Annotated in this window: 53 protein-coding genes, 1 tRNA gene, 1 other RNA gene and 3 pseudogenes; 42 read left to right on the plus strand and 16 right to left on the minus strand. The window is 69.1% G+C overall.

What is annotated here, in order from left to right; all coding sequences use genetic code 11:
- Positions 1 to 138 precede the first annotated feature (138 nt).
- The 4 genes from ctrA (at position 139) to B3D50_RS05365 (ending at position 5,257) form a co-directional block, all read left to right on the plus strand.
- A complete protein-coding gene (ctrA, locus tag B3D50_RS05350) occupies positions 139 to 840 on the plus strand; it encodes a response regulator transcription factor CtrA (protein ID WP_003165857.1) in 702 nt (233 codons plus the stop codon).
- Positions 841 to 1,074: 234 nt separating this feature from the next.
- Positions 1,075 to 3,765 carry a pyruvate, phosphate dikinase gene (ppdK, locus tag B3D50_RS05355; protein WP_286949940.1) on the plus strand — a complete coding sequence of 897 codons (2,691 nt, stop codon included), beginning with the start codon at positions 1,075 to 1,077 and terminating at the stop codon, positions 3,763 to 3,765.
- Between the two features lie 219 nt (positions 3,766 to 3,984).
- Positions 3,985 to 4,518 carry a porin family protein gene (locus B3D50_RS05360; RefSeq protein ID WP_125901546.1) on the plus strand — a complete coding sequence of 178 codons (534 nt, stop codon included), beginning with the start codon at positions 3,985 to 3,987 and terminating at the stop codon, positions 4,516 to 4,518.
- A 211-nt stretch (positions 4,519 to 4,729) separates the two neighbouring features.
- Positions 4,730 to 5,257, plus strand: coding sequence for a porin family protein (locus B3D50_RS05365; protein WP_040346021.1), 528 nt, complete (start codon positions 4,730 to 4,732; stop codon positions 5,255 to 5,257).
- Positions 5,258 to 5,332: 75 nt separating this feature from the next.
- Here the strand turns inward: B3D50_RS05365 and B3D50_RS05370 are convergent, their stop codons facing one another.
- The 9 genes from B3D50_RS05370 to B3D50_RS05410 all read right to left on the minus strand — a co-directional run bounded on the left by B3D50_RS05370 (position 5,333) and on the right by B3D50_RS05410 (position 13,324).
- Positions 5,333 to 5,599 carry a hypothetical protein gene (locus B3D50_RS05370; protein ID WP_003165854.1) on the minus strand — a complete coding sequence of 89 codons (267 nt, stop codon included), beginning with the start codon at positions 5,597 to 5,599 and terminating at the stop codon, positions 5,333 to 5,335.
- A gap of 98 nt (positions 5,600 to 5,697) precedes the next feature.
- A complete protein-coding gene (locus B3D50_RS05375; RefSeq protein ID WP_286949943.1) occupies positions 5,698 to 6,843 on the minus strand; it encodes a beta-ketoacyl-ACP synthase III in 1,146 nt (381 codons plus the stop codon).
- Positions 6,844 to 6,992: 149 nt separating this feature from the next.
- Positions 6,993 to 9,056 (minus strand): capsular polysaccharide biosynthesis protein, encoded by a 2,064-nt coding sequence (locus B3D50_RS05380; RefSeq protein WP_286949944.1) that lies wholly within the window; start codon positions 9,054 to 9,056, stop codon positions 6,993 to 6,995.
- A gap of 172 nt (positions 9,057 to 9,228) precedes the next feature.
- Complete coding sequence (locus tag B3D50_RS05385) at positions 9,229 to 10,047, minus strand: HpcH/HpaI aldolase/citrate lyase family protein (RefSeq protein WP_286949946.1); 819 nt, start codon at positions 10,045 to 10,047, stop codon at positions 9,229 to 9,231.
- Positions 10,047 to 10,724, minus strand: a complete 678-nt coding sequence (locus tag B3D50_RS05390; RefSeq protein ID WP_286949947.1) for an SDR family NAD(P)-dependent oxidoreductase — start codon at positions 10,722 to 10,724, stop codon at positions 10,047 to 10,049. Before B3D50_RS05390 ends, B3D50_RS05385 begins: the two co-directional genes overlap by 1 nt.
- A gap of 63 nt (positions 10,725 to 10,787) precedes the next feature.
- The gene (locus tag B3D50_RS05395; RefSeq protein WP_286949948.1) at positions 10,788 to 11,681 is read right to left on the minus strand and encodes an ROK family protein; all 894 of its coding nucleotides are present in this window, start codon (positions 11,679 to 11,681) and stop codon (positions 10,788 to 10,790) included.
- A 257-nt stretch (positions 11,682 to 11,938) separates the two neighbouring features.
- Positions 11,939 to 12,436: a GAF domain-containing protein gene (locus B3D50_RS05400; RefSeq protein ID WP_286949949.1), complete on the minus strand. Its 498-nt coding sequence runs from the start codon at positions 12,434 to 12,436 to the stop codon at positions 11,939 to 11,941.
- A 20-nt stretch (positions 12,437 to 12,456) separates the two neighbouring features.
- Entirely contained in the window at positions 12,457 to 13,212 is a 756-nt protein-coding gene (locus B3D50_RS05405; protein WP_286949950.1) for a hypothetical protein, read from the minus strand.
- 36 nt (positions 13,213 to 13,248) lie between these two features.
- Positions 13,249 to 13,324, minus strand: a tRNA-Ile gene (locus tag B3D50_RS05410).
- A 189-nt stretch (positions 13,325 to 13,513) separates the two neighbouring features.
- Between B3D50_RS05410 and B3D50_RS05415 the strand changes: the two genes are divergently transcribed.
- The 16 genes from B3D50_RS05415 (at position 13,514) to B3D50_RS05490 (ending at position 30,875) form a co-directional block, all read left to right on the plus strand.
- Entirely contained in the window at positions 13,514 to 14,272 is a 759-nt protein-coding gene (locus tag B3D50_RS05415; RefSeq protein WP_286949951.1) for an SIMPL domain-containing protein, read from the plus strand.
- 151 nt (positions 14,273 to 14,423) lie between these two features.
- Positions 14,424 to 16,223 (plus strand): signal peptide peptidase SppA, encoded by a 1,800-nt coding sequence (gene sppA / locus B3D50_RS05420; RefSeq protein WP_286949952.1) that lies wholly within the window; start codon positions 14,424 to 14,426, stop codon positions 16,221 to 16,223.
- A gap of 121 nt (positions 16,224 to 16,344) precedes the next feature.
- Entirely contained in the window at positions 16,345 to 16,668 is a 324-nt protein-coding gene (locus B3D50_RS05425) for a hypothetical protein (RefSeq protein WP_286949954.1), read from the plus strand.
- Between the two features lie 10 nt (positions 16,669 to 16,678).
- Positions 16,679 to 17,440 (plus strand): N-acetylmuramoyl-L-alanine amidase, encoded by a 762-nt coding sequence (locus B3D50_RS05430; protein ID WP_286949955.1) that lies wholly within the window; start codon positions 16,679 to 16,681, stop codon positions 17,438 to 17,440.
- Positions 17,441 to 17,519: 79 nt separating this feature from the next.
- Positions 17,520 to 17,898, plus strand: an RNA gene (gene rnpB / locus B3D50_RS05435) — RNase P RNA component class A.
- 498 nt (positions 17,899 to 18,396) lie between these two features.
- On the plus strand, positions 18,397 to 18,873 hold the full coding sequence (locus B3D50_RS05440) for a division/cell wall cluster transcriptional repressor MraZ (protein ID WP_286949957.1): 477 nt from the start codon (positions 18,397 to 18,399) through the stop codon (positions 18,871 to 18,873).
- Positions 18,870 to 19,832, plus strand: coding sequence for a 16S rRNA (cytosine(1402)-N(4))-methyltransferase RsmH (gene rsmH, locus B3D50_RS05445; protein WP_286949958.1), 963 nt, complete (start codon positions 18,870 to 18,872; stop codon positions 19,830 to 19,832). The genes B3D50_RS05440 and rsmH overlap by 4 nt, the downstream gene beginning before the upstream one ends.
- Entirely contained in the window at positions 19,829 to 20,227 is a 399-nt protein-coding gene (ftsL, locus tag B3D50_RS05450; RefSeq protein ID WP_269299213.1) for a cell division protein FtsL, read from the plus strand. Before rsmH ends, ftsL begins: the two co-directional genes overlap by 4 nt.
- On the plus strand, positions 20,224 to 22,002 hold the full coding sequence (locus tag B3D50_RS05455; RefSeq protein WP_375854298.1) for a peptidoglycan D,D-transpeptidase FtsI family protein: 1,779 nt from the start codon (positions 20,224 to 20,226) through the stop codon (positions 22,000 to 22,002). The genes ftsL and B3D50_RS05455 overlap by 4 nt, the downstream gene beginning before the upstream one ends.
- Positions 21,999 to 23,459 carry a UDP-N-acetylmuramoyl-L-alanyl-D-glutamate--2,6-diaminopimelate ligase gene (locus B3D50_RS05460; RefSeq protein ID WP_286949959.1) on the plus strand — a complete coding sequence of 487 codons (1,461 nt, stop codon included), beginning with the start codon at positions 21,999 to 22,001 and terminating at the stop codon, positions 23,457 to 23,459. Before B3D50_RS05455 ends, B3D50_RS05460 begins: the two co-directional genes overlap by 4 nt.
- Positions 23,452 to 24,891, plus strand: coding sequence for a UDP-N-acetylmuramoyl-tripeptide--D-alanyl-D-alanine ligase (locus B3D50_RS05465; protein WP_286949961.1), 1,440 nt, complete (start codon positions 23,452 to 23,454; stop codon positions 24,889 to 24,891). The genes B3D50_RS05460 and B3D50_RS05465 overlap by 8 nt, the downstream gene beginning before the upstream one ends.
- Positions 24,891 to 26,000, plus strand: a complete 1,110-nt coding sequence (gene mraY / locus B3D50_RS05470; RefSeq protein WP_286949962.1) for a phospho-N-acetylmuramoyl-pentapeptide-transferase — start codon at positions 24,891 to 24,893, stop codon at positions 25,998 to 26,000. Before B3D50_RS05465 ends, mraY begins: the two co-directional genes overlap by 1 nt.
- A 4-nt stretch (positions 26,001 to 26,004) precedes the next feature.
- Positions 26,005 to 27,402 (plus strand): UDP-N-acetylmuramoyl-L-alanine--D-glutamate ligase, encoded by a 1,398-nt coding sequence (murD, locus tag B3D50_RS05475; RefSeq protein ID WP_286949963.1) that lies wholly within the window; start codon positions 26,005 to 26,007, stop codon positions 27,400 to 27,402.
- Complete coding sequence (gene ftsW / locus B3D50_RS05480; protein WP_269299223.1) at positions 27,399 to 28,580, plus strand: putative lipid II flippase FtsW; 1,182 nt, start codon at positions 27,399 to 27,401, stop codon at positions 28,578 to 28,580. Before murD ends, ftsW begins: the two co-directional genes overlap by 4 nt.
- A gap of 13 nt (positions 28,581 to 28,593) precedes the next feature.
- A complete protein-coding gene (murG, locus tag B3D50_RS05485) occupies positions 28,594 to 29,679 on the plus strand; it encodes an undecaprenyldiphospho-muramoylpentapeptide beta-N-acetylglucosaminyltransferase (protein ID WP_286949965.1) in 1,086 nt (361 codons plus the stop codon).
- A gap of 65 nt (positions 29,680 to 29,744) precedes the next feature.
- Positions 29,745 to 30,875 carry a mechanosensitive ion channel family protein gene (locus B3D50_RS05490; RefSeq protein ID WP_286949966.1) on the plus strand — a complete coding sequence of 377 codons (1,131 nt, stop codon included), beginning with the start codon at positions 29,745 to 29,747 and terminating at the stop codon, positions 30,873 to 30,875.
- A 1-nt stretch (position 30,876) separates the two neighbouring features.
- Here B3D50_RS05490 and B3D50_RS05495 read toward each other — a convergent pair whose 3' ends face one another.
- From B3D50_RS05495 to B3D50_RS05515, 5 genes are all read right to left on the minus strand, one after another.
- Positions 30,877 to 32,007: a DUF2336 domain-containing protein gene (locus B3D50_RS05495; RefSeq protein WP_286949968.1), complete on the minus strand. Its 1,131-nt coding sequence runs from the start codon at positions 32,005 to 32,007 to the stop codon at positions 30,877 to 30,879.
- Entirely contained in the window at positions 32,004 to 33,416 is a 1,413-nt protein-coding gene (locus tag B3D50_RS05500; RefSeq protein ID WP_286949970.1) for a hypothetical protein, read from the minus strand. Before B3D50_RS05500 ends, B3D50_RS05495 begins: the two co-directional genes overlap by 4 nt.
- Before the next feature lie 65 nt (positions 33,417 to 33,481).
- Complete coding sequence (locus B3D50_RS05505; RefSeq protein WP_286949971.1) at positions 33,482 to 34,510, minus strand: ABC transporter substrate-binding protein; 1,029 nt, start codon at positions 34,508 to 34,510, stop codon at positions 33,482 to 33,484.
- Positions 34,511 to 35,179: 669 nt separating this feature from the next.
- The gene (locus B3D50_RS05510) at positions 35,180 to 36,727 is read right to left on the minus strand and encodes a S10 family peptidase (RefSeq protein WP_286949973.1); all 1,548 of its coding nucleotides are present in this window, start codon (positions 36,725 to 36,727) and stop codon (positions 35,180 to 35,182) included.
- Between the two features lie 187 nt (positions 36,728 to 36,914).
- The gene (locus B3D50_RS05515) at positions 36,915 to 38,738 is read right to left on the minus strand and encodes an ABC-F family ATP-binding cassette domain-containing protein (RefSeq protein WP_286949974.1); all 1,824 of its coding nucleotides are present in this window, start codon (positions 38,736 to 38,738) and stop codon (positions 36,915 to 36,917) included.
- Positions 38,739 to 38,837: 99 nt separating this feature from the next.
- Between B3D50_RS05515 and B3D50_RS05520 the strand changes: the two genes are divergently transcribed.
- The 10 genes and pseudogenes from B3D50_RS05520 to B3D50_RS05565 all read left to right on the plus strand — a co-directional run bounded on the left by B3D50_RS05520 (position 38,838) and on the right by B3D50_RS05565 (position 46,768).
- Positions 38,838 to 39,428 carry a TetR/AcrR family transcriptional regulator gene (locus tag B3D50_RS05520; RefSeq protein WP_286949975.1) on the plus strand — a complete coding sequence of 197 codons (591 nt, stop codon included), beginning with the start codon at positions 38,838 to 38,840 and terminating at the stop codon, positions 39,426 to 39,428.
- Positions 39,425 to 39,763 (plus strand): DMT family transporter, encoded by a 339-nt coding sequence (locus B3D50_RS05525; protein WP_286949976.1) that lies wholly within the window; start codon positions 39,425 to 39,427, stop codon positions 39,761 to 39,763. The genes B3D50_RS05520 and B3D50_RS05525 overlap by 4 nt, the downstream gene beginning before the upstream one ends.
- Positions 39,764 to 39,803: 40 nt before the next feature.
- Entirely contained in the window at positions 39,804 to 40,283 is a 480-nt protein-coding gene (locus B3D50_RS05530; protein ID WP_128720557.1) for a YcgN family cysteine cluster protein, read from the plus strand.
- 90 nt (positions 40,284 to 40,373) lie between these two features.
- Positions 40,374 to 42,725 carry a PAS domain-containing protein gene (locus B3D50_RS05535; protein WP_286949977.1) on the plus strand — a complete coding sequence of 784 codons (2,352 nt, stop codon included), beginning with the start codon at positions 40,374 to 40,376 and terminating at the stop codon, positions 42,723 to 42,725.
- A gap of 121 nt (positions 42,726 to 42,846) precedes the next feature.
- On the plus strand, positions 42,847 to 43,302 hold the full coding sequence (locus tag B3D50_RS05540) for a hypothetical protein (RefSeq protein WP_286949978.1): 456 nt from the start codon (positions 42,847 to 42,849) through the stop codon (positions 43,300 to 43,302).
- The gene (locus B3D50_RS05545) at positions 43,202 to 44,446 is read left to right on the plus strand and encodes a DNA-packaging protein (RefSeq protein ID WP_286949980.1); all 1,245 of its coding nucleotides are present in this window, start codon (positions 43,202 to 43,204) and stop codon (positions 44,444 to 44,446) included. Before B3D50_RS05540 ends, B3D50_RS05545 begins: the two co-directional genes overlap by 101 nt.
- A 172-nt stretch (positions 44,447 to 44,618) precedes the next feature.
- Positions 44,619 to 45,797 carry a phage portal protein gene (locus B3D50_RS05550; protein ID WP_286950011.1) on the plus strand — a complete coding sequence of 393 codons (1,179 nt, stop codon included), beginning with the start codon at positions 44,619 to 44,621 and terminating at the stop codon, positions 45,795 to 45,797.
- 8 nt (positions 45,798 to 45,805) lie between these two features.
- Positions 45,806 to 46,021, plus strand: coding sequence for a hypothetical protein (locus B3D50_RS05555; protein WP_269299252.1), 216 nt, complete (start codon positions 45,806 to 45,808; stop codon positions 46,019 to 46,021).
- A 146-nt stretch (positions 46,022 to 46,167) separates the two neighbouring features.
- Positions 46,168 to 46,572, plus strand: a pseudogene (locus B3D50_RS05560) (HK97 family phage prohead protease); the annotation flags it as partial.
- Between the two features lie 52 nt (positions 46,573 to 46,624).
- Positions 46,625 to 46,768: a hypothetical protein gene (locus B3D50_RS05565; protein ID WP_269299254.1), complete on the plus strand. Its 144-nt coding sequence runs from the start codon at positions 46,625 to 46,627 to the stop codon at positions 46,766 to 46,768.
- A 38-nt stretch (positions 46,769 to 46,806) separates the two neighbouring features.
- Here B3D50_RS05565 and B3D50_RS05570 read toward each other — a convergent pair whose 3' ends face one another.
- Positions 46,807 to 47,238 carry a hypothetical protein gene (locus tag B3D50_RS05570; protein WP_286949982.1) on the minus strand — a complete coding sequence of 144 codons (432 nt, stop codon included), beginning with the start codon at positions 47,236 to 47,238 and terminating at the stop codon, positions 46,807 to 46,809.
- Between the two features lie 127 nt (positions 47,239 to 47,365).
- Between B3D50_RS05570 and B3D50_RS05575 the strand changes: the two genes are divergently transcribed.
- The 8 genes from B3D50_RS05575 (at position 47,366) to B3D50_RS05610 (ending at position 51,125) form a co-directional block, all read left to right on the plus strand.
- Positions 47,366 to 48,592: a phage major capsid protein gene (locus B3D50_RS05575; RefSeq protein ID WP_286949983.1), complete on the plus strand. Its 1,227-nt coding sequence runs from the start codon at positions 47,366 to 47,368 to the stop codon at positions 48,590 to 48,592.
- 159 nt (positions 48,593 to 48,751) lie between these two features.
- Positions 48,752 to 49,018, plus strand: a complete 267-nt coding sequence (locus tag B3D50_RS05580) for a head-tail connector protein (RefSeq protein ID WP_286949985.1) — start codon at positions 48,752 to 48,754, stop codon at positions 49,016 to 49,018.
- On the plus strand, positions 49,015 to 49,332 hold the full coding sequence (locus tag B3D50_RS05585) for a phage head completion protein (RefSeq protein ID WP_286949986.1): 318 nt from the start codon (positions 49,015 to 49,017) through the stop codon (positions 49,330 to 49,332). The genes B3D50_RS05580 and B3D50_RS05585 overlap by 4 nt, the downstream gene beginning before the upstream one ends.
- The gene (locus tag B3D50_RS05590; protein WP_286949987.1) at positions 49,329 to 49,736 is read left to right on the plus strand and encodes a DUF3168 domain-containing protein; all 408 of its coding nucleotides are present in this window, start codon (positions 49,329 to 49,331) and stop codon (positions 49,734 to 49,736) included. The genes B3D50_RS05585 and B3D50_RS05590 overlap by 4 nt, the downstream gene beginning before the upstream one ends.
- A 1-nt stretch (position 49,737) precedes the next feature.
- A complete protein-coding gene (locus tag B3D50_RS05595; protein ID WP_286949988.1) occupies positions 49,738 to 50,148 on the plus strand; it encodes a phage major tail protein, TP901-1 family in 411 nt (136 codons plus the stop codon).
- Positions 50,148 to 50,438: a GTA-gp10 family protein gene (locus B3D50_RS05600; RefSeq protein WP_286949989.1), complete on the plus strand. Its 291-nt coding sequence runs from the start codon at positions 50,148 to 50,150 to the stop codon at positions 50,436 to 50,438. Before B3D50_RS05595 ends, B3D50_RS05600 begins: the two co-directional genes overlap by 1 nt.
- Positions 50,438 to 50,611, plus strand: coding sequence for a phage tail assembly chaperone (locus B3D50_RS05605; RefSeq protein ID WP_286949990.1), 174 nt, complete (start codon positions 50,438 to 50,440; stop codon positions 50,609 to 50,611). Before B3D50_RS05600 ends, B3D50_RS05605 begins: the two co-directional genes overlap by 1 nt.
- Entirely contained in the window at positions 50,604 to 51,125 is a 522-nt protein-coding gene (locus B3D50_RS05610; RefSeq protein WP_286949992.1) for a phage tail tape measure protein, read from the plus strand. The genes B3D50_RS05605 and B3D50_RS05610 overlap by 8 nt, the downstream gene beginning before the upstream one ends.
- A gap of 57 nt (positions 51,126 to 51,182) precedes the next feature.
- Here the strand turns inward: B3D50_RS05610 and B3D50_RS05615 are convergent, their stop codons facing one another.
- Positions 51,183 to 51,884, minus strand: coding sequence for a DUF805 domain-containing protein (locus tag B3D50_RS05615; RefSeq protein ID WP_286949994.1), 702 nt, complete (start codon positions 51,882 to 51,884; stop codon positions 51,183 to 51,185).
- A gap of 165 nt (positions 51,885 to 52,049) precedes the next feature.
- Between B3D50_RS05615 and B3D50_RS05620 the strand changes: the two are divergent.
- The 4 genes and pseudogenes from B3D50_RS05620 to B3D50_RS05635 all read left to right on the plus strand — a co-directional run.
- A pseudogene (locus B3D50_RS05620) lies at positions 52,050 to 52,660 on the plus strand (phage distal tail protein, Rcc01695 family).
- Positions 52,661 to 52,663: 3 nt separating this feature from the next.
- The gene (locus B3D50_RS05625) at positions 52,664 to 53,317 is read left to right on the plus strand and encodes a DUF2163 domain-containing protein (RefSeq protein ID WP_286949995.1); all 654 of its coding nucleotides are present in this window, start codon (positions 52,664 to 52,666) and stop codon (positions 53,315 to 53,317) included.
- Positions 53,314 to 53,778 carry an NlpC/P60 family protein gene (locus B3D50_RS05630; RefSeq protein WP_286949997.1) on the plus strand — a complete coding sequence of 155 codons (465 nt, stop codon included), beginning with the start codon at positions 53,314 to 53,316 and terminating at the stop codon, positions 53,776 to 53,778. The genes B3D50_RS05625 and B3D50_RS05630 overlap by 4 nt, the downstream gene beginning before the upstream one ends.
- 12 nt (positions 53,779 to 53,790) lie before the next feature.
- A pseudogene (locus tag B3D50_RS05635) lies at positions 53,791 to 54,378 on the plus strand (hypothetical protein); the annotation flags it as partial.

Below are 54,378 nucleotides of genomic sequence, written 5' to 3' on the forward strand. Positions count from 1 at the left end.
CGATTCGCAAATCACCTTAGGCGTTTCATATCGGGATGCGTTAACCCTTCTTAAGGTTTTGGCCCGTTAACGTTGGAACAAGGTTACCTGGCCGTCGCTCCCGCGCGGCTATCCCAAGCTTTGCCTGGAGGGGCAATAATGCGCGTCCTGCTGATCGAAGACGACCACGCGACAGCCCAAAGCATTGAGCTGATGCTCAAGTCGGAAGGCTTTAACGTCTATACGACCGACCTGGGTGAGGAAGGCATCGATCTGGGCAAGATCTATGACTACGACCTCATTCTGCTGGACCTGAACCTGCCGGACATGAGCGGGCTTGAGGTTCTGCGCCAGCTGCGCAACGGCAAGATCAATACGCCGGTGATGATCCTCTCGGGCAGCCATGAGATCGACACCAAGGTCAAGACCTTCGGCGGCGGCGCCGACGACTATCTGACCAAGCCCTTCCACAAGGACGAACTGATCGCGCGCACCCACGCCGTGGTCCGCCGCTCCAAGGGCCACGCCCAGGCCATCATCCACACCGGCGAGATCGCCGTGAACCTGGACGCCAAGACAGTCGAGGTGAACGGCCACCGTGTGCATCTGACCGGCAAGGAATATCAGATGCTGGAGCTGCTCTCACTGCGTAAGGGCACGACCCTGACCAAGGAGATGTTCCTGAACCACCTGTACGGCGGCATGGACGAGCCGGAGCTGAAGATCATCGACGTCTTCATCTGCAAGCTGCGCAAGAAGCTGGCGACGGCCGCCGGCGGCAAGCACTACATCGAAACCGTCTGGGGCCGCGGCTACGTCCTGCGCGACCCGGCCGAGGGCGCGATCACCGTCGCCGCCTGACGGCGACCGGCCTGAGCCTCCACTCAGGGCTGAACGACTGCAAACGCCCGTCGGGAAACCGGCGGGCGTTTTCCTTTGGTCGCTCCATAGGTTGCGCCTGGGGGGTGCGGCGCGCGATACATCCCCTCACGGATTGTTACGCCTGCGGCCTCGCCTTCGCAGGTGCAGCGCGCTAGTGAAACCCCGCATAAGGCGAGGCTGAGTCTCGCGAGACCACGGTTCAGGAACTACGAAATGACCAAGTGGGTGTATGGCTTCGGCGGCGGCTCCGCTGACGGCGACGCGTCGATGAAGAACCTTCTCGGCGGCAAGGGCGCGAACCTGGCCGAGATGTCGTCCCTCGGTCTGCCGGTGCCGCCCGGCTTCACCATCACCACCGAGGTCTGCACCTGGTATTACGCCAATCAGGAAACCTACCCGTCCGACCTGATCGATCAGGTCAAGGCCGCCCTGGCCCACGTCGAGGGCGTGGTGGGCAAGATCTTCGGCGACGCCGCCAACCCCCTGCTGGTGTCGGTGCGCTCGGGCGCCCGCGCCTCCATGCCGGGCATGATGGACACCGTCCTGAACCTGGGCCTGAACGATGAGACGGTCGAGGGCCTGGCCAAGCTGTCGGGCGACCGTCGCTTCGCCTTCGATTCCTATCGCCGCTTCATCACCATGTACTCCAACGTGGTGCTGGGTCTGGGCCACGACTATTTCGAAGAGGTGCTGGACGACCACAAGGATCGTCTGGGCGTCTCGGTCGACACCGAACTGACCGCCGAGAACTGGGAGAAGGTGGTCGCGGACTACAAGACCCTGGTCGAGCGCGAACTGGGTCAGCCCTTCCCGCAGGATCCCCAGGCCCAGCTGTGGGGCGCCGTCGGCGCCGTGTTCGAAAGCTGGATGAACGACCGGGCGAAATTCTATCGCCGCATGCACGACATCCCCGAAAGCTGGGGCACGGCCGTCAACGTGCAGTCGATGGTGTTCGGCAACATGGGCGAGACGAGCGCCACGGGCGTCGCCTTCACCCGCAACCCCTCGACCGGCGAGAACAAGCTGTACGGCGAGTTCCTGATCAACGCCCAGGGCGAGGACGTGGTCGCGGGCATCCGCACGCCGCAGTCCCTGACCAAGGCGGGCCGCGAGGAGATGGGCGAGACGGCGCTGTCGATGGAAGAGGCGATGCCGGAAGTCTTCGCCCAGTTCGTCGACGTGGTGGGGCGGCTGGAAAGCCACTACCGCGACATGCAGGACATCGAGTTCACGGTCGAGCAGGGCCGTCTGTGGATGCTGCAGACCCGCAACGGCAAGCGCACGGCCAAGTCGGCGCTGAAGATCGCCGTCGATCTGGCCTCCGAAGGCGTCATCTCTCAGGACGAGGCTGTCAGCCGCGTCGAACCGGCGGCGCTGGACCAACTGCTGCACCCGACGCTGGACCCCAAGGCGGCGCGCACTGTCGTCGCGGCGGGCCTGCCCGCCTCGCCGGGCGCGGCGACCGGCAAGATCGTCTTCGACGCCGATGAGGCCGAGCGTCTGGGTCAGAACGGCGACGCCGTCATCCTGGTCCGCGACGAGACCTCGCCGGAAGACATCCACGGCATGCACGCGGCGCGCGGCATCGTCACGGCGCGCGGCGGCATGACCAGCCACGCGGCGGTCGTGGCGCGCGGCATGGGGCGCCCCTGCGTCTCGGGCGCGGGCGAAATCTCGATCAATGAGAAGGCCGGAACCTTCACCGCGCGCGGCCGCACCTTCAAGGCGGGAGAGGTCATCACCATCGACGGCGGCAAGGGCGAGGTGCTGGATGGCGCCGTGCCCATGATCGAGCCTGAACTGACAGGCGACTTCCAGACCCTGATGGGCTGGGCCGACGGCATCCGCCGCCTGAAGGTCCGCGCCAACGCCGAGACCCCGCTGGACGCCCGCACCGCGCGCGGCTTCGGCGCCGAGGGCATCGGCCTGTCGCGCACCGAGCACATGTTCTTCGACGAGGCCCGCATTGCCGCCGTGCGCGAGATGATCCTGGCCGACGACGAGGCGGGCCGCCGCGTGGCCCTGGCCAAAATCGCCCCGTTCCAGAAGGCCGACTTCGTCGAGCTGTTCACCATCATGAGCGGCCTGCCGGTGACTGTGCGTCTGCTGGACCCGCCGCTGCATGAGTTCATCCCGCACACTGACGCCGACATCGACGCCCTGGCCGCCACGCAAGGCCTGGACGCCGCCAAGCTGAAGCGCCGCGCCCGCGAACTGCATGAGACCAACCCCATGCTGGGCCACCGCGGTTGCCGTCTGGGCGTGGCCTATCCGGAAATCTACGAGATGCAGGTCCGCGCCATCCTTGAGGCGGCGCTGCAGGTGAAGGCGGCCTCGGGCGTCGCCCCGATCCCGGAGATCATGCACCCGCTGGTCGCCCTGGGTCTGGAGATGAAGTATCTGCGCGAACTGACCGACCGCACTGCCAAGGCCGTGTTCGCGGACGCCGGGGACAGCGTGGACTATCTGGTCGGCACCATGGTCGAGCTGCCGCGCGCCGCCCTGCGCGCCGCCGATCTGGCCGAACACGCCGAATTCTTCAGCTTCGGCACCAATGACCTGACCCAGACGACCTTCGGCATCAGCCGCGACGACTCCGGCCACTTCCTGCAGGCCTATCTGGACAAGGGCATCTTTGAGACCGACCCCTTCGTCCGTCTGGACCAGAACGGCGTGGGCGACCTGATCCGCATCGCCGAGGAGCGGGGCCGTTCGGTCAAGCCCGGCATGAAGATGGGCATCTGCGGCGAACACGGCGGCGACCCGTCGTCGATCGCCTTCTGCGAGACGGTCGGCCTCGACTACGTTTCCTGCTCGCCCTATCGGGTGCCGATCGCCCGCCTGGCGGCGGCGCAGGCCGCGCTGAGCGCACGCTCGGGCGAGGAACGTGAAAAGGACCGCTGAGGCCCTTTCAATCGACGACAAGAGAAGGGCGATCCGAAAGGGTCGCCATTTTCATGCCTGGAAATAGTCATCCTTCGCGGAACGTGGTGTGTGCTTTGGCCCGCACAGTTGTCTGCTGCTGTATCAAGCACAGGGAACGGCGCTGTGCGCTCGAGCTTTGTTTCTCCGCAAGGTGGTCAGGCCAGGCCTGTTCATCACAATAAGGAGTGATTGAAGCTCATGCGTAACGTTATTCTCTCCGCCGCCGCCCTTTCTGTATTCGCCCTGCCGGCTGCGGCCCAGGTCGTGCAGCCGGGCGGCCCCACCTACTACGGCACGCTCGGCTATTCGCAGCTGGACCATTCGGATGGGAACCTGGGCGCCGTAACCGGCCGTCTGGGCGCCAAGTTCAACCCCTATTTCGGCGTCGAGGGCGAAGGCTCGATCGGGGTGAAGGACGACGACTTCACCATCGCGGGGGCCAAGGGCAAAATCGAGCATGACTATGATCTGGCCGCCTATGCGGTCGGCACCCTGCCGGTCACGCCCAACTTTGAACTGTTCGCACGCGGCGGTTACGGCACCACGCAGATGAAGGCCGAACTGGCCGGCGTCGAGCGCAAGGCCGACGGCGAAAGCTGGAACTACGGCGTCGGCGCCAACTACTATTTCGACGGCCAGAACGGCCTGCGCGGCGACTGGACCCGTCGCGACTTCACCGACGACGGCGGCGAAGTGGACGTCTACTCGGTCAACTACGTCCGTCGTTTCTGATCCGATTCCCGGCGGATCGGTTGGGCGCGCTTCCCGGCGGAGCGCGCCCTTTCTTTTGCATCATTTAGGTAACGACGTGTGTGTCTTTTGCGTAACTCGTGTTGTGTTTGACCGCTTCGCCTATGGAACGAGTGTAGCGGCGCAACCATTTAAGCTTCGTTGGATGGGGCATGTGATCACAGAAGTCACATCATCTAAGGAGTATGAAATAATGCGTAATGTTCTTCTCGCCGCCGCTGCTGTGTCTGTTCTCGCCGCTCCGGCGTTTGCTCAATCGAACCCTGAGCCGCGTGGCTATGGTTCGCTGGGCTACACGCACATGGAAGGCGATGCGGCCCAGACCGGCGCCGTGTCCGGCCGCCTGGGCGTCAACCTGAACCGCTACCTGGCCGTGGAAACCGAGGTCGGCGTAGGGGTCAAGGACAAGGACATCACCGTCGCCGGCGTCGACGGTCAGATCAAGCACGAGTGGGACGCGGCCGGCTATGTCGTCGGCAAGTATCCCGTCGGCGACAAGTTGGAGCTGTTCGCTCGCGGCGGCTACGGCCACACCGAGCTGAAGCAGGAGCTGGCCGGCTCGGAGAGCAAGGTCGGCGGCGACAGCTGGAACTACGGCGTCGGCGCCAACTACTACCTGGACGGCGTCAACGGCGTCCGCGCCGACTGGACCCGCCGCGACTTCCGCGACGACCGCGGCGAGGCTGACGCCTATTCGGTCAGCTACATCCGCCGCTTCTAAGCGCGGATGGTCTGAAATGACGAAGGCCCGCTCCAGTCGGAGCGGGCCTTTTTCGTTGGCCGATTTTCTAGGCGGTCAGGCGACGCCCGGCGCCAGGGCCCAGCGCAGCGACCCTTCGCCGAAGGGGCGGATGAAGAAGTCGCGATAGCGTTCGAACACCTCGATGATCTTCATCTTGAGGTCTTGAGTCACTGACTCGCCGCGTTGGCGTTTCAGCGCCGCGACGCAGTTGATCACCATATCCTGATGGGCCGAACCGCCCATGCGTTGCAATACCGTGGCCACATCGTGCGCCAGCGGATCACTGAGTTTTTCAGCCCAAGGCGAAGCTGTCTGAGTCATTCGGGCGCCGTCCCCCCTGCTTCTCGACGCGTTACGGTTTGCAAAAATTTCCGAACAGTGCAAGCGGCGCCGGAAATATTGATTCCTGATCGGGGCGATCAGGGGCGCTTTTGCACAAAAACCGTGCCGGCCGAATAGCCTGCGCCGAAGCTGCAGATCAGGCCCGTGTCGCCCGGCGCGAAGCCGTCGTTATGCAGGTGGAAGGCGATGATCGACCCGGCCGAGGAGGTGTTGGCGTAGTCGTCCAGGATGATGACGTTCTCGCTCGGCTCGGGCTCGCGGCCCAGCACCTTCTTGCCGATCAGGGTGTTCATGTTGATGTTGGCCTGGTGCAGCCACATCCGCTTCAGGCCGTGGGTGTCCAGGTCCAGCTCGGCGGCGTGATCCAGGATCATCTCCGAGACCATCGGCACCACTTCCTTGAAGACCTTGCGGCCCTGCTGGACGAACATCTTGTCGGTCAGGCCGTCGGACGAGACCGGCTCATGCCCGTCGGTCGGCAGGGCGGCGCGGTTCAGGAAGCCGAAGTTGTTGCGGATGTTGTTGGAGAAGCTGGTCTGCAGCCTGGTCCCCAGAATGTCCCAGCCGCCGGGTCCGGCCTGATCCTCGGCCTCGATGATGACGGCGGTGGCGACGTCGCCGAAGATGAAGTGGCTGTCGCGATCCTTGAAGTTCAGGTGCGCCGAGCAGATTTCCGGGTTCACCATCAACACGGCCTTGACCGAGCCCGAGGCCACGAAGTCCGCCGCCGTCTTGATGCCGAAGGTGGCGGAACTGCACGCCACGTTCATGTCGAAGGCGAAGCCCTCGATCCCCAGCGCCTGCTGCACCTCAATGGCCATGGCGGGATAGGGGCGCTGCATGTTCGACGCGGCGCAGATGACGGCGCCGATCTCGCTGACCGGCTTGCCCCAGGCCCGGATGGCGTCCTGGGCGGCCTTTACCGCCATTTCGGCCATGATCGACAGTTCGTCGTCGCCGCGCGCGGCCAGATGCGGCAGCATCCGCTCGGGGTCGAGGACGCCCGACTTGTCCATGACGTAGCGCGCCTTGATGCCGGAGGCCTTCTCGATGAAGGCTTCGGACGAGGGCGTCTTGGCCTCGATCTCACCGGCGGCGATGGCCTCCGCGTTGGCGGCGTTCCAGCCTTCGGCCCAGGCGTTGTAGGCGCTGACCAGCTCCTCGTTCGAGATCGACTGTTCCGGGGTGAACAGGCCGGTGGCGGAGATGACGGCTTTTTGCACTGTGTAGTTCCCTGACGCTCGGCGCGCGGCGCCTCGCTGCATGAGGGAACATGGAGTCCCCGGCGCTCGACAAGCCTTATGTCGGCGCCTCGCGGCGAAGTTCGGGCGCCTCGCGGGCCGGACTCAGTCCGTTGCGATGACGAACGTCCTCAATAGGCCGGGGGAAGGCTGCGGTCGAGACTGGCCTTTATGCCGCGCCACCAGCGATTGATGCGGCCGCGCGGCGGGGCGGGCAGGGGATGGTTGCGCGCGGCGATTAGGGCCTCGACCAGATCCTCGGCCTCGCACGGCCAACCGTCCGGCGTGACATAGACCGGATAGCCGATCAGGGCGGCGTGGATCAGGTTTTGCAAGGAAGCGCGGCGGGTGCGGCGCTCGAACGTCAGGCGGTCGTCGGTCAGGCCCCAACCGGCATAGAAGGGGCGGCCATAGACGCTGACCGGCTTGCCCCGCATCAGGGCCTCGAACCCGGTCAGGGAGGTCAGGGTGGCCAGCCGGTCGCAGGCGTTCAGGCAGTCGATGATGTCCAGATCATCGGCCGAGGCGTCGACCTCCTCCATCGCCGAGTGGTCCAGCAGGCCGGGCCGGTTGCCCGCCGTCACGTCCGGGTGGTTGCGATAGATCAGAAAGGCGTCCGGATGATCCGCCCGCGCCGCCTTCACCAGACCGGAGTTGGTGCGCAGGTCCGGCCCGCAGCCCATCATGATCGAGCGGTCGTTCTCGACCTGACCGACGACCAGCAGGATCGGCTTGTCCTTGGGCCAGTGCGCCGGGACGCCCGCGCCCTTCAGATTGTATTTCGACAGGCCCGCCTCGACCACGCGGGCGCGAAGGGCCTCGGCGCGCGCGGCCTGATCCGGCGCGGGTTCGCCCGCCTCGATCAGGCTCTCGAGACGGCTGGGGCGGGTCGGATCATAATAGACGCCCTGATCGTCCAGGGCGACCGACAGGGCGCCGAAGAAGTCGGAGCCCAGCCCGCGCGAGCGGATGAAGCCGTCCTCCATGCGCACGACCGGCCCCTCGAAGGCGTCGGCGGCGGCGCGGATCTGCGGCGTCTCCTTGCCGGCCCACCAGATCAGCCTGCCGTCCGTCGCCCGCGCATGGACGACGGCGGCGGACGAGCGCCAGAAATAGCGGACGCGGCCCTTGGGCGAGTTCAGCAGGCGGCGCACCGGCGGCCGCTTGGCCGGGGCGAAGCCGACCGCCGCCCAGTCCCCCGCCAGCCGGTCGGCTCGGTCGCGCAGGGCGATCAGCCGTTCCAGCGCCTGTTCGGCTTCGCACCGCTGGCCGGTGACAGGATCGACGTAGCGGGTGTAGGCGATCAGGGCCGCCGCCGCGATCTGCTCCAGATCGCGCGCCACGCCGCGCCGCCCGGTCTGCACCGCATCCGTAGTCAGCCCCCAGCCCGAATAGAAGGGCGCGCCGAAACAACGCACCGGCAGGCCCCTCAACAGCGCCTCGAACCCCAGCGCCGAGGTCACGACATAGACCGCATCCACGCCCGCCAGCAGATCGGCGGGCCGCACGTCGGTGTCGATCAGGGTGACGCCCTGAAGCTGGTCCGCCGGGATGCAGCCCTGTTTGCGCCCCGCCGCCACGGCGGGGTGGCGTTTGACGATCAGCTGGGCGTCCGGTTCGTCGCGCCGGGCGGTCGCCAGCATCTCGGAGAAGCTCTGCTCGCTGGCCAGTCCATAGCCGATGGAGGCGTCGCCGAAGGTCTGGTCCACGATCAGCACCCGGCGGCCAGGTTTCAGCAGGGCGGCGTCCAGCGGCCCGCCCATATTGGTCTTGGACACGCCGGAGGCGACGATGCGGTCGATCAGGCCCCGCGCGCGGGCCTTCATGGCGGCGTCGCACCAGTCGGGGGCCGTCTGGATCAACTGCTCCAGACGGCTGGGCCGGGTCGCGTCGTAATAGACGCCCAGATCATCGACGATGAGACTGAGGCTGGTCGCCCCGCTCTCGCCCAGACCGACCGAGCGCAGGAAGCCGTCCTCCAGCGCGACATAGGGTTTGCCGTGCTTTTTCGCCCAGCGTCGGCCCGCCTCCGCCGTCGGCTTCATGCCCCAGCCGAGGACGGCCTCGATCGACGACCCCGGCAGGGCGGACAGGTCGTAATCGGGCAGGAAGGCAGAGAGGAACGGCACCTTCAACACCCCCGGCGCACAGACCCAGGCGCGGGTTTTCGACGGGGGCGGAAGCGGTGCGGTCATGGGATGGTGTCTAAGGTCTGCCGTAGGAAGGCGCCACCCCATGCTTCCTTCTCCCCTTGTGGGAGAAGGTAGGCGAGCGGAGCGAGGTCGGATGAGGGGTCTCTCAGCCGACGGTGAAACCCCTCATCCGTCGGCCTTCGGCCGCCACCTTCTCCCACAAGGGGAGAAGGGATTACAGCGCCGCCAGCAGCGCCTGCGCTTGTTGCAGATGCAGCCGTTCCACCATCTCACCCTCGACGCGGATGACCCCCAGTCCGGCGGTTTCGGGCGCGGCGAAGGCGGCGACGACCTTGCGCGCCCATTCGACCTCGTCGGCCGACGGTCCGAAGGCGGCGTTCGCCCCCGCGATCTGCGACGGGTGGATCAGGCTCTTGCCGTCGAAGCCGTACAGCCGCCCCTGCGCGCACTCGGCGGCGAATCCGACTTCGTCCTTGATGCGGTTGAACACGCCGTCGATGACGCTCAGGCCGTTGGCGCGGGCGTGGGCCACGATCGCCGCCAGCCACGGTTTCAGCGGCTCCCGGTCGGGCGCGGCGCCGGTCTTCAGATCCTTGGCCAGATCGTTGACGCCCAGCATCAGGCCGCTCAGGGCGCCATCCGCCCCGGCGATGTCGCGCAGGTCTACAAGGGCGCGCGGCGTCTCGATCATGGCCCACAGGTCGACGCCGGGACGCAGCGCCGCCGACAGGGCGTGGACCATGGCCGCGCTCTCGACCTTGGGCGCGACGATCAGGTCGACCGGGGCGTCGCGCAGGGCTTCTAGGTCGTCGGCGCCCCACGGCGTGTCCAGACCGTTGATCCGCACGCCGAGGCGCGGGCCGAAGCCGCCTTCCTGCGCCGCCGCGACCGCCGCCGCGCAGGCCTCGGCCTTCATTTCGGGCGCGACCGCGTCCTCCAGATCCAGCACCGCCACGTCGCAGGGCAGGGCGCGGGCCTTCTCGATCGCCCGCGCATTCGAGGCGGGCAGGTACAGGACGCTGCGCGCGCGCATCAGACCTTGCCCGTGACGGGGATCAGGGCGCCCGTCACGGCCCGCGCTTCGGGCGAGGCCAGGAACAGGATGACGGCGGCCAGATCGGCGGGCGCGACCCATTTGGCCGGATCGGCGTCGGGCATGTCGGCGCGGTTGGCCGCCGTGTCGATGATGGAGGGCAGGACGGCGTTGACCGTCACCGAGGTCGACTTCAGCTCTTCGGCCAGGGCCTCGGTCAGGCGGTGGACCCCGGCCTTGGAGGCGGCGTAGGCGCCCATGCCGTGCCCGGCCTTGATCGCGCCATTGGCGCCGATGTTGACGATGCGGCCTTCGCTTGAGGCTTTCAGATGGGGCAGGGCGGCGCGGCTGGCGTTCAGCGTCGTCTTGACGTTGAGGGCGTGCATCCGATCGAATTCGTCGCCCTCGCCCTCGACCGGGCTCCAGACGAAGCCGCCGGCGATGTTCAGCAGGGCGTCCAGACGGCCGAAGCGGGCGACCACGGCCTCGATCGCCGCCTTGGCCTGGGCGGGGTCGGTCAGGTCGACGCCGCCGACCTCCAGCACGCCGTCAGGGACGACGTGGCCGCTGGCGTGATCGATGACGGCGACGGTCCAGCCGGAGGCCTGCGCGGCCTCGACCACGGTCCGCCCCAGGGCGCCGTGCCCGCCGGTGATTGCTGCAACCCGTTCGCCCATCGTCTCGCTCCTGAATGGTTCGGCGCGGACCATAGCGGCGCGCGTCGCGGGATCAATCGGCGATCAGGCGTCCCACAGCCGCGCGGCGCCGCGCACGCCCGAGGAATCACCCCATCTGGCCGGAACGATCCGCCCCTCCCAGCTGTCGGAGAAGACGTAGCGCGCCACGATGTCGGGCAGGCGGTCGTAAAGCTCGACCACGTTCGACATGCCGCCGCCCAGCACGAAGACCTCCGGGTCGGCCAGGTTGACCACCATGGCCAGGCCTCGTCCCAGCCGGTCGATGTAGCGGTCCAGCGCCGCAGCGGCCTGGGCGTCGCCTGCGCGGGCGGCGTCGACGACGGCCTGCGCTGTCCACGCCCGTCCGGTTGTCGCCTGATGGTCGCGCTGGAAACCCGTGCCGGAAATCCAGGTCTCGAGGCAGCCGCTCAGGCCGCACCAGCAGGCGGGGCCGGGCGCCTCCTCCGCCGAGGGCCACGGCAGGGAGATGTGGCCGATCTCGGCGGCGACGGCGTGCGCCCCCTCGACCAGCTTGCCGTCGATGACCAGCCCGCCGCCGCAGCCGGTGCCCAGGATGACGCCGAACAGGCTGGCGACGCCTGCGCCTGCGCCGTCGGCCGCCTCGGACAGGGCCAGGCAGTTGGCGTCGTTGGCCAGCCGCACCGGGCGGCCCAGGGCGGCCTCCAGGTCCTCGGCCAGGCAACGGCCGTTCAGATAGGTGGAGTTGGCGTTGCGGATCAGCCCGGTGCGCGGCGAGGGCGAGCCGGGAATGGCCAGGCCGACCGATCGCGCCGGTCCGGCCTCGGCCTCGACCCGCGCGATCAGGTCGGCGACGAGGTTGAGGGCGGCCTCATAGGTTCCGGGGTTCGGCTCGCGGATTCGCGCGGCGAAGGCGCCGGACGCATCCAGCGCCGCCGCCTCGATCTTGGTGCCGCCGAAGTCGATTCCGATCCGCATGAAGTGGGAGGTAGCACGGCCGGGGGGGGCGCGTCGTCCGCTGAACCCTCTCCTGATGGGAGAGGGCTTGAGCCTCCAAGAGCCGAAGGCGATTGGAACAGGCGAAAGGGTGAAGGTTCAATCCTGTCAGTCGGCGTAAGCCGTGGCGCAACGGCCTGCGGCCGACTTCCTCGTGCGAACCCTCACCCTTTCGCGCCAGAACGATCGCTGCGCTCTCGTGCGCTCAAGCCCTCTCCCATCGGGAGAGGGGAATGGTTTCACCCCGCGCCGAACACCTTGGCCATCAGCCGTTCCAGCGCCGCCGCGTCCACGGCGTCGAAGGCGGCCGTCTCGGTCGCGTCCATGTCCAGCACGGCGATCAGGTCGCCCGCCGCGTCCAGCACGGGGACCACGATCTCGCTGGCCGAACGGCTGTCGCAGGCGATGTGGCCGGGGAAGGCGTGGACGTCCTCGACCACCTGGGTTTCGCGCGTCCTGGCCGCCGCGCCGCAGACGCCGCGCCCGAACGGAATGCGCAGGCAGCCCAGCGTGCCCTGATACGGACCGACGACCAATTCGTCGCCCTTGGCCGCGTCCACGACGTAGAAGCCGGTCCAGAAAAAGACGGGGAAGGCGTCCGCCAGCATCGACGCCACCGTCGCCATGCGCGCCGTCAGGTTCGGTTCGCCGTCCAGAACGGCCAGGATCTCAGCCTCGACCTCGGCATAGCGTTCGGCCTTGTCGGCGGGGCGGTCGTCACGGGCGACGTAGGACATCAGGTGGGGCTCAACGCAATCTAGGGAACGGTATATTCGCCGCAGTCAGGCAGGGGCGCCTCGGGAACATAGCCGTTCGCCGCCGGATCGAAAGTGAAGACGCGGCGCACGCTGCATTCGGCGTCGACGGCCTTGACCAGATCCTTCGGCTTCAGCGGCGGTTTGGCGAGGGAGTCCTCGTTGCGCGACACCGGGCCGGGGAAGGTGGTTGCGGTGGAGGCGTAGGTCAGGCGCGGCGGAAAGGCGTCGCCCTCGGCCTTCAGCTCGGCGGCGAACTCATATTCGTCATGACAGGCCCCGGCGCGCTGCTTCATGTCCTCTTCGCCGAAGCAGGCGCGGATCATCAGCGAACCGGACATTGGAACGGTCAGAATCTCCTGCGGCGCCTCGCCGGGAATGAAGCGGATCAAGGTCCGATAGGAGGACGTGCCCCCGCCGCCCGAATACATGGCCTGCAACTCCATGTCGGCGCCGAGGATGATCTCGTCGCTTCCGGCGCGGCGCAGGATGGCGCCGGGCTTCCAGAAGCCTTCGGAGAGTTCGCTTTCAAGGCTGTGGGACGCCACGGGCGTCCGGCCGCTGGGCGGGCCGTCATAGAGGCGCAGCACCTGACGCTCCTGGGTCTCGTCCGTCTCGATCAGGGCGCACCAGCGGCGATCGACGGTGCAGGCCGGGATGGCCTCGCCCTGAGCGGATGCCGGAATCGGCTCCAGAGCCTCGAAGGCGGGCTCCGGGGAAACAGAGGCCAGAAGGGCGGCGAGGAGAAGGGCGGTCATGACGCGTCCTTGAATGGAGATGAAGGCGTTCGGATTTGGTAGGCCCGGAGGGACTCGAACCCCCAACCAGACCGTTATGAGCGGTCGGCTCTAACCATTGAGCTACGGGCCCCCGAAGCATGGCAGGGCGTGCCTAGCAGGCGGCGGGGCGGCTGCAAAGCCGCCTTGGACCTGTCACGCTTTTCACACCGATGAACGGAACCTGCACAGGGGTCTTTTGCGTTCGTTCAGCTTGAAACGGTCAAGTTAGGCCGTGGCTGGCGAACACGCCCGCCCAAATGAATTCGACGGAGACCTCGTAATGACCCGCACCGCACGCGCCCTGATGCTGGGCACGGCCCTGATGACCTTGGCGGCGCCGGCCGTCGCGTCTGCTCAATCCCAGCCCGGCGGCTCTTCCCCGATGCAGGTGCACGCCATGGCTCAACAACCCGCCCTGAACCTGTCGGCCTATGGCGAGGTCAAGGTCGCGCCGGATCAGGCCACGATCAACTTCGGCGTGGTGACCGAGGCCCCGACGGCTCAGGAGGCCATGGCCCAGAACGCCCAGCAGATGACCCGCGTCGTCGCCGCCCTGCGCCGCGCCGGGATCGCCGAGCGCGACATCCAGACCTCGGGCCTGAACCTGTCGGCCCAGTACGACTATCAGCAGAACGAACCGCCCCGCTTGCGCGGTTATCAGGCCGCGAACCGCGTCACGGTGACGATCAACGACCTGAGCAAGGTCGGGACGACCGCTGACGCCGTGGTCGCGGCGGGCGTCAATCAGATCGACGGCATCAGCTTCGGCCTGAAGGATCCGAAGGCGGCCGAGGACCAGGCTCGCGTGCTGGCCGTGCGCGCCCTGCAGGACAAGGCGCGCCTGTACGCCCAGGCTCTGGGCGTCGACCTGGGGCCGGTGCGCTCCCTGACCGAGGGCGGGGGCTATACGCCCGAGGTGCGCCCGCAGGCCATGTACGCCCGCGTCGCCATGGACGCCGGCGGCGCCTCGACCCCGGTTTCAGCGGGCGAGCTGACGGTTCGCATCGATATCAGCGGAACCTACGACATCGGCCGCTGATCGCGACCTTGCGATGAATGAGGGGGCTCGTCGGCGACGGCGAGCCCCTTTTTCATCAGTTTATTACCGTCCGTTCATTTGACGCGCCGGGCGCGGCCTCTATCCTCACGCTTGGCCGCCTCTGGCCGCGATCCTGGACGTCCGCCTTTCCATGAAGCAGTTCTTCCTCACCATGCTGGGCGTCTTCGCCGGGCTTGTGGCCTTCTTCGTCGTTCTGCCCGTGGTGGCGCTGATCTTCTTCGCCATGGCGGCCGGGGCCTCCAAGCCGACCACGCCCGCCCATACGGTGCTGGAGCTGGACCTGCGCAGCGGCCTGACGGATCAGACGCCGGTCAATCCCTTTGCGGCGTTCAGCGGCCCCAGCATGTCGGTGGTTCAGGTCGTGGACGTGCTGGCTCAGGCGGCGGCCGACGACAACGTCAAGGTGCTGCTGGTGCGCGCGCCGGAAGTCGGGATGACGCCGGCCTCGGCCGATGAAGTGCGCCAGGCGATCGCCCGCTTCCGCGCCTCGGGCAAGACGGTGATCGCCCACAGTCAGGGCTTCGCGCCGATCGGCGCCGTGACGTCCAGCTATATGGTCGCCGCCAGCGCGGATCAGCTGTGGCTGCAGAACACGGCGAACTTCCAGGCGACGGGTCTGGCTGTCGACAGCGTCTTCCTGGGCCGCGCCTTCCAGAAGTACGGCGTCAAGGCCGACTTCGAGCAGCGGTATGAGTACAAGAACGCCGTCAACGAATTCACGCAGAGCGACTTCACCGCTCCGCACCGCGAGGCCATGGTCGCCTGGATGGGCTCCATCTACGATAGCGCCATCGCCAATATCGCCCGCGACCGCAAGACCACGCCCGAGGCCCTGAAGGCCGTGATCGAGGCCGGTCCCTATCCGGCGGAACAGGCCCTGTCGCTGAAGCTGGTCGACAAGATCGGCCAGGTGGAAGAAGCCGAGGCCGCCGCCAAGACCAAGGCAGGCAAGAACGCCAAGATCGTCAAATTCGGCGAGTACGCCTCGCTGAAGGGAACGCGTAACACCTCAGGCTCCGGCTCGGCCAAGTCGGCCATCGCCATCGTGGGCGGCGAGGGCGCCATCATGACCGGCCGCGGCGACAACGACTCGCCCTTCGGCGGCGGGACCAGCATCCGCTCGGACGACACGGCCAAGGCCATCTATGAGGCCATCGAGGACAAGGACGTGAAGGCCATCGTCTTCCGCGTCTCCTCGCCGGGCGGTTCTCCGGAAGCGTCTGAGCAGGTCCTGGCCGCCGTGCGCGCGGCCAAGGCGGCGGGCAAGCCGGTGGTGGTGTCGATGGGGGCCTACGCCGCGTCCGGCGGTTACTGGATCAGCTCGGAAGCCGACTGGATCGTGGCCCAGCCCTCGACCCTGACCGGCTCGATCGGCGTCTTCGGCGGCAAGTTCGTCCTGGCCGACGCCCTGGGCCGCTTCGGCGTCGACATGCGCGGCTTGTCGGTCGGCGGCGACTACGCCGACGCCTTCTCCACGACGCAGAGCTTCGATCAGGGGCAGCGCGCCGCCTTCGCCGCCTCGATGGACCGCATCTACGAAGAGTTCGTGGCCCGTGTGGCCAAGGGCCGCAAGATGCCGGTCGAGCGCGTGCGCGAGATCGCCAAGGGCCGTGTCTGGACCGGCGCTCAGGCGCACGGCCTGGGTCTGGTCGATCAACTGGGCGGTCTGGAGGAGGCGGTCGCCAAGGCGCGTCAGCTGGCCAAGATCCCGTCGTCCGAGACGGTCCGCTTCAAGCGCTTCCCGCAACCGCAGACGCCGTGGGAGGCGCTGGCGACCGCCTTCGGCGCCTCGGGTCAGGCCGCCGAAACCATGGTCAAGGTCGGCCAGGTAATGGGCGATCCCGCCGCCCAGGCCATGCTGAGCCGCGTCGAGGCCGACCGGATGCGCAGCCGCGGAGCGGTGGTCCTGGCGGATCAGCCGGCCTTCTGAGGCTTGGCCGGGACAACAAATGTGACTGGCGCGTGATGTCGCAGTGCATTGACCGTTCAGGTCGATGGACCGACATTGCGCTTCAGGCGTTCATCAGGACGCTGAGAGAGGCTTTGAGTTCATGATCAACTCCGACCCGATGGGCCAGCTGGGTTTCAACGCGCGCCGTCGGCCCGGTTCCGGCCTGCTGGCGCCCTTCGTCTGGGTCGCGGGCCTGATCGCCACCGCCCTGGCCGTGACGGTCGGCGCCCTGCTGGCCGTCTTCACCGCCGCCGCCGTGGCCATGATCGCCGTCGTCGGCGGGGTGCTGGTTTTCTTCGCCGGTTTCGCCCTGCGCGCCCGCCGCGCCATGAGCGCCCGCCGTCGTCGCGACGACAGCGTCATCGACGCCAAGAAGGTCGGCGACACCTGGGTGGCCTACGGCTGGGAAAAGGAAGGGCGCTGATCGGCCCCTCATGATCGCCTTCACCGACGCGCCGTCCCCGAACTTCGACGCCCGGCGCGGCCCGCCGGACATTCTGGTGCTGCACTACACCGGCATGGAGACCGCCGAGGAGGCGATCGCTCGCCTGCGCGACCCAGAGGCCAAGGTCTCGGCCCACTATGTCGTCGACGAGGACGGCTCCATCCTGCGTCTGGTGCCGGAAGAGCGTCGGGCCTGGCACGCCGGACGCGGCGCCTGGCAGGGCGAGACCGACGTCAACGCCGCCTCCATCGGCATCGAGATCGTCAATCCGGGCCATGAGTTCGGCTATCGTCCCTTCCCCGAGCTGCAGATCGAGGCGGTGATCGCCCTGACGGCGGACATCCGCACCCGCTGGTCCATCCCTGACGCCCGCATCATCGCCCATTCCGACCTGGCGCCCGAGCGCAAGCAGGATCCCGGCGAGCTGTTTCCGTGGAAGCGTCTGGCCGAGGCGGGGCACGGCCTGTGGTTCGACCCGGCGCCCGAACGCATCGGCGCCCTGGGCGCGTCCCTGTCGCCGGGCGACGAAGGGCTGGGCGTCATCGTCCTGCGCTCGGGCCTGCACCGACTGGGCTATGGGGTGCAGCCGGGCGGAGCCTATGACGAGGAAACCCGCCTGACGGTCGAGGCCTTCCAGCGACACTGGCGGCCCGATCGCGTCGACGGGATCGCCGACGGCGAGACGCGGGCGCGTCTGGTCGGCCTGCTGCAACTGGCTTCGGTCGAGAGCGTGACGGGCGTGCTGGATTAAAAACATGACCCTCTCCCACCGGGAGAGGGGCTGTTCATCCGCATTGACCTTCCGCCCATTCGCGCGCATCTAGCGCTCGCCAGACGGCCGGGCGGTCGCGGCGGGGGCTTGCTCCTGTCGAGGAAAGTCCGGGCTCCACGGTGAAAAGGCGGCGGGTAACGCCCGCCCGGGGTGACCCGAGGGATAGCGCCACAGAAAGCAAACCGCCTGGGCTTCGGCTCAGGGAAGGGTGAAAGGGTGGGGTAAGAGCCCACCGCGTCGGCGGCAACGTCGACGGCACGGCAAGCCCCGCCTGGAGCAAGACCAAATAGGGACGTCGCGCGGGGCTCGCTCCGCAGGGCTCACCGCCCCAGGCGTCCGGGTAGGTCGCGAGAGCCGTCCAGCAATGGGCGGCCCAGAGGAATGATCGTCGCCGCTTTCGGGCGGAACAGAACCCGGCTTACAGGCCGTCTGGTGTTTATTTCAGGGACAACGGACCCTCTCCCGGCGGGAGAGGGGTTGAGCGCACGAGAGCGTCAGCGATCGTTCTTGCGCGAAAGGGTGAGGGGCTTGTCCTGTCAGTCGGCGTAAGCCGTCGTGTTGACGCTCAGCCACGGCCTTCGGCCGACTTCAGCCGCGAACCCTCACCCTTTCGCCTTGCCAATCGCTACGCTCTTGGAGGCTCAACCCCTCTCCCATCGGGAGAGGGATGCTCATTAACCATTCCGTTGAAATCAAGGCGTTAGAACCCGTCCACAGGCTGTGAATACTCATTTTGTTCTGTGTATGTTCTGATTTTACAGTCTCGACGACGCTGATCGAACCGCAAATTAGGTTAAAGGGCGTCAACTAATCCCATTGAGGCCCATTCAGTCCCATGCTATCCCAATAGCTCATGAGTAGGGGCTGAAAGCCCGACGCGTGGGCTTTCTTCAACGGATTTCAGGGACGGGCCGCAGGGTTCGATAGGGCAGGGCGTGTTTCTCTCGACCTACGAGAAGCAGCTGGACGGCAAGCGCCGTCTCCTGATCCCTCAGGAATTCCGCACGGCTGAAAACGGCGCCGAGCACGGCGTCTTCTGCTTTCCCTCCATCGAAGCCGATTGCCTGGAAGCGGGCGGCGACAAGCTGTTCGCCGAATATCGCGCGGTGATCGAAAGCCTGCCGTTCGGCGATCCCTACCGCTCGGCGCTGGAGGCTTCGATCTTCGGCGAGCAGAAGCCGCTGGCCTATGACTCGGGCGGGCGCATCACCCTGCCGGAGCATCTGTGCGCCGAGGTCGACCTGTCCGACACGGTCGTCATCTACGGCGTCGGCGAGCGTTTCCAGATCTGGAACAAGGACAAGTGGGCCGCCCACCGCGCCGAGCAGCGCCGCATGGCGCGCGAGGGCCTGAAGCAATTCGGCGAGATGCGTCGCCAAACGATGGCGGCGAAGACGGGAGGGGCGGCATGACCTCTCCGCACGCCCCCGTCCTGCTGGCCGAGGTGATCGAGGCGCTGGCGCCCAAGCCGGGCGACGTGATCATCGACGCCACCTTCGGCGCGGGCGGCTATACGCGCGCCATTCTGGAGCGCGGGGCGGATGTGGTGGCGTTGGACCGCGACCCGACGGTGCGGCCGTTCGCCGAGGCCGTGGCGCGCGATTTCCCTGACCGCTTCCAGCTGATCCGCACGCCGTTTTCCGGTCTGGCCGAGGCGTTCGAGGAGAGCGGCAAGGCGAAGCTGGACGGCGCGGTCTTCGACATCGGCGTCTCGTCCATGCAGCTGGATCAGGCCGAGCGCGGCTTTTCCTTCACGCGCGACGGCCCGCTGGACATGCGGATGAGCGATGAGGGCGCGACCGCCGCCGACATCGTCAACACCTGGGATCACGGGCCGCTGGCCCATATATTCAAGCTGTATGGCGACGAACGCCAGTCGGGCCGGGTCGCCACCGCCATCCTGCGCCGCCGGGTCGAGCAGCCGTTCACCCGCACGCTGGATCTGGCCGAGGTGGTGGAAAAGGCTCTGGGCGGGCGTCGCGGCGCCGCCATTCATCCGGCCACGCGGGTGTTTCAGGCCCTGCGCATCGCCGTCAATGACGAGCTGGGCGAGCTGGAGCGCGGGTTGGAGGCGGCCGAGGCGACGCTAGCGCCGGGCGGTCGGCTGGTCGTCGTCACCTTCCATTCGCTGGAAGATCGCATGGTCAAGGCCTTCCTGACCGAGCGCACGGGCAATGCGCCGGGCGGATCGCGCCATGCGCCGGTCGCGGTCGAGACGCGCAAGCCCAGCTTCGACCTGCTGTTCAAGGGTGCGCGCGAGGCGGGCGAGGCCGAACTGGCCGCCAACCCCCGCGCCCGCTCGGCCAAGATCCGCGCGGCCGTGCGGACGGACGCCCCGGCCTGGGGCGCGATGAAGGGGAGGGGCGCATGATCGCCATGCCCGTTCCCGTGAAGCGCTTGTTCGAGTGGAAGGTGCGCGGCGTGCGCTGCGTCGAGATCATCGGCGTGGCCTGCGTTCTGGCGCTGGTCTTCTCGGTCTATATCGCCAAGGCGGCCGCCGCCCGCGAAAGCGCTGAGATCAGCCGCATCGAGCGTGATATTCGCGAAAACCGCGAGCGGGTGCGTCTGCTGCGCGCCGAGGTCACGCGGCTGGAGCAGCCCGCGCGGCTGGAGGCCCTGTCGCGCGAGATCGGCCTGGGTCCGGTCGATGTGAAGAAGCAGGCGGGCGAGGCGGCCCTGCCCGCGATCGCGCCGCCGCCGGCTGAAAAGCCCGCCGCCGCGCCCGTCGCTGCATCTGCGGCGCCTGCTGCGGGGGCCGTGCAATGAGCGTGCATGACCATCACGGCATGGGCTATCGCGGCCGCCCGCAGGCGACTTTCGGCGGCGCCGTTTCGGCCTGGGGGCGCTGGGTCGCCTCGATCGTCTGGAATCTGGAGCATTCGTTCGAGCGCGCCCGCGCCGACGCCCGCCCGGAAGAAGACACCCGCGTCCGCATCTTCCTGATCATGGCGGCCTTCTGCGCCGTCTTCGCCTGCCTGGCCCTGGGCGCGGCGCACGCGGCCCTGCTGGCGCCTGCGCGCGGGGCGGGGGCGGGCTTCCATCCCGGCGCCCTGACGCGCGCCGATCTGGTGGATCGCAACGGCCAACTGCTGGCGACCAACATCACCCACTACGGCCTCTACATCGACCCGCGCGAGGTCTGGGACATTCCGGCGGCCAAGGCCCAGCTGCGCCGCGCCCTGCCGCGCATTTCGGCTGCGCGTCTGGACCGGGTGATGAGCGGCGAGCGCCGTCTGATCGCCCTGAACGGCCTGACGCCGTCCGAGCGTCGGGCGGTCCACGCCCTGGCCCTGGGCGGAGTGACGTTCGAGCCGGAAGACCGTCGCGTCTATCCGCTGGGAAGCTCGGCCGTGCACCTGATCGGTCGTTCGGACACGGGCGGCCAGGGCGTCGCGGGCGCCGAGCTGGCCTTCGACCAGGAGATCCGCGCGGCGGGCGCCGCCAGCGAGGACTTCCCCCTGTCCATCGACCTGCGGGTCCAGGGCGTGGTCGAGAACGAGCTGGCCATCGCCGCAGAGGAGCACAAGGCCAAGGGCGCCGTCGCCGTGGTCGCCGACGTGCAGACCGGCGAGATCCTGGCGATGGCCTCGTGGCCGACCTATGACGCCAACCGCCGCAACGCCGCGCCGGAAGAGGCCACGCTGAACCGCGTCGTCTCGGCCCACTATGAGATGGGTTCGGTGTTCAAGAGCTTCACCGTCGCCGCCGGGATCGACACCGGCCGGGCCGACATGAACACCCTGTTCGACGCCTCCCAGGCGCTGCAGATCGGCAAGCGCCGCATCACCGACTTCCACGCCACCAACAAGGTGCTGACGCTGGAGGAGGTTTATCTGCATTCGTCCAACATCGGCACCTCGCGGCTGGCGGTCGAGATGGGCGGCGATGTGATGCGCGACTATTTCCGCCGTCTGGGCCTGCTGGACGCCGCCCCGATCGAGCTGAAGGAATCGGCCGCCCCGCCCAAGGTCCGCAAGTGGGACGACAGCACCCTGGCGTCGCTGTCCTTCGGCTACGGCATCATGGTCACGCCGATCCAGTATGTGTCCGCCTATGGCGCGCTGGTGAACGGCGGGCGCTATGTGCCGCCGACCCTGCGCAAGGGCGGCCGTCCGAACGCCCAGACGCATCAGGTCATTTCGCCGGAAACCTCGGCCAACATGATTGACCTGATGCGCCGCAACGTCACGCGCGGTTCGGGCCGGTTCGCCGATGCGCCGGGTCTGCGCATGGGCGGCAAGACGGGTTCGGCCAACAAGCTGGTCAACGGACGCTATAATCCGGCGGTGGCCGTCGGCTCCTTCGCCGGGGTCTTCCCCGCCGACGGACCGGTGGACGCCAAGCGCTACACCGTCTTCGTCCTGATGGACGAGCCGGGCGTCTATCCGCGCACGGGCGGCTATGTCGCCGCGCCCGCCGTGGGCCGCATCGCCGACCGCATCGCCGGCTTCCTGGGCGTCGAGCGCAAGGCCGACCGCTGGTCCACCGCCCTGGGCGAAAAGATCCCCGAGTTCCAGGACGTGGAGGGCGACGGCCGATGAGCCAGCTGCGCCTTTCCGAACTGCTGCGCCGGGACGTGGCCTCGGACCCGGAGATCACCGCCGTCACCGCCGACAGCCGTCAGGTCGTGCCCGGCGCCCTGTTCGTCGCCCTGCCGGGGACGCAGGCCGACGGCCGCGCCTTCATACCGCAGGCCCTGGCGAAAGGCGCGGCGGCCGTGCTGGCGCCGTCGGACACGCCCGCGGGCGCGGCGCCGGTTCTGGTCGGATCGGGTGATGTGCACCGGGCCTACGCCATCGCCGCGCGCGCCTTCTACGGCGCCCAGCCGCGCACCTGCGTCGCGATCACGGGCACCAACGGCAAGACCTCGGTCGCCAACTTCTGCCGCCAGATCTGGGCAGGGCTCGGCCTGAAGTCGGCCAGCATGGGCACCCTGGGCGTCGTCGGCCAGAAGGGCGACAAGACCTACGCCCTGACCGGCCCCGGCCTGACCAGCCCCGACGCCGCCGAGGCCGCGCGCCTGCTGGCCGAACTGGCCCGCAAGGAGGTGACGCACCTGGCGCTCGAGGCCTCATCCCACGGCATCGACCAGCGGCGTCTGGACGGAGTGGCGATCAAGGCGGCGGGCTTCACCAATCTGACCCAGGACCACCTCGACTATCACGGCACGATGGAGGACTACCGCGCCGCCAAGATGCGCCTGTTCGAGGCCCTGCTGCCGCGCGGCCGCACGGCGGTGCTGAACGCGGATTCCGACGCCTATTCGGCCTTCGCCTCGGCCTCGATCATGGCCGGCCTGGGCGTGATGGGCGTGGGCGAGCGCGGCCGCGACCTGACCCTGCTGGCGCGCCGCGCGACGCCGGAGGGCCAGCGCCTGACCCTCGACGTGCGCGGCCGGGTGCATGACATCCTGCTGCCGCTGGCCGGGGCGTTCCAGGCGTCCAACGCCCTGGTGGCGGCGGGCCTGTGCATCGCCGGCGGAGAAGACCCGGACCGCGTGATCCCGGCGCTGGAGCTGATCCAGGGCGCCCAAGGCCGCCTGCAACGCATCCCCGGCGAAGCTGGGCGCGGCGGCGAGGTCTATGTCGACTACGCCCACACCCCCGACGGGCTGGAGACGGTGCTGAACGCCCTGCGGCCGCACGCGACGGGCAAGCTGATCGTCGTCTTTGGCGCGGGCGGCGATCGCGACCGGGCTAAGCGTCCCCTGATGGGCGAGATCGCCGGGCGTTTGGCCGATACGGCCATCGTCACCGACGACAATCCGCGTTCCGAAGACCCCGCCGCTATCCGCGCCCAGGTGCGCGCCGGCTGCCCCGACGCGCTGGAGATCGGCGATCGCCGCGAGGCCATCCGCCACGCCGTCTCCCTGATGCGTGAAGGAGATGTGGTCGTGATCGCCGGAAAAGGGCATGAACAGGGACAGATCGTCGGCGGGGTGGTGCATCCCTTCGACGACGCCGCCGAAGCGACCGAAGCCCTGAAAGACCATGCCTGACGCACACACGCCGCTCTGGACCGCCGAAGCCATCGCCTCGGCGACCGGAGGACGGCTTTATGGACCCGACGCTGAAGTCTCGGGCCTGACCTACAACAGCCGCGAGATCCAGCCGGGCGACCTGTTCCTGGCCCTGCACGGCGCGCGCGACGGGCATGAGTTCGCCGAGGCCGCCTTTGCGGCGGGCGCGACGGTCGCCCTGGTCGACCGGCCGGTCGAGGGCGGGTCTTACGTTCTGGTTCCCGACACCCTGAAGGGGCTGGAGGCGCTGGGCGTCGCCGCCCGCGATCGCGCCCGACTGCGCGGCGCCGTCACCGGCAGCGTCGGCAAGACCAGCGTGACCCAGGCGATCAAGGCGGGCCTTGATCTGGCGGGATCTAGCCACGCCTCGATCAAGAGCTACAACAACCATATCGGCGTGCCGCTGACGCTGGCGCGCATGCCCCAGGGCACGGACCGCGCCGTGTTCGAGATCGGCATGAATCATCCGGGCGAGATCGGGCCGCTGTCGCAGTTCGTGCGCCCGCACGCCGCCTGCGTCACCACGGTCGGGCCGGTGCATATCGAAGCCTTCGCCGACGGCGAGGCGGGCGTGGCGCGCGAAAAGGCCGCCATCTTCGAGGGGCTGGCGCCGGGCGGGATCGCCGTGGTCAACGCCGCCGACGCCCATGCCGACATCGTGCGTCAGGGGGCGGAGAAGGCCGGGGCCGTGGTGCGGACCTTCGGCCATGATGCGGGCTGCGACGCGCGCCTGCTGGACTTCGTCGCCGATAGCGAGGGCGCGACCGTAAGGGCCGAGCTGGACGGACGGCGCATCGAATATCGCCTCGCGCAATCAGGCGTGCACTGGGGGCTGAACAGCCTGTGCGTCATCCTGATGCTGCAGGCGCTGGACGTGTCGCTGGATACGGCCTTGCAAGCCTTGGCGGGGTTCCAGCCGCTGGCCGGGCGCGGACAGATGAAGACGGTCGCCTTTCCCGGCGGGACGTTCACCCTGATCGACGAGAGCTATAACGCCAATCCGCTGTCGATGAAGGCGGGCTTCGTCAGCCTGGGCGCCAAGCCGGTGGGGCCGGGCGGTCGCCGGGTCGTGGTGCTGACCGACATGCTGGAGCTGGGCGAGCACAGCCGCGCCCTGCACGAGGGGTTGGCCCCCGCCATCGTCGCCGCTGGTCTGGATGTCGTGCATACGGCCGGGCCGCAGATGCGCCTGCTGCATGAGGCGCTGCCGCCTGCGCTGCGCGGCGAGTGGCGCGAGACGGCCGCCGAACTGGCCGCCGAGGCAGCGACCCTGATCCAGCCGGGCGATGCGGTCATGGTCAAGGGTTCGAACGGGTCGAAGGCCTCGCTGGTCGCGGCCGCGCTTGCAAATCTCGGCGTGGCCGAACAAGAGGCGCGCGTCGTCGCCGAGGCCCAAGGGAAGTCCGCCTGATGTTCTATCTGCTCTATCTCTATTACGCGGACATCGCGCAGGAATATCCGCTGCTCCACCTGATCCAGTATCAGACGGTGCGCGTTGCCCTGGCCATGGCCACGGCCATGATCGTGGCGGTGGCGATGGGCAGCCGCTTCATCAACTGGATCCGCGCCAAGCAGGGCCGGGGCCAGCCGATCCGCGACGACGGCCCGGTGTCCCACCTGTCCAAGGTCGGCACCCCGACCATGGGCGGGCTGATGATCCTGGCGGGCATCGGCGTGGCCGTTCTGCTGTGGGGCGACCTGACCAACCCCTATATCTGGATTGTCTCGGGCGTGACGGCGGCCTTCGGCGTGCTGGGCTTCATCGACGATTACGCCAAGGTGACGAAGCAGACCTCGGCCGGGCTGACGTCCAAGCAGAAGTTGCTGGCCCAAACGGTCGTGGCCGTGATCGCAGGCGTGCTGACCGTGCTGTGGATGACCCAGTCGCCGACCTCGCCGGGGCTTGAGACCTCGATCGCCTTCCCCTTCCTGAAGGCGGTGCTGCTGAACATCGGCTGGTTCTATGTGGCCTTTGCGGCCTTCACCATCATCGGCTTCTCGAACGCGGTGAACCTGACGGACGGGCTGGACGGCCTGGCCATCGTGCCGGTGATGATGGCGGCGGGCGCCTTCGGCATCATCAGCTATCTGGTCGGCAACTTCCTGTTCGCGGACTATCTGCAGGTCCACCATGTGCCCGGCGCGGGCGAGCTGGCCATCTTCTGCGCCGCCATCATCGGCGGGGGCATGGGCTTCCTCTGGTACAACGCGCCGCCGGCCAAGATCTTCATGGGCGACACCGGCTCGCTGGCTCTGGGCGGCGCTCTGGGCTCGATGGCCGTGGCGACCAAGCACGAGCTGGTGCTGGGCATCGTCGGCGGCCTGTTCGTGGTCGAGGCGGCCTCGGTGATGATCCAGGTCGGCTACTTCAAGCTGACGGGCAAGCGCATCTTCCTGATGGCGCCGATCCACCACCATTTCGAGAAGATGGGCTGGCCGGAATCGACCGTGGTGATCCGCTTCTGGATCGTCGCCGCCATGCTGGCCCTGGCCGGCCTGGCCACGCTGAAGCTGCGTTGATCCGATGATCCCCGTTCCCGGCTTCGAGGGGCGTCGCGTTGCGGTCTTCGGCCTGGGACGGTCGGGGATTACGGCGGCGCGCGCGCTTCAGGCCGGGGGCGCGATCCCCGTGCTGTGGGACGACGGCGTCTCGGGCCGGATGCAGGCCGAGGCCGAGGGCTTCGTGGTCGAGGATCTGACCCGCGCCGATTGGTCCGGGGTCGCCGCCCTGGTGCTGTCGCCGGGCGCGCCGCTGACCCATCCGAAGCCGCACTGGACCGTCGAGCGCGCTCATGAGGCGGGCGTGCCGGTCATCGGCGATGTGGAGTTGTTCGCGCGGGCGCTGGCCGCCCTGCCGCCGCGCGAGCGGCCGCGCGTGGTCGCCATTACCGGCACCAACGGCAAGTCGACGACCACGGCCCTGATCGGCTGGGTGCTGAAGCAGGCGGGCCTCAGCGTCCACATCGGCGGCAATATCGGCATCGGCGTGCTGGCCCTGCCGGAGCCGACGGCGGATGCGGTCTATGTGATCGAGGTGTCGTCCTATCAGCTGGATCTGACGACGGGCTTCGCGCCGGATGTGGCGATCCTGACCAATGTGTCGCCGGACCATCTGGATCGTCACGGCGGGATGGAGGGCTATGTCGCGGCCAAGCGCCGGATCTTCCAGGCGCAGGGGATTGAGGCGCTGGCGCTGGTCGGCGTGGATGAAGAATGGGGCCGTAAGGCTGCCGCGGACCTGCGCGCGCAGGGGCGGCGGGTCGAGACGGTTCTGACTATTCCTTCTCCCACAAGGGGAGAAGGGTTTGAGGCGGCGCCGGGCCGGTTGAGCGTCAATGGTCAAGTCATCGCCGACCTCTCCGCCGCGCGGTCCTTGCCCGGTCGCCACAACGCCCAGAACGCGGCTTTCGCCTACGCCACAGCGCGAGCGCTGGGCGTGCCACACGAAGCGGCGGTCGAGGGCCTGCTGACCTTCCCCGGCCTGTCGCACCGGATGGAGGCTGTGGGCCGTCTCGGCGCCGTGCGCTTCATCAACGATTCCAAGGCGACCAACGCCGATGCGGCGCGGCAGGCGCTGGCGTCCTACCCGTCCGTCTTCTGGATCGCGGGGGGCAAGGCCAAGGACGGCGGCATCGAAACCTTGCGCGACCTCTTCCCGCGCGTGACCAAGGCCTATCTGATCGGCGAGGCCGCCGACGCCTTCGCCGTCACCCTGGCCGACACCTCGCACGTCGTCGCCCATACGATGGAGCGGGCCGTCGAACTGGCCGCCGCCGATGCGGCTGCGGCCGGGGGCGAGCAGGTGGTGCTGCTGTCGCCCGCCTGCGCCAGCTTCGATCAGTTCCCCGATTTCGAGGTCCGGGGCGAGGCGTTCCGCGCCGCCGTCCTGGCCCTGGGCGCACGGCCGGAGCCCGCCGCATGACCCACAACAGCTACAGCCATCCCTTTTCGCGCAACGACCAGAGCCTGATCGCGCGCTGGTTCTGGACGGTGGATCGCGGCCTGCTGGGCGCGGCGCTGACGCTGGTGGGGCTGGGCGTGGCGTTGAGCTTCGCTTCCAGCCCGGCGGCGATCCTGGCCGATGAATCGATCAGCGATCCCTTCCACTATTCGTGGCGGATGATGGTCTTCTCGACCATGGGGCTGATCGCCATGCTGAGCGCCTCGCTGCTGTCGCCGCGCGGGGTGCGGCGGATCGCGGTGCTGGCGTTGGTCTGCGCCATCGTGGTCATGGCGGCCCTGCCCTTCATCGGCGACACGGTGAAGGGGGCGGCGCGCTGGATCAATCTGGGGCCGTTCAGCCTGCAGCCGTCCGAGTTCGCCAAACCGGGCCTGATCGTCTTCGCCGCCTGGATGTTCGCCGAGGCCCAGAAGGGCGAGGGCGTGCCCGGCGTCAGCATCGCCTTCGGCCTGTGGGCGCTGACGGTGGGCCTGCTGCTGATCCAGCCGGACATCGGCCAGACCCTGTTGATCACCACGACCTTCATGGCCGTCTTCTTCATGGCCGGGGTGCCGCTGAAATGGGTGGCGGCCCTGGCGGCGGTCGGCGCAGGCGGTGTGGTGTCGCTGTATTTCATGTTCAGCCACATGCGCGACCGCCTGAGCCGCTTCCTGTCGCCCGAGACGACCGACACCCACCAGATCGACCGCGCGTCCGAGGCGATCCGCGCCGGGGGTCTGGTCGGGCGCGGCATCGGCGAGGGGGTGATGAAGCGCCACGTCCCCGACCTGCACACCGACTTCATCTATTCCGTCGGGGCCGAGGAATTCGGCCTGGTGCTGTCGCTGATCATGATCGGCCTTTACGCCTTCATCGTCATTCGCGGGATGCGCAAGGCGATGAAGCTGAACGACTCCTTCGAACAGACGGCGGCGGCGGGGCTGTTCATGCTGATCGGGCTGCAGGCCTGCATCAACATCGCGGTGAACCTGAACCTGATCCCGACCAAGGGGATGACCCTGCCCTTCATCAGCTATGGCGGGTCGTCCATGATGGCCATGGGGCTGACGATGGGCTTCGCCCTGGCCCTGACCCGGCGTCGTCCGGGCGCCTATGAACTGGGGTCGAACGTCAACCCGCGTCGCCGCCTGCTGCCGTAAGAGAGTACAGCTCATGACCAAGGTCTGCGTCGTCGTCGCCGGGGGCACCGGCGGCCATATGTTCCCCGCCGAGGCGCTGGCCCGCGAGATGGCGGCGCGCGGCTGGCGCGTGGTGCTGGCCACCGACAGGCGCGGCGAGCAGTACGCCCACGCCTTCCCCGCCGACGAGCGGCTGGCGCTGGACGCGGCGACCGGGCGCGGCCCGATCGGCCTGATGAAGGCCGGGCTGGCGATCCTGAAGGGCGTCGGTCAGGCCAAGGCGGCGTTCCAGCGCACGGGCGCGGACGTGGTGGTGGGCTTCGGCGGCTATCCGTCGGCGCCGGCCCTGCTGGCGGCGGTGACGACGCGTCGTCCGACCGTGATCCATGAACAGAACGCGGTGCTGGGCCGTACCAACCGCTATCTGGCGCCCAGCGTGGGCGTCATCGCGGCAGCCTTCCCGACGCTGGGCCGGGCTCCGGACAAGGTGAAGAGCCGCGTCCAGCTGGTCGGCAATCCGGTGCGGCCGGACATCCGCGCCCTGTTCGACCGGGCCTATGCCGCGCCGGTCGACGGCGGGCCGATCCATGTGCTGGTGACGGGCGGCAGCCAGGGCGCCCGCATCCTGTCCGAGACGACGCCGCGCGCGCTGGCGGCCCTGCCTGAGGCCATCCGCAACCGTCTGAAGGTGCAGCAGCAGTCGCGGCCTGAGACGCTGGAGACCGCGCGCCAGATCTACCTCGACGCCGGGATCGAGGCTGAGGTCGCCCCCTTCTTCCGCGACATGGCGGATCGGCTGTCGAAGGCGCATTTGGTGATCGGGCGGGCCGGGGCCTCGACCTGTTCGGAGCTGGCGGTGGCGGCCCTGCCGTCGGTGCTGATCCCGCTGAAGATCGCCATGGACGACCATCAAACCCTGAACGCGCGGGCCCTGTCTGAGGCGGGCGCGGCGAAGGTGATCGCCGAGGACGACCTGACGGTCGAGAGTCTGACGGCGGCGCTGACCGCGATTCTGGCCGATCCGGCGGGGCTGGCGGCCATGTCGTCGTCGGCGCGGTCCGTGGCGATTCCCGATGCGGCGCAACGGTTGGCGGACCTGGTGGAGAAGGCGGCCTCCTGAACCCTCTCCCGGCGGGGAGAGGGAAGCGGGATGACGTGGCTGTTTGGGCCGTCTAACCTCCGCTCATGCCCCAGTTCGTGACCGACCTGACCAACACCATCTTCGCGCTCTGGCGTCAGTTTCACTGGCTGCCGGAATGGGCGGTGATCTCAATCATCACCGTGGTCTTCGTCTTCATCGGCTGGGCGGCCAATCAGGTGGTCTTCGCCCTGCTGAAGCTGGCGGTGCGCAATCGCGACGAGTTCTGGAAGGGGATGCTGAAGCGCGCCCGGCTGAAGGTGCGGATCGCGGTGATGATCATCGCCCTGGCCCTGGCCGTCACCGTGTCGCCGCTGGACCCCGAACCGTCGCTGTTCATCCGGCGCAGCCTGCTGTTCGGCTTCATCCTGGTGTGCGGCTGGATGCTGGCGGGGGCGGTGGACATGGGCGCCATCGTCCACCTGAAGAAGTTCAACATGGAGGCGGAGGACAACCTCTACGCCCGCAAGCACGTCACCCAGACGCGCATCCTGCAACGGGTCGCGGCCATCCTGATCGCCCTGATCACCCTGGGGCTGGCGCTGCTGACCATTCCCGGCGTGCGTCAGTGGGGGCTGTCGCTGCTGGCCTCGGCGGGGGTGGTCGGCATCGTCGCCGGTCTGGCGCTGCAACCCTTCCTGACCAATCTGATCGCGGGCATCCAGATCGCCACCGCCCAGCCGATCCGCCTGGACGACGCCGTCATCGTCGAGGGCGAGTGGGGCCGGGTGGAGGAGATCACCTCGACCTATGTGGTGGTCAAGTTGTGGGACTGGCGGCGCATGGTCCTGCCGCTGACCTACTTCATCCAGAAGCCGTTCCAGAACTGGACGCGCGAGGATTCGCGCCTGATCGGCGTGTCCTTCCTCTATGTGGATTACGAGGCGCCCATCGACCGGCTGCGGATCAAGCTGGAGCAGATCGCTCACGCCTCGCCGCACTGGGACGGCGACGTGGTGGCGTTGCAGGTCACTGACGTCACCGAGCGGACGGCCCAGGTGCGCTGCCTGACCAGCGCGCGCAACGCCTCGGTCGCCTTCGACCTGAGGGCCGAGGTGCGCGAGAAGATGCTGGCCTTCATGCGCGACGAATGCCCCGAGGCCCTTCCGCGCGACCGGATGGATTTCGACCGCGAGCGCCGTCGCCCGGCGCCGCGCCCCACCGGCTACGACGAGTAGATCAGGCCGCCTGCATGGCCTTGCGGGCGCGCCAGAAGCGCAGGGTCCGCAGGGCCGCCTCGCGCGTCAGTTCGTTGTACATCCCGGCATAGGCGCGGGCCTTGCCCATGGCGTTGTCGTCGGTGTTCAGCAGCACCACGGCGTAGGTCAGGAACAGGGCGCGATCCAGGTCCGCCGCCTTGCAGATGACGGCCAGGGCGTCCAGCTCGCGGCGCTCGATGATCTGGCGGGCGGTGTGGAAGTCGACGTCGGCCAGTTGCGACAGGGCGATCAGGAAGGCGGTCTGGCCGCCCGAGCGCAGGAAGCGGGCCAACACCTGGGGCGTCAGCTGACCGGCGGCGCGCAGTTCCTCGACATAGGCCAGGCTCTCGGCGTAGTCGGCGGGCAGGGCGCCGTCCTCGGCGGCGACGCGCGTGCGGCCCGCGGCCAGGGCGCTTTCCAGCAGGGCCGGGTCCATGCGGGCGTTCTGCTCCAGGATGCGCTGACGCAGCCGGGCCTCGACGTCGAAATAGAGGTCGTTCAGCAGGTCGGGCGGCAGGCTGGCGCGCTCGACCGTGACCGCGTGCAGGGCCGGGTTGGCGCGGGCGCGCTCGACGGCGGTTTCGGTCGCGGCGCGCGACAGGGCGGCGCCTTCGTTGCCCAGAAGCACGCCCAAGGTCTCGTCGTCGCCCCGCTCGACGATGGCGTCGGACACGGCCTCGGACACGGCGGCGCGGCGGCTGACGGCGCGCATATGGCCCTGACCGCGCGAGCGCACCACGCCGATCAGATCGGCCTCGGTCAGCACCGGGGAGGCGGTGAGGACGGGGGCGGCGACGGTCTCGGCCTCGTCATTGGCCAGGCGGCGGATCAGCTGATGCGGGGCGTCCGGCGACTGGGCGAACCGTTCGGCCAGCTCGGCGCGCACGGCCGTCTCCATGGCGTCGGTCAGGTCGGACAGAACGGCACCGTATAGGGCGGTCTCGGTCTCCGTGCGCTCGGCGGCTCCGAAGAAGCAGTCGGTCAGCTCACGCAGCAGGGCGCGGCGCTTGGGGCTGGACTCCTCCTGCGCCAGGGCGATCAGGTCAGGCAGGCGCGAGCCGGTCTCGGCCGGGGAAGCGACGGAGGGGGAGGGGGCGGCGCCGTCGCTCATGGCAGCATCGGGTCATCAGCCAGCGGGGCGGCGCGCAGGCGGCCCTGGGCGTCGCGCATCACGGCGGGCGGCTCGGGCGGCTGGGCCAGGTCGTCGGAGGACGGCGTCTCGTTCAGCTCGACCGGCATGGCGTCCAGATAGTTGGGCGCAGGCAGGGGCGTGGCGTCCGGCTGGCGGCCCGCCTGGCGGTGGACGGAATAGTAGCGGGCGCTGCCCTGGGACGGGGCGTCATTGGACACGGGCTGAGGCGCGGGTTGGGGCATTGGGACTGCGGGCGCCTGACCCTGAGCCGGAGCGGGCGCGGGCGTCGCAGCGGGCGGCTGGGGGGTGTTGCGCTGCAACTGGAAGATCGGCGCGTCGCGGCGGGGGGCCATCGGGTCGAAGGCCGGGTCGGCCGGAACGGGGGCCGGAGTCGGGGTCGGGGCGGGCGAAGGCGTCGGTTGCGGCGCAGGCTGGACGGGCGGCGCGGGGACGCGCTCAGGAATGCGTTCGGGAACAGGCGAGAGCTGCCGGACCGGCTCAGGAGCGGGTTGCGGGGCCGGTTGGGGCGCGACGGCGCGCGGGGCGGGCGGGACCGGGATGGGCTGGGCTGGCGCGGGCGGCGTCGGCATCGGCCGCACAGGCTCGGGCATAGGCATCGGCGCCGGTTCGGGCAGCGGCGTGCGCTGGACGGACGGCGGGGGCGCGGGTTGCGCCTGGGGCTGGGCGCGCGTCCAGGGAACGTGGCCAGGCGCCGGAGCGCGCTCTATCGGCTGAGGCTCGGGGACGTAGGGCGCGGGGGCCTCGCCCGAAGGCGGCGGCGCGACGGGCTGGCGCGGGACCGAGAGAGGCTGACGCGTCCAGGGCGCGGGCTGATAGGTCGGCTGATACGGCGCCGGCGGCGAGTATGTGTGCGCGGGCTGCTGGGCCGGGGGCGAGACGTAGGGGCCCCAGGTCGCATCGGGATGGTTGGTCACGGGCCGGAAGTCGGGGGCGGGCGTCAGGGCGTTGGCCGACGACGGCGGAGCCGGGATCGGCGACAGCGCGCCCCAGGCCTGGGCGGGCGTCAGCTGACGGTTGTAGCCCGGCGCGCCGGCGCGCCACGGATAGCCGCCGTGCGGGATGACGGCCGGACGGGCGACGGTCTGAGCCGCGGGCGGCGCGAAGTAGGCCGCTTCCTGCGGCGGGGCGAAACCGTCGGCGGGCGCGGCCGGATAGGCGGGGGCCGTCTGGCTGGACGGATGGGCCTGGGCGCGGCCCGGCCAGGACAGCCGGCGATCATAGGCGGCGGGCGGGTAGGGCGTCTGGGCCTGCGTTTGGGCCTGGGGCGGCGCCCACGGCGCGGCCTGCGCCAGGGCGGCCGTCGAGGCGCCGAGCGCGGGCAGAAGGACGGCAATGGTCGGGATGCGCGGCACCGGCGCCTCGTGCAAGGTGAAGACGTTCAGCCGGGCAGCCTAGGCGGTGCGGCTTAATCCGCGCCTAACGTCGGACAGGCTTAGCCGCGCGAGGGCAGATACTGGCTGGTGAAGGCCTCGCGCCAGTCGGGGGCGGCGGGATAGGCGTCCTGGGTCTGTTCGGCGAAGGCCTGCCAGCGTTCGGGGGTCATGGCCCCCAGGCCATAGAGGGCCGCATCGCCGCCGTCGACCATGGCCTGGGCGCGCAGCGAAGCGCGGGCGGCGTCCAGCACGCGCTGGGGCAGGTCAGGACGGGCGCGACGGATCAGGGCGTCGCCCTTGGCGCCGTCGCCGTGGACATAGTCGCGCCAGCCCTCGACCGAGGCGGCGATGAAGTCGCGCAGGGCCTGGGCGTTGTCGCGGGCGAAGGCGTTGGGCGCCAGCACCAGGCCGGAATAGGAGGGATAGCCGTCCCCGGCCGGGGTCAGGACCAGGGGCTGGAAGCCGACCTCGCGCGCGATCAGGCTAGGCGCGCCGTCGGTCAGGCGGGCGATCAGCACGCTTTGGCGATCCTCGCGGAAGGCCTTCAGATTGTCCTCGGGGGCGCCGGCCTGCGCCTGGTCGGGCGTCAGGTCGAAGCGGGCGCGCAGCCAGGTCCAGAAGCCGGTCTGGTCGCCCGGCTCCATCAGGATGCGGCGGCCGCGCAGGACGGTCAGATCCTCCAGCTCCTGACCCGGATGGGCCAGCAGGACGACGGGGTCTTTCTGCAGGAAGGCGGCCACGGCCTTGACCGGCGCCCGGTCGGCGATCAGCCGCAGGGGCAGGAAGCTGTCGCGGCCGACGGCCAGTTCGACCGCGCTGGCGGCCAGCAGGGCGGGGATGTCGGCGCCTGACGGCCCGGCCAGAATCTCGACGTTGAGGCCGCGCCGCTCATAGGCTCCGGTCGCGACCGCCTGGTAGAAGCCGCCGTGCAGGGCGCCGGCCGGGCCGCCCGCCGCGACCCGCAGGCGCACCCGGCCGGATTCGTCGGTCTGGGCGGGGCGTCGGCCGCACGCGGACAGGACGCCCAGGGCGGTCAGGCCGAGGGCGCCGGCCATCAGGCCGCGTCGGTGCAGGCGGGCGCGAGTCATCACGTCTAGGGTGTAGGGGGACGGGCCGCGCTTGGAAAGGCGGCGAGGCGTCGCCGGGCGGGATTTCAGCCCGGAAATCATGCGCCGGAATTGAGCGAGGGGACGTAACCCTTTGAGCCAGACCGTCGCCGGTCGGATCGCGGATCGCGTCCCCTCGCCAAGTCCGGGTTGGACTTGGCCGCTATCGGGTCGGAAGTCGGTCTTTAGCGTCGGCGGGCGGACCCGGCGTCGTTCGACTGTCATTCCATCGGCCCCTGGTCTTCGGCGTTCCGCAAGGCGAACCTCGCGCCGTCCGTCGATCCCGGCCTGGTTCTCCGTGATCCTGGCGCCGAGGCGCTAGAGGATCGGGAGCCTGGGCCCTGCGTCGGTGTTTCCGCGTCCTCCGAAGAGGCTTGGAACCCTGGGTCAGAGAGCCGGACCGGTCCGCTTGATCTCCGGGTCTCCCCGGATTTCCGCGCCGCCGTGTCCCTCGGCCTGTTGACGTTCCCGCGAAATCCATTATTGGGCAAGCGCCCAAATCGGCGCGTCTGTGCGGAAAACTCCCGGACCCGGTGGGCAAGTCTGTGGATATCTGTGGGTGGACGAAATTCGCGGAAGCGGATCAGCGTCTTGCGTTGTCCACAGGAAAGCGACCGCCACCCGCTCGCAGGAGCGGATGGCGGCGGATCATCAGCGTGCGCGGATGAAGGTGCGGATGTCGTTCGACAGCTTCTTCAGGTCGTCGTCGCGGACGTACATCATGTGGCCCGAGTGGTAGTAGTGCCACTCGATGCGGCCGTCGGTCGGGAAGCCCGGACGGTTCAGCGAGTATTCGGCGCCGAAGAAGGGCGTGGCGAAGTCGTAGTAGCCCTGACCCACCCAGACGCGCAGGCCGCTGTTCTCACGCAGGGCGCGGCCGATGTAGGGGGCGACGTTCAGATACTCCGCCCCGCCACGCCCGGCCGTCGGCAGGTTCCAGTCCCAGTTCCGGGTGCCGCCGATCGAGGAATAGACCACGTCGGGCGAGTATTTCAGACCCTCGCGCGCCCAGGCGTTGATGGCGGCGGTATAGGCGCCGTCGATGCCGTAGAAGCTGGGGTCGTTGTCCGGGCGATCGCCGGCGTTGTCGTAGTCGACGCCGGTGTAGCGGGCGTCCAGACGGCCGATGGTCAGACCGCGATCGCGTAGCAGCTCCTTGTAGAAGCGGCCGGGCGACAGGCGCAGGTTGGCGTTGCTCAGATAGGTCTGCGAAATGCCGGTGTAGCGCGACAGCTGCTGCAGGATCGTCGCGCGTTCGTCGGCCGGCAGGGCGTTGCCCTTCAGCAGGGCCGAGGCGTAGGGGCCGATGGCCCAGGCGCGGGCCTCGGCGACGAATTCCTCGACCGTGGCGGGCTTGTTCGGCACCTTGTCGTGGTACCAGGCGGCGGCCGCCATCGAGGGCAGGGTGGTGACGAAGCCCAGCTCATTGCCCTGGGCGTCGGCGGCCAGGCTGAAGTCCAGGATCGAGGAGATCAGCAGGATGCCGTTGATCGATACGTCGGTGTAGCTGCCTTCCAGCTCGTTGATCACCGCCGCCGAACGGGTTGTGCCGTAGCTCTCGCCGCCGATGAATTTCGGCGCGTTCCAGCGGCCGTGCTCGTTCAGCCACAGGCGGATGAACTCGGCGATCGACTTGGCGTCCTTGGTCACGCCCCAGTAGTCGGCCGGGTCGGTCTTGCCCAGGGCGCGGCTGAAGCCGGTGCCGATCGGGTCGATGAAGACGATGTCGGTGACGTCCAGCAGGGAGTCGACGTTGTCGATGATGGGGAAGGGCGCGGCGCCGTCGTCGCGGGCGTCCGACGGCACGACCACGCGCTTGGGCCCGAAGGCGCCCATGTGCAGCCACAGGGAGCCGGAGCCGGGGCCGCCGTTCCACAGGAAGGTCACGGGACGGTTCGGGTCCGTCGGGCCTTCCTTGATGTAGCTGTAGGAGACCATGGCCGCGAGCGGCTTGCCTTCCTTGTCCTTCAGATAGGTCTCGCCGGCGAGGGCGCGGTAGGCGATGCGCTGGCCGCCGAAGACGCCGGTGTGGCGGGTCTCGGACATAACGGGCGGCGGGATGGCGGCTTCGGTGCGGTTCGCGGCGGCGGCGACATCGACGCGCGGCGCGCCCTGAGGCCCGCTCTGCGCCCCGTTTTGCGCCATTGCCGGCCCGGCCAGGGCCAGCGCCGAGGCGGCGACGACAAGCAGTCTCTTCATGGATAAACCCCCAGTTTGTCTACGCGGCTCCCCCTCGAGAGCCGGGCGCGCGAACGACGCCGCCCAGCTTGGAATGAGGCGACAAGCGGGGACGAATGTAAACCGTGGGTTCCGCCCTTATCGCGGAAGGCTTGGCTGGATACGGAGCGATTTGACGAAGAATGTGCGGCGAGGCGCCGCGCGTTCGTCAGCTTGCCAGGGCGGCCTTCTTTTCTTCCAGCTCCAGCCAGTCCAGCTCGGCGGCCTCCAGCTCGGCGCGGGCCTTTTCGGCGGCCTTCATGGCGCGGTCGAAGGCGGCGGGGTCGCGCCCATAGAGGTCGGGGTCGGCCAGAAGCGCGTCCTGCCGGGCGATCTCGGCCGGCAGGGTCTCCATCAGCTTCTCGACCTCCTCCAGGCGGCGGGCGTCCTTGTAGGAGAGCTTGGCCTGTTTCTTGGGGGCGCGGTCAGAAGGCTCCGCCTTCTCGACCCGACGCGCCCCTGTGGGCGCGCTGTCGGCGTGGGTCGGGGGCGGGGCGAGGAAGCCGGGGTTCTGGCGCAGGAAGTCCTGCCAGCCGCCGGGGGTCTCGACCACGTCGCCGCGGCCGTTCAGGGCGATGGTCGAGGTGGCCAGACGGTCGACGAAATCGCGATCGTGCGACACCAGGATCAGGGTGCCGTCGTAGGATTCAAGCAGCTCCTCCAGCTTCTCCAGCGTGTCCATGTCGAGGTCGTTGGTCGGCTCGTCGAGGATCAGGAGATTGGCGGGCTGGGCCAGCGCCCGCGCCAGCAGAAGGCGGTTGCGCTCGCCGCCCGACAGGGTGGAGATGGGCTGTTTCAGTTGGGCTTCCTGGAACAGGAAGTCCTTGGCGTAGGCGGCGACGTGCATGGAGCGGCCGCGCACCAGGATGCTGTCGCCGCCGCCCGGCGTCAGGGCGTCCCACAGGGTCATGTCCGACTTCAGCCCCTCGCGCGACTGGTCGAGGTAGAGGGGTTCGAGGTTGGCGCCCATGCGGACCGTTCCCTCGTCCGGGGCCAGTTCGCCCAGCAGCACCTTGACCAGGGTGGTCTTGCCCGCGCCGTTGGGGCCGACGATGGCCAGACGGTCGCCGCGGATGATGCGGGTGGTCAGGTTCTTGAAGATGGTCCGGTCGCCGAACGCCTTGCTGACGCCCTTGATGTCGGCGACCAGCTTGCCCGAGACGGCGCCGGAATCGACGCCGAGGTTCAGTTCGCGCGGCAGATCCCTGACCCGTTCGGCCCGGTCCAGACGCATCTGCTGCAGGGCGCGGGCGCGGCCCTCGTTGCGGGTGCGCTGGGCGGTGATGGAGCGGTAGAAGGTGTAGGTCTCGGCCTCGATGCGTTTGGTCAGGCGGCGCAGGGATTCGGCCTCTTCCTCCATGACCTTGGCGGCCCAGTCGTCGAACTCGACGAAGCCCTTGTTGAGGGTGCGCACCTTGCGGCCTTCCAGCCAGTGGACGGTGTCGGTGACGCGGTTCAGGAAGGCGCGGTCGTGGCTGACCACCAGCAGGGCGAAACGGGCCTGGATCAGCTCGTTCTCCAGCAGTTCGATGGCCAGGATGTCGAGGTGGTTGGTCGGCTCGTCCAGCAGCAGCAGGTCCGGCTCTTCGGCGAAGGCCTTGGCGAGGGCGGCGCGGCGAATCTCGCCCCCCGAGAGGCCTTGCGTCGACTTGGCGGGGTCGAGGCCGAAGGTCTCCAGCCAGCTTTCGGCGGTCCAGCGCTCGGCCTCGCCGGAGGCGGCGTAGTCGGCCAGGGTCTCGCCGGTGATGACCGGCTCCTGAGGAACATAGGCGAAGCGGGTGCCGGCCTGGACCGAGCGGTCGCCGGAGTCCGGTTCGATCAGGCCCATGACCACCTTCATCAGGGTGGACTTGCCCGCCCCGTTGCGGCCGACCAGGGCGGCGCGGCTGCGTGGCTCCATCGCCATGTCGACGCCGTCGAACAGCGGGCGGGGGCCGTCCTGAAGGCGGACATCCTTGAGGGCGACGAGAGGGGGGCGAGCGGCCATGAACACCAGTCCGAAAAGGGAGGCGACGCCTATAGCGCGGACCGGGGGGCGAGGGCCAATAGTTCAGGATTTACATGAAACCGTCCAGACGGTATGTCGCTTTGCATGAACGCTCAATCGACCCGCCGCAAGCCTGAAGACACCCGCCGCCAGATCATCGACATGGCCATCGAGATCGCCGCAGACCAGGGGGCCATGGGGGTGACGCTGGATGCGGTGGTGGCGCGCCTGCCGTTCAGCAAGGGGGCCTTGCTGCATCACTTCCCCAACAAGCTGGCCCTGCTGGAGGGGGTGATCGACCATCTGGCGTCCGAAATGACGGCGGCGGTGCTGGCCGAGGCGGCGCGCGATCCCAACCCCTATGGCCGCAACGCCCGGGCCTATCTGCGGACGATTGTTAGCGAACCCGCGACAGAGCGCGACTTCAGCATCGGCCGCGCCGCCCTGGCCGCATGCGCCATCGAGCCGCTCCTGATCCCGCGCTGGCGGGCGGCGATGCGGATGCTGGCGGCGGACGACCCTGAAGACCTGGCCGGCAAGGACGACGCCCTGATGCTGCGTCTGATCGCCGACGGTCTGTGGATGAGCGACCTGTTCGGAACGCATGAGGTGTCGCCAGAGCAGAGAAAGGCCCTGCTGTCGCTGCTGACGCCGGGCAGTCTGCTGACGGACGCCTATGGCGAGGGCGCTGAATGAGCCCGACGACGTGGCTGGCCCTGCTTGGAGCGATCGGTTTCGAAGTGATGGGGACGACCCTGCTGCAGCAGTCGCAGCAGTTCACCAAACCGCTGCCGACGGCGGGACTGGCGGTGTGTTACGGCGTCGCCTTCTACCTGCTGACCCTGGCGCTGAAGCAGATGCCGGTGGGGCTGGCCTATGCGATCTGGAGCGGGCTGGGGGTTGTGCTGATCTCGGTGATCGGCCTGTTCCTGTTCAAGCAGAAGCTGGACCTTCCGGCGATCATCGGCCTGGCGCTGATCATCGGCGGGGTGGTGGTGATCAACCTCTTCTCCAAGAGCGTTAGTCACTGAAACCGCGACAGATGGGGATTTGGGGCGTATAGGCGCGCCCATGAATTCCACCTCGCCCAAGCCTTTCTGGGAAACCAAGACCCTGGCGGAGATGTCTCCGTCCGAGTGGGAGAGCCTGTGCGACGGCTGCGGCCTGTGCTGCGTCATCCGTTTCGAGGACGAGGATACGGGGCAGATCATCCCGACGCGGGTGCACTGCAAGCTGTTCGACCCGGACCGTTGCACCTGCACCGACTACGCTCGGCGCCAGGCCGAGGTGCCGGACTGCGTGCAACTGACGCCGGACAACATCGAGCGGCTGAAGTGGATGCCTCTGTCGTGCGCCTATCGTCGGCTGCATGAAGGGCGGACGCTGGCCTGGTGGCACCCGCTGGTGTCCGGCGACCCGGAGACGGTGCACACGGCCGGGGTCTCGGTGCGGCGCCAGACGGTTTCGGAGCTGGCGTTGAAGGAGCCGGAGGACGCGCTGGAGTTCGAGGCTCCGGAGTGGATGGGCGAACGCGGCTCTGCTAACGAATAATTCGTCCGCAGGGGGGTAGGACGGGGGTCGATGGGCATTGTCGCAGCACAAAAGAGGGCGAAGACCGGCGCGCGGGATGCGTTTGACCGGTTGACGGCGATCGCCTGCGCGGCGTTCCGCGCGCCTCACGCCATGATCACCGTGCTGGACGAAGACCGCGCCGTCTTTCTGTCCGGCGTGGGTCTGGATGAGATCAGCATTCCGCGCATGAGCAGCGTCAGCCACGCCCTGGCGAGCCTGGGCCCCGACGCCGTGGCTGTGGTCGAGGACGCGCTGGAGCATCCGGTCTATCGCGATCATCCGATGGTGACGGGCGAGCCGCGGGTGCGTTTCTTCCTGGGGGCCACGGTGTGCGGGGGCGACGGCCGCCCGGCGGGCGCCATCGGCGTGATGGACGTCAAGCCGCGCCCTGCGCCGACGGAGACGGAGCTGCGACTGATCCGCGAACTGGCCGGTCTGGCGGGCGAACTGATGGAGCACGCCGAGGCCATGCGGCAGGAGGCGGCGCGTCTGGAGACGCTGCGGCTGGCTGAGGACATGGTCGGGGTCGGGCGCTGGCGCTATGAAATCGCGACGGGGGCCGTGACCTGGTCGGACGAGATCTATCGCATCCACGCGATCGCGCCGGGCGCCTTCTCGCCCAAGCTGGAGGACGTGTTCAGCCACTATCACGAAGACGACCGCGCGGAGATTCAGCGCCTGGTCGAGCGGGCGCTGAAGACGGGCGAGGGCTATACCTTCAAGTTGAGGCTGGTCGGGGCCGACGGCGTCGAGCGCGTCGTGGCGGCCGAGGGGGCGACCGAGAAGGACGCCACCGGCCGGGTGATCGCCCTGTTCGGCGTGCTGCAGGACGTGACCGAGCGCGAGCGGCTTTTGCGGGCGGCGCAGACCAATGAGCGGCGCTATCGCCTGCTGGCCGAGAACACCGGCGACGTCATCACCCGGGTCAAGATGGACGGGTCGAGCAAATACATCTCGCCGGCGATCCAGCAGCTTCTGGGCTGGACGTACGAGGAGATGAGCGGCCAGTCGACCGACTATGTCCACCCCGAGGACCGCCATCTGGTGCTGGGCGCCATCGGCAAGGCGGTGAAGACCGGCGAGCCGACTCGCCTGGAGCACCGGGCGGTGCACAAGAACGGCGAGACCGTCTGGGTCGAATGCACCTTCAAGGCCCTGAAGGACGAGCACGGCCAGGTCGATGACGTGGTGGTGGTGATCCGCGACATGACCCAGCGCAAGACGCTGGAGGCCGAGGTGCTGGAGGCCAAGGAGGCCGCCGAGGCGGCGGTGAAGGCCAAGAGCGAATTCCTGGCGAACATGAGCCATGAACTGCGGACGCCGCTGACCAGCGTCATCGGCTTTTCCGGTCTGTTGCAGGGCTCGGAGCATCTGCCGCCGGAAGAGCGCATCTATGTCGAGCGCATCGCCACGGCGTCGGAGGCCCTGTTGGGCGTCATCAACGACATTCTCGACTATTCCAAGCTGGAAGCCGACGCCATCGAGATGGACCCCGAGCCGTTCGATACGCGGGCCCTGGTGGACGGCGCCGCCGCCATCATCGAGAGCCAGTGCTCGCTCAAGGGGCTGATCCTGCGGGTGGTGGTGGCCGCCGATACGCCCGCGCGCCTGACCGGCGACAAGGGGCGACTGCGCCAGGTGATGCTGAACTTCCTGTCCAATGCGGTGAAGTTCACGGCGCGGGGCGAGGTGACGTTGACGCTGGACGGACGGTTCGACGAGAACGGTCTGTGGCGGATGCGAGCGGCGGTCAGCGACACCGGCATCGGCATACCGCCGGAAAAAATCAGCGAACTGTTCCATCGCTTCACCCAGGCCGACGCCTCGACGACGCGGGTCTATGGCGGGACGGGGCTGGGGCTGGCGATCTCGCGCCGTCTGGTCGAACTGATGGGCGGGGAGATCGGGGTGGACAGCACGCCGGGACAGGGCTCGACCTTCTGGTTCGAGGCGCCGCTGGCTGTGGCCGAGGCCGAGAACGATGCGGTCGAGACGCGTCAGGGACAGGCGACCGACTCTGCGATCTGCGGGCGGGTGCTGATGGCCGACGACGCGGCGGCGAACCGTGAACTGGTCAGCGCCATCCTGAGAAATCTGGGGCTGGAGGTCGAGGCCGTCGCCGACGGCGCCGAAGCGGTCCATGCGGTGCATTCGGGCGCCTATGACCTGGTGCTGATGGATGTGCACATGCCGGTCATGGACGGGCTGCAGGCCACGCGCGAAATCCGCCGGATGCAGGCGGGGACCGGGCGACGGACGCCGATCCTGGCGCTGACGGCCAACGTCCAGTCGGAGCAGGTGGTGCGCTGTCTGGAGGCGGGGATGGACGGCCACCTGGCTAAGCCGATCCAGATCGCCGAACTGGCCGCCGCCCTGACGCGGTGGCTGTCCTGCGACCAGCCGCCCGCGATGGCGGTATAGGCGAAGGCCATCTCGTCCCGGCTATCGCAGCCGGGGGCGCCGATCCCTGTAAATTCCTGGCTTTGCGAGGTTTTGGAGGCTGTTCGCCAGCCTGAGGACGCTGGTCCGCTATGGTTCGGTCATGGCGGGAAAAGGGGACGAGACGGAGCGGGCGGCGGCGGTCGCACAGTGGCTGGACGGGGCGCTGGGGCGGCTGATGCAGCTGACCGACGAAGCGATCGCCGTGGTGGCCGCGGCGGAGCCGCCGGCCGATGTGGCCGAGGCCGAGAAGCGGGGGCGCGCCATCGGCGTGCTGGCCCGCACGGCCAAGGCTGTGGCGGCCCTGGCGGCCTCGCCCCCTCGAAAGCCTCGCGACCCTGAAGAGGACGGAATGAGCGAAGACGATCGTGAACTCAGCGACGATGAAGAACGGGCGGTGCGGGCAGAGCTCGAGTCTCGTCTCGATCATCTTCTCGGGGTCGCCGAGCGCAAGGGATTTGGCGCGACGGAGGCTGGAACAGGCGACGCGCGAGGAGCTGCTGCGGCTGCTGAAAGCGACGCCGAGGCTGAACGACGACCAGGTCTGGCCGCCGCCTGATACGGATTGGCGGACCTGGGTGCTGCTGGGCGGGCGCGGGTCGGGCAAGACCTTCGCGGGCGGGTTCTGGATGAACGAACTGGCCAAGGCGGAGGATCGCACCTTCGCCCTGGTGGGGCCGGCGCTGCACGACGTGCGCGAGGTGATGGTCGAGGGGCCGTCGGGGCTGAAGGCGCAGGCGCCGGGCGACAACCGGCCGCGCTGGGAGACGGGGCGGCGCAGGCTGGTCTGGCCCTCGGGCGCGGCGGCCTATGCGTTTTCAGCCGAAGACCCGGACAGTCTGCGCGGGCCGCAGTTTCATGCGGCCTGGGCGGATGAGTTCTGCGCCTGGAGGAACATCGAGGCGACGCTGTCGAACCTGAGGTTCGGGCTGCGGCTGGGGGCGGATCCCAAGCTGGCGATCACCACGACGCCGCGTCCGATTCCGGCGCTGCGGCGGTTGCTGGCCGAGCCGGGGGTGGTGAAGGCGCGGCTGGCGACGAAGGACAATGCGGCCCATCTGGCGCCGGGGTTTCTGGGGCATCTGCAGGCGCTCTACGCCGGGACGCGGCTGGAGGCGCAGGAGATGGAGGGGCTGGTGGTCGAGGCCGACGGCGCCCTGTTCCAGGCCGAGGATTTGGCGCGGGCGCGGGGCGGGCGTCCGGCGAAGTTCGAGCGGGTGGTGGTGGCGGTCGATCCGCCCGCCAGCGCCCACGGCGACGCCTGCGGGATCGTGGCGGCGGGGCGCAGGGACAGGACGGGCTATGTGCTGGCGGATCGCTCGGCGCGGGGGCTTTCGCCTGCGGGCTGGGCGCGGCGCGCAGCCGAGACGGCGCGGGAGTTCGAGGCCGACCTGGTGCTGGCTGAGGCCAATCAGGGCGGGGAGATGGTGCGGACCCTGCTGGGGCAGGCGGACTGTCCGGCGCAGGTGAAGCTGGTGCACGCCAGCAGGTCGAAGAAGGCGCGGGCCGAGCCGGTGGCGGCGCTCTACGAACAGGGTCGGGTGGTCCACTGCGGCGCGTTTCCGGCGCTGGAGGAAGAGATGATGGCGCTGGGCAGCGAGACGCCGGGGGGCAAGAGCCCGGATCGGGCGGATGCGCTGGTCTGGGCGCTGACGCACCTGCTGCTGGCCGGGAAGACGCAGCCGAGATTGCGGGCGTTGTGATCTGATCCTTCTCCCCTTGTGGGAGAAGGTGGACCGGTAGGGCCGGATGAGGGGTTTTGCGACGGCGACCGCCGGATAAGGGCAAGCGGCGGCGCAACCCCTCATCCGTCAGCCCCCGGGTCAAGCCCGAGGGCTGCCACCTTCTCCCACAAGGGGAGAAGGGGAAGAGATGATGGAGAACCATATGGATTGGCGACGACCGTTCGGTCGGCGGCGTGTTGCTGCGCCCGAAATCAAGGATAGCCGCGCGGGGCCGTTGATCGCCCTGACGGGCGCGGGGCGAGCGCGGTGGACGCCGCGCGATTACGCGCACTTGGCTGAAGAAGGGTTCGGCAAGAACGCCGTGGCCTATCGCTGCGTGCGGATGATCACGGAGTCGGCGGCCTCGACGCCGTTGATGGTCATGGTCGGGGGCGTGCGGAGCGCGGAGCATCCGCTGGCGCGGCTGATCGACAAGCCCAATCCTGAGCAGTCGGGCGGGGAGTTGATGGAAGCGCTGTACGGCGCACTGCAGACGGCGGGCAACGCCTATGTCGAGGCGACGGGCGACGCTGACGGAGACGGGGCGCCGGATGAGCTGTGGGCGTTGCGGCCGGACCGGGTGAAGGTGGTGCCGGGACGGGCGGGTTGGCCGGAAGCCTGTGAGTATGCGGTCGGCGGGCGGTCGGTGCGGATCGGGCGGCATGGCGACGGCTGGTCGCCGGTCATGCATCTGAAGCTGTTTCATCCGACGGACGATCATTACGGATTTTCGCCGCTGGAGGCGGCGGCCTTCGCCATCGACGTGCACAATGCGTCGGGGGCTTGGAACAAGGCGCTGCTGGACAATGCGGCGCGGCCGTCGGGGGCGTTGGTCTATGGGTCGAAGGACGGGGAGCGGCTGACGGCGGACCAGTTCGAGGCGCTGAAGGCGGAGCTGGGCGAGGCCCATGCCGGGGCGCGCAACGCCGGGCGGCCGCTGTTGCTGGAAGGCGGGCTGGACTGGAAACCGATGAGCCTGACGCCGCACGACATGGACTTCATCGCCGGCAAACATGCAGCGGCGCGGGAGATCGCACTGGCCTTCGGGGTGCCGCCGCAGCTGCTGGGGATACCGGGGGATGCGACCTACGCCAACTATCGCGAGGCGAACGCGGCCTTCTGGCGCGGGACGGTGATCCCGCTGGTGAGGAAGGCGGCGGGGGCGATGACAGGGTGGCTGGGGAGCCGCTTCGTCGATTGCCGAATAGAGCCGGACCTGGATGCGGTTCCGGCCCTGCAGGTCGAGCGGGATGCGCTGTGGGCGCGGCTGAATGCGGCGAGCTTCCTGACCGACGAGGAACGGCGCCGGATGGCCGGGGTGGAGGCGTGATGGAGGCGATGAAGAAGATGCCCGTCGCCCTGATCGCCGCCCTGCTGGTGCAGACGGTCGGCGGCCTGGTGTGGGCGGGCGGGGCGGCGGCGCGGATCGCGACTCTGGAGCAGCGGGTGGACGAGCAGAGACTGGTCGCCGAGCGGCTGGCGCGGCTGGAGGCGCAGGGCGAGGCCGTGCGCGCGGCCGTCGAGCGGATCGAGCGACAGTTGGAGGGGAAGTGATGGGGAAGCGCTCGTCCTTCTCCCCTTGTGGGAGAAGGTGGCCCGAAGGGCCGGATGAGGGGTTGCGCGACCCCTCACCCGACCGCGCGAGGACGACGGCTGCGCCGCCGTGCGCGGTCTCCCTCTCCCGCAAGGGGAGAGGGACGCTATTCATCGCTGGCTACGCTTCGCTGTGGGGCGTGGCCGATCTGAACGGCGACGTGACGGCGCGCGGGGTCTTCGAGGACAGTCTGGCGAAGACCGGGGCGGGCGGGGTACGGATGCTGCATCAGCATGAAAGCCGCGCGGTGGTCGGCATCTGGGACCGGATGGTCGAGGACGAGCGCGGCCTGTGGGTCGAGGGGCGGATCGAGGACTGGTCCGCCGAGGCCCGCTATGCAGCCGCCCTGACGCGGGCCGGGGCGCTGGACGGGCTGTCGATCGGCTTTCGCGCGATGAAGGCGCGGCGCGACGGGCGCTTAAGGGTGCTGAGCCGGGCGGAGTTGTGGGAGGTGTCGCTGGTGACGTTTCCGATGCTGCCGGGCGCGCGGTTCAGAGCGAAAACAGATTGACGACTTCGGCCCTGCGAAGGCTGATGCGGCCTTCGCAGGGCGGGAGGGGGCGATGGACAAGAAGAGCGGCGGAACCTTTGTTCTGGGCGTGTGCGGAGGCATCATCCTGGGCGCGCTGATCGACAACATGGCCATAGGCCTGCTGTTGGGCTTCGCCGTGGGGTTCGGCCTGGTGAAGCTGAACCGCAAGTCGTAGCGGACCTAGCGGCCGGCCAGGCAGACGATCTGCATGGTTCAGAGCTTGGGCGAGGCGAGGGGGCGGTCGTCGCGACGGCCGTGCAGGCCGGGCGATTCCTGGTGGTAGCCGCGCAGGGCGACGGCGCAGGTTTCGGGCGTCTGGCGCGAGGCGACGGCGGGGCTGCGGCCTCTGTCATAGGCTTCCCGGAGGGCGCGGCGTTCGGCCTGGTCCGCGGTCGGGGCGTGGCGGCGGACGTGGGCCGCGAAAGCCTGATCGCCGGCGCCGTCGCGATTGAGATGCTCGCAGGCGCCGAGGGTCTCGAACATCCGCAGATTGATCGAGGTGTAGGCCGAAAGGCGCCCCTGGCCCGGCGAGAGGCGCGGCGTCTCTGACGACGAGGCGGCGGAGGGGCGTTGAGCCGAAGCGTCATGCGCCGTGCATGACATGACCCCAACCGCTGACAGGGCGGCGACGGCGATCTTGAACATTGATCCATTCCTTGATCCGAGGACGGCGTAGCACGGTTCCCCGGATGCACGAAGGATCGCACCCGTTCCGGGCCTGGCCCGGTTGACGGCGCGCCGCAGGACGGTCGCGCATTTTTCTGGAGAGACCATGAAAGAGATCAAGACCGTCTCGGGCACGCCCGAGGCGCGCGCCGCCATGCATGAGATGATGGCCGCGTTCGAGGCGTTCAAAGGGGCGAACGACGCCCGTCTGGACGAGATCGAGAAGAAGGCTTCGGCCGATGCGCTGCTGGAGGAGAAGGTGGCGCGCATCGATCAGGCGGTGGCTCAGGCGCAGGCGCGCATGGACCGGGTGTTGAGCGAGGGCCGCCGTCCGATGCTGGGCGCCGAGCCGCCCGCTGTGGTCGCGGCGCCGGAGGCCAAGGCGGCGTGGGACGGCTATATGAAGTCGGGCGCCTCGCATGGGCTGGAGCTGAAGGCGGGGCTGTCGTCGGCGTCGAACTCCGCGGGCTATGTCGTGCCGCCGGAGACGGAGCGCGCGATCGAGCGACGCCTGATGGCGGGGTCGCCGATGCGCGAGATCGCCACGGTGCGCACGGTCGGGTCGGGCGTGTTCAGGAAGCCGGTGTCGACGGCGGGCGTGCAGGCTGGCTGGGTCGCCGAGACGGCGGCCAGGCCCGAGACGGACCCGGCGACGCTGGCGCTGCTGGAGTTCTCGTCGGCGGATCTCTACGCCTGTCCGGCGGCGACACAGAGCCTGCTGGACGACGCCCTGATCGACCTGGACGAATGGCTGGCGGCCGAGGTCGAGGACGCCTTTGCGGCGCAGGAGACGGCGGCCTTCGTCAGCGGCGACGGGGTCAACAAGCCCAAGGGCTTCCTGGCCTACGCCACGGCGACCGAGGGGACGCAGACCTGGGGCCAGATCGGCACGGTGGCGTCGGGCGCGGCGGGGGCCTTCGCCAGCGCCAGTCCGGTCGATAAGCTGATCGACCTGATCTATGCGCCCAAGGCCCAGTATCGGCCGAACGGGCGTTTCGTGATGAACCGGCGCACGGTCTCGGCGGTGCGGAAGTTCAAGGACGCGGATGGGAACTATGTCTGGTCGCCGGCGACGCGGCCGGGCGAGACGGCCAGTCTGCTGGGCTATCCGGTCACCGAGATCGAGACGATGCCGGATGTGGCGGCGAACAGTCTGTCGATCGCGTTCGGGGACTTTGCGCGCGGCTATCTGATCGTGGATCGCGCGGGGGTGCGGGTGCTGCGCGATCCTTATTCGGCCAAGCCCTATGTGCTGTTCTACACGACCAAGCGTGTCGGCGGCGGGGTGCAGAACTTCGACGCGATCAAGCTGATGAAGTTCGCGGCGAGCTGACGAACGAGCGCCCCCTTCCCTTGTGGGAGAGGGAGGAGCCCGCCGCGTGAGCGGTGGGAGGGTGAGGGGTGTCGCGGGCGCAAGACCCCTCATCCGTCCGCCTTCGGCGGCCACCTTCTCCCACAAGGGGAGAAGGCAATGGAACATAGGGAGATTTGAATGAGCGCACCCGTGAGCCTCACGGAGGCGAAGCTGTTCCTGCGTGTCGAGCATGAGGCGGAGGACGGGTTGATCCAGACGCTGATCGACGCGGCCAGGGCTCGGGTGGAGAGGGAGGTCGGGGTGAGCCTGACCTCGACCTCGCCGGCGCCGCTGAGGCTGGCGGTGATGATGCTGGTGATGCGCGCCTATGAGCGCGGCGACGGCGAGATGAGCGCGGTGCCGGTCGAGGGGTGGCTCGCCCCCTATCGCGTGGTGCGGCTGTGAGCGCGGGCGCGATGAAGGTGGTGGCGTCGCTGGTGCGGCCGGTTGAGGCGCAGACCCCCTATGGCGGGCAGGTGGTCAGCTATGAGCCGGTCGGGTCGCTGTGGCTGGCGCTGGGCGCGCGCAGGCGGCGCGAGCGGACGGAAGCGGGCGTGACGCGCGGCGTGGAGACGCTGAGCGCAACCGTGCGGGCCGATCCACGGCTGGAGGAAGGGCTGGTCGTGCGCTTCGGCGGGGCGAACTGGGCCGTGGTCGAGATCGAGACCGATCCGAAGGCGGCGGGCCGGGTGCGACTGAACCTGGAGCGGATGCGATGAAGGATCATGAAGGGGCGCTGGTGAAGGCGCTGATCGCGTATCTGGGCGGCGATGGGGCGCTGAAGGCGCTGCTGGGCGATCCGGTGCGGGTGTGGGACGAAGCGCCGTCCGGGGCGGGGTTTCCGCATCTGGTGATCGGGCGGTGCGAGAGCCGGCCGCTGAACGCCGACGGCGGCGGGGTGGAGCAGCGGCTGACCTTGACCTGCGCCAGTCGGTTCAGGGGGCTGGAGGAGGCGCGGGCCGTCGCAGCGGCGGTGCGGGCGCGGGTCGCCGATGCGCCGCTGGAGGCGGACGGGGTGAAGGCGGTCAGCGTGGCGGTGACATTTACGGACCTGTTCCGCAGTCCGGACCTGAAGCGGGCGTGGGCGGTGATGCGGTTGAGAGCCGTGACGGAGGAAATCTGAGATGAGCGCGCAACGGGGCAAGGACATCCTGCTGAAGGTCGAGGGCGCGGGCGGCGCTTTCACCACGGTGGCGGGGCTGAGGGCGAGGACGATCTCGCTGAACGCCAAGACGGTGGACGCGACCGACAGCGACAGCGCCGGACGGTGGCGCGAACTGCTGGCGGGGGCGGGCGTGAAGTCGGCGGCGGTGTCGGGGCAGGGGATTTTTCGCGACGCGGCTTCGGACGCCCTGATCCGCGAGGCCTTCTTCGAGCAGGCGGCGAAGACATGGCGGCTGATCGTGCCGGACTTCGGGGTGCTGGAGGGGCCGTTCCTGGTGGCGGCGCTGGAATACGCCGGGGAGCATGAGGGCGAGGCGAGTTTTGCGCTGAGCCTGGCCAGCGCGGGCGAAGTGACGTTCTCGGCGCTGTGATGGTGAACGGCGTGCGGGGCGAGGTCGTGGCGAGGCTGGCGGGGGCGGAGCGGAAGCTGTGTCTGACGCTGGGGGCGCTGGCCGAGATCGAAACGGGGCTGGGCGTCGCCGGGATGGCGGCGCTGGCCGTGCGGATGAAGGCGCTGTCGGCGCGCGATCTGATGGTGGTGCTGGCGGCCTTGCTACGCGGCGGAGGCGAGGCGGCGCTGGCGGACGGGCTGGCGAGGGCGCCAGTGGATCCGCGTGAGGCGGCGGAGGCGGTGGCGAAGGCCTTTGCGGCGGCGGCCTGATGACTCCGTGGGGAGAGATGATGCAGGTGGCGGCGCGGATGGGCGTGGGGCCGGAAGGGTTCTGGCGGCTGTCGCTGAAGGAGTGGCGGATGCTGACGGCGGGACCGGTGCAGGCGGCGCCGCTGGGGCGCGGCGAACTGGAGCGGATGCAGGAGATGTGGCCGGATGACTGATGGTTTCAGGCCGGACGGGATCGACGCCGTGCCGGTGAAGGCGGCGGAGGCGGCGGCGGCGCTGGAGGCGCTGAAGGAGCCGGCGGAGCGGGCGGCGGCCTCGATCGAGGACGCCTTCGGGCGCGCGGGGACCAGTCTGACGCGGTCGCTGACGCGGGCGGCGGCGGATGGGGAGGTGACGCTGGCAGAACTGGCGCGGGCGGTGCTGAATGCGGTCAATGCGGCGGCGGGCGCGCGCGGCGGCGGGCTGGCGGGGGCGATAGCGGCGGCGCTGGGCGGTTTCGGCGGGGCGCGGGCGGATGGCGGGCCGGTGATGGGCGGGGGCGCTTATCTAGTCGGCGAGCGCGGGCCGGAAGTGTTCCGTCCGGCGGGCGCCGGGACGATCGAGCCCATGGGCGGGGCGAGCGGGGTCACGGTCAACGTCACGGTGGACGGCGGGGCCGAGGGGCTGTTGCGGTCAGAGACGCAGATCGCACGGATGCTGGCGCGGGCGGCGGCGCTGGGAGCGCGTTGAGCAAGCGCCGAGCGGCAGCGAAACAAAAAAAGGCGCTCCGAAGAGCGCCCTTTGATCTTATTCGCCCTTGGGATTGGGGCCGTACTTGTTGTCGCCCTTCTGGCTGTCGGAGATGCCGATCCAGAGGAGGAAGCCCAGACCGACCAGCAGCATGATGCTGAGGCCGCCCATCATGGAGCCCAGCATGGACAGGGCCACGGAGGGATCTTCGCTCTCGAAGGCTTGCGGATTGGTGATGACGGCCGTGCCGACGGCGCCGATGATCATGATGAAGCCGACGATGTTGGCGACCCAGGGGATGACGGCGAACCAGCCTGATTTGCCCATGTCGTGCAGACGTTTCACCGTGATGGCCAGGTTCGGCCAGATCAGGGCGAGCGACAGCAGCAGGCCGAGGAATGGAATCCAGCCCACCACCACGCCGGCGCCGAGCAGGATCAGCCAGCTGATCCAGAAATGCTGGCGACGCAGGCGGCCGTTGAAGGACAGCATGGCCGTGGCGAAGTCATAGGCGCCGAGCGGGGCGCCGCCCGTGGGCGAGGCGGCCGCCTGGCCGAAGGCAGCGGCTGGGGCCGTGGAGGCCAGGATCATGATCTGGGTCGCCTCCATGCCTTCCGGCACGAAGTCGACGCGGGCGCCGACGGCGACGATTCCGCCAGCCTGAACGTCCGCACGGGTGAAGCCGTAGCGGATGCTGTCGTCGCCGCTGATCAGGCCCGTGCCCGAGGTGTCGTCATAGCTGAGAATTTCGCCGCGCACGCGGATCTCCTGTCTTGTTGAACGGCTTGGCCGTGGTGGGGCGAAAGCATGGCTGAGCCTGGCCGTTCGGACAACCCGAAGACTGCCGTCAGGTGAAGTTTTTCGCGAAACGTTCGCAATCTGTCCCGCGACGGGACGCAATCCACATCAAAGTAGCGAGGATGCATGGCTTTCCATGAGGTGCGCCTGCCTGCGCGGCTGGCGTTCGGTTCGACCGGCGGGGTCGAGCGAAGGACGGAGATCACGACGCTGGCGTCAGGGTTCGAGCGGCGCTCGACGCCGTGGGCGGATGGGCGCAGGCGCTATCTGATCGGGGCGGGGTTGCGGTCGCTGGACGATATGGCGGCGCTGACCGCGTTTTTCGAAGCGCGCCGCGGGCGGCTGCACGGGTTCCGGTTTCGCGACTTTGCGGATTTCAGGAGCGGGGCGCCGGGGGCGGCCGTGGCGCCGCTGGATCAGGGGATCGGGACGGGAGACGGGCAGACGCGCGTCTTTCAGTGAGCAAGGCTTACGGGGATCACCGGCGGATCATCGCCAAGCCGGTCGAGGGATCGGTGCGGGTCGCGGTGGCGGGCGTGGAGACGGCGGCCTTCAATCTGGAGACAGCGACGGGACGGGTGACGCTGGCGACGCCGCCGCCGCAGGGCGCGGCGGTGACGGCGGGCTTCGCCTTCGACGTGCCGGTGCGGTTCGACGCGGACCGGATGGAGGTGACGCTGGAGAGCTTCGGCGCCGGGCGGATGGTCGCCATGCCGCTGATCGAGGTGCGGGTCTGAGCCATGCGGAATGTTCCGGACGAACTGGCCGCCCGCATCGAGAGCGGGGCGGCGACGCTGTGCCATGTCTGGCTATTGAGGCGGGCGGACGGGCGGGCGATGGGCTTCACCGACCATGACCGCGATCTGGAGGTCGAGGGCGCAGCGTGCCGGGCGGCCAGCGGCTGGACCGGCGGGGCGGGCGACGGCGAGGTCGGGCTGGCGGCGGGGTCGCTGTCGGCGTCGGGCGGGCTGGATGATGCGGCGATCACCGAAGAGGACATAGCGGCGGGGCGGTATGACGCCGCCGAGGTCGAACTGTGGCGCGTGGACTGGATGCGGCCGGACCTGCGGGTGCGGCTGAGGAAGGGAAGGCTGGCGCGGATCCGGCGCGAGAACGGGCGGTTTGTCGCCGATCTGGACGGGCCGATGGCGGCGCTGGAGCGGGTGGTCGGGCGGACCTATGGCCGGGGTTGCGACGCGGTGCTGGGTGATGGGCGCTGCGGGCTGGATGCGGCGTTGGTGGCCGAGCGTAGTTGCGACAAGCGGTGGGCGACCTGCGTGGGCGTGTTCGGGAACGGGGTTAATTTCCAGGGCTTTCCGGACATCCCGGGCGAGGACTTCCTGACGGCGCGGCCTGTGGCGGGACGCAGTGACGGGCGGAGCCGCAGACGATGATGGGTGCGGAGCGGCGCGCGCGGGTGGTGGCCGCCGCACGCGGCTGGCTAGGGACGCCCTATCGGCATCAGGCCAGCGTGAAGGGCGAGGGGGCGGATTGCCTGGGCCTGGTGCGCGGGGGGTGGCGCGAGGTGGTCGGCGAGGAACCGGAGGCGCCGCCGCCCTATCGCCCCGACTGGGCCGAGGTCGGGGGCGAGGAGATGCTGTGGGCGGCGGCGAGGCGGCGGTTGGTGGAGATCGCGCCGGAGCAGGCGGGGCTGGGCGACGTGTTGCTGTTCCGCATGGCGGCGGGATGTCCGGCCAAGCACTGCGCGATCCTGAGCGCCGAGCTTTCCGAGAGCATCGGGGGGCCGGAGCGGCGGATGATCCACGCCTATTGGGGGCGGTCGGTGGTCGAGAGCTGGATGGGGGCGTGGTGGCGCAGGCGTTTGGTCGCGGCGTTTCGCTGGCCGAATTTCTAAGAAGGAGCAGGCATGGCGCAGGTCGTTCTGGGCGGGATCGGGTCGGCGCTGGGCGGGCCGGTCGGGGGCTTCATCGGCGCAGCCCTGGGACGGGCGGCGGACAACTGGCTGGTCGCCGGCCTGTCGCCCGCGCGGCAGGTCGGGCCGAGGCTGGAGGGGCTGAAGCTGCAATCCTCGGCCGAGGGGGCGCCGATGGCCTGTGTCTTCGGCCGGGCGCGGGTGGTCGGGCAGGTGATCTGGGCGGCGCGCTTTCTGGAGCGCAAGGAGAAGCGGTCGGGCGGCAAGGGCGGTCAGAAGACGGTCGACTACGCCTATTCGCTGAGTTTCGCCGTGGCCCTGTGCGAGGGGCCGATCGACGGGATCGGCCGGGTCTGGGCTGACGGTCAGCCGATGGATATGGCGGGGGGGGGGGGGCGGGTGCATCGCGGGACCCAGGGCCCCCCCCCCCCCGGGGCCATCGGGGGGGGGGGGGGGGGGCCCCCCGGGGGCGGGGGGTTGTCCCGCGGCGTGGGGGAACCAACCAGGACCCCCCGCCTCTGGCGTGACCCCCACGCCTTCGACCCCCGCCGCTTCGAGTTCACCCCCGTCACGCCGTACAAC

It is taken from the genome of Brevundimonas sp. UBA7507 (genome assembly GCF_002478355.1).
In the GTDB taxonomy this organism is placed as follows: Bacteria; Pseudomonadota; Alphaproteobacteria; order Caulobacterales; family Caulobacteraceae; genus Brevundimonas; species Brevundimonas diminuta_D.

Coding starts and splice junctions, on each gene's coding strand:
- ctrA (WP_003165857.1), top strand. CDS start 139: ATGCGCGTCCTGCTGATCGAAGACGACCACGCGACAGCCCAAAGCATT.
- ppdK (WP_286949940.1), top strand. CDS start 1,075: ATGACCAAGTGGGTGTATGGCTTCGGCGGCGGCTCCGCTGACGGCGAC.
- B3D50_RS05360 (WP_125901546.1), top strand. CDS start 3,985: ATGCGTAACGTTATTCTCTCCGCCGCCGCCCTTTCTGTATTCGCCCTG.
- B3D50_RS05365 (WP_040346021.1), top strand. CDS start 4,730: ATGCGTAATGTTCTTCTCGCCGCCGCTGCTGTGTCTGTTCTCGCCGCT.
- B3D50_RS05370 (WP_003165854.1), bottom strand. CDS start 5,599: ATGACTCAGACAGCTTCGCCTTGGGCTGAAAAACTCAGTGATCCGCTG.
- B3D50_RS05380 (WP_286949944.1), bottom strand. CDS start 9,056: ATGACCGCACCGCTTCCGCCCCCGTCGAAAACCCGCGCCTGGGTCTGT.
- B3D50_RS05385 (WP_286949946.1), bottom strand. CDS start 10,047: ATGCGCGCGCGCAGCGTCCTGTACCTGCCCGCCTCGAATGCGCGGGCG.
- B3D50_RS05390 (WP_286949947.1), bottom strand. CDS start 10,724: ATGGGCGAACGGGTTGCAGCAATCACCGGCGGGCACGGCGCCCTGGGG.
- B3D50_RS05395 (WP_286949948.1), bottom strand. CDS start 11,681: ATGCGGATCGGAATCGACTTCGGCGGCACCAAGATCGAGGCGGCGGCG.
- B3D50_RS05400 (WP_286949949.1), bottom strand. CDS start 12,436: ATGTCCTACGTCGCCCGTGACGACCGCCCCGCCGACAAGGCCGAACGC.
- B3D50_RS05405 (WP_286949950.1), bottom strand. CDS start 13,212: ATGACCGCCCTTCTCCTCGCCGCCCTTCTGGCCTCTGTTTCCCCGGAG.
- B3D50_RS05415 (WP_286949951.1), top strand. CDS start 13,514: ATGACCCGCACCGCACGCGCCCTGATGCTGGGCACGGCCCTGATGACC.
- sppA (WP_286949952.1), top strand. CDS start 14,424: ATGAAGCAGTTCTTCCTCACCATGCTGGGCGTCTTCGCCGGGCTTGTG.
- B3D50_RS05425 (WP_286949954.1), top strand. CDS start 16,345: ATGATCAACTCCGACCCGATGGGCCAGCTGGGTTTCAACGCGCGCCGT.
- B3D50_RS05430 (WP_286949955.1), top strand. CDS start 16,679: ATGATCGCCTTCACCGACGCGCCGTCCCCGAACTTCGACGCCCGGCGC.
- rsmH (WP_286949958.1), top strand. CDS start 18,870: ATGACCTCTCCGCACGCCCCCGTCCTGCTGGCCGAGGTGATCGAGGCG.
- ftsL (WP_269299213.1), top strand. CDS start 19,829: ATGATCGCCATGCCCGTTCCCGTGAAGCGCTTGTTCGAGTGGAAGGTG.
- B3D50_RS05455 (WP_375854298.1), top strand. CDS start 20,224: ATGAGCGTGCATGACCATCACGGCATGGGCTATCGCGGCCGCCCGCAG.
- B3D50_RS05460 (WP_286949959.1), top strand. CDS start 21,999: ATGAGCCAGCTGCGCCTTTCCGAACTGCTGCGCCGGGACGTGGCCTCG.
- B3D50_RS05465 (WP_286949961.1), top strand. CDS start 23,452: ATGCCTGACGCACACACGCCGCTCTGGACCGCCGAAGCCATCGCCTCG.
- mraY (WP_286949962.1), top strand. CDS start 24,891: ATGTTCTATCTGCTCTATCTCTATTACGCGGACATCGCGCAGGAATAT.
- murD (WP_286949963.1), top strand. CDS start 26,005: ATGATCCCCGTTCCCGGCTTCGAGGGGCGTCGCGTTGCGGTCTTCGGC.
- ftsW (WP_269299223.1), top strand. CDS start 27,399: ATGACCCACAACAGCTACAGCCATCCCTTTTCGCGCAACGACCAGAGC.
- murG (WP_286949965.1), top strand. CDS start 28,594: ATGACCAAGGTCTGCGTCGTCGTCGCCGGGGGCACCGGCGGCCATATG.
- B3D50_RS05490 (WP_286949966.1), top strand. CDS start 29,745: ATGCCCCAGTTCGTGACCGACCTGACCAACACCATCTTCGCGCTCTGG.
- B3D50_RS05495 (WP_286949968.1), bottom strand. CDS start 32,007: ATGAGCGACGGCGCCGCCCCCTCCCCCTCCGTCGCTTCCCCGGCCGAG.
- B3D50_RS05505 (WP_286949971.1), bottom strand. CDS start 34,510: ATGACTCGCGCCCGCCTGCACCGACGCGGCCTGATGGCCGGCGCCCTC.
- B3D50_RS05510 (WP_286949973.1), bottom strand. CDS start 36,727: ATGAAGAGACTGCTTGTCGTCGCCGCCTCGGCGCTGGCCCTGGCCGGG.
- B3D50_RS05520 (WP_286949975.1), top strand. CDS start 38,838: ATGAACGCTCAATCGACCCGCCGCAAGCCTGAAGACACCCGCCGCCAG.
- B3D50_RS05525 (WP_286949976.1), top strand. CDS start 39,425: ATGAGCCCGACGACGTGGCTGGCCCTGCTTGGAGCGATCGGTTTCGAA.
- B3D50_RS05530 (WP_128720557.1), top strand. CDS start 39,804: ATGAATTCCACCTCGCCCAAGCCTTTCTGGGAAACCAAGACCCTGGCG.
- B3D50_RS05540 (WP_286949978.1), top strand. CDS start 42,847: ATGGCGGGAAAAGGGGACGAGACGGAGCGGGCGGCGGCGGTCGCACAG.
- B3D50_RS05550 (WP_286950011.1), top strand. CDS start 44,619: ATGGAGAACCATATGGATTGGCGACGACCGTTCGGTCGGCGGCGTGTT.
- B3D50_RS05555 (WP_269299252.1), top strand. CDS start 45,806: ATGAAGAAGATGCCCGTCGCCCTGATCGCCGCCCTGCTGGTGCAGACG.
- B3D50_RS05565 (WP_269299254.1), top strand. CDS start 46,625: ATGGACAAGAAGAGCGGCGGAACCTTTGTTCTGGGCGTGTGCGGAGGC.
- B3D50_RS05570 (WP_286949982.1), bottom strand. CDS start 47,238: ATGTTCAAGATCGCCGTCGCCGCCCTGTCAGCGGTTGGGGTCATGTCA.
- B3D50_RS05575 (WP_286949983.1), top strand. CDS start 47,366: ATGAAAGAGATCAAGACCGTCTCGGGCACGCCCGAGGCGCGCGCCGCC.
- B3D50_RS05580 (WP_286949985.1), top strand. CDS start 48,752: ATGAGCGCACCCGTGAGCCTCACGGAGGCGAAGCTGTTCCTGCGTGTC.
- B3D50_RS05590 (WP_286949987.1), top strand. CDS start 49,329: ATGAAGGATCATGAAGGGGCGCTGGTGAAGGCGCTGATCGCGTATCTG.
- B3D50_RS05595 (WP_286949988.1), top strand. CDS start 49,738: ATGAGCGCGCAACGGGGCAAGGACATCCTGCTGAAGGTCGAGGGCGCG.
- B3D50_RS05600 (WP_286949989.1), top strand. CDS start 50,148: ATGGTGAACGGCGTGCGGGGCGAGGTCGTGGCGAGGCTGGCGGGGGCG.
- B3D50_RS05605 (WP_286949990.1), top strand. CDS start 50,438: ATGACTCCGTGGGGAGAGATGATGCAGGTGGCGGCGCGGATGGGCGTG.
- B3D50_RS05610 (WP_286949992.1), top strand. CDS start 50,604: ATGACTGATGGTTTCAGGCCGGACGGGATCGACGCCGTGCCGGTGAAG.
- B3D50_RS05625 (WP_286949995.1), top strand. CDS start 52,664: ATGCGGAATGTTCCGGACGAACTGGCCGCCCGCATCGAGAGCGGGGCG.
- B3D50_RS05630 (WP_286949997.1), top strand. CDS start 53,314: ATGATGGGTGCGGAGCGGCGCGCGCGGGTGGTGGCCGCCGCACGCGGC.